At 63.8% G+C, this 57671-nt stretch carries 45 protein-coding genes (2 of these 45 running past the window's edge); 25 read left to right on the top strand and 20 right to left on the bottom strand.

Annotated features, from left to right (window positions below; genetic code table 11):
* The 4 genes from AAGW23_RS02015 to AAGW23_RS02000 form a co-directional block, all read left to right on the top strand.
* Positions 1-131 carry the 3' portion of a PA2169 family four-helix-bundle protein gene (locus tag AAGW23_RS02015; protein WP_342404681.1) on the top strand. 313 nt of this gene lie to the left of the window's left edge, so 131 of the gene's 444 nt are visible here — the last part of the coding sequence; its start codon lies beyond the left edge, outside the window; the stop codon is at positions 129-131.
* A 181-nt stretch (positions 132-312) separates the two neighbouring features.
* Positions 313-549, top strand: a complete 237-nt coding sequence (locus AAGW23_RS02010) for a hypothetical protein (RefSeq protein ID WP_342404680.1) — start codon at positions 313-315, stop codon at positions 547-549.
* 72 nt (positions 550-621) lie between these two features.
* On the top strand, positions 622-792 hold the full coding sequence (locus AAGW23_RS02005; protein ID WP_019341907.1) for a DUF1328 domain-containing protein: 171 nt from the start codon (positions 622-624) through the stop codon (positions 790-792).
* A 465-nt stretch (positions 793-1257) separates the two neighbouring features.
* Entirely contained in the window at positions 1258-2487 is a 1230-nt protein-coding gene (locus AAGW23_RS02000; protein ID WP_342404679.1) for a nucleoside recognition domain-containing protein, read from the top strand.
* 58 nt (positions 2488-2545) lie between these two features.
* On the opposite strand, the gene AAGW23_RS01995 is transcribed toward AAGW23_RS02000, so the two are convergent.
* From AAGW23_RS01995 to AAGW23_RS01975, 5 genes are all read right to left on the bottom strand, one after another.
* Positions 2546-3568 (bottom strand): AbrB family transcriptional regulator, encoded by a 1023-nt coding sequence (locus AAGW23_RS01995; RefSeq protein ID WP_342404941.1) that lies wholly within the window; start codon positions 3566-3568, stop codon positions 2546-2548.
* A 1-nt stretch (position 3569) separates the two neighbouring features.
* Complete coding sequence (locus tag AAGW23_RS01990) at positions 3570-5084, bottom strand: tripartite tricarboxylate transporter permease (protein ID WP_342404678.1); 1515 nt, start codon at positions 5082-5084, stop codon at positions 3570-3572.
* Positions 5085-5086: 2 nt separating this feature from the next.
* Complete coding sequence (locus AAGW23_RS01985) at positions 5087-5530, bottom strand: tripartite tricarboxylate transporter TctB family protein (RefSeq protein WP_342404677.1); 444 nt, start codon at positions 5528-5530, stop codon at positions 5087-5089.
* A 72-nt stretch (positions 5531-5602) separates the two neighbouring features.
* On the bottom strand, positions 5603-6577 hold the full coding sequence (locus tag AAGW23_RS01980) for a tripartite tricarboxylate transporter substrate binding protein (protein ID WP_342404676.1): 975 nt from the start codon (positions 6575-6577) through the stop codon (positions 5603-5605).
* Positions 6578-6610: 33 nt separating this feature from the next.
* Complete coding sequence (locus AAGW23_RS01975) at positions 6611-7873, bottom strand: OprD family porin (protein WP_342404675.1); 1263 nt, start codon at positions 7871-7873, stop codon at positions 6611-6613.
* A 179-nt stretch (positions 7874-8052) separates the two neighbouring features.
* On the opposite strand from AAGW23_RS01975, the gene AAGW23_RS01970 reads away from it, so the two are divergent.
* Together AAGW23_RS01970 and AAGW23_RS01965 are read left to right on the top strand one after the other, a co-directional pair.
* Positions 8053-8724, top strand: coding sequence for a response regulator (locus AAGW23_RS01970; RefSeq protein ID WP_342404674.1), 672 nt, complete (start codon positions 8053-8055; stop codon positions 8722-8724).
* Positions 8717-10135 carry a sensor histidine kinase gene (locus AAGW23_RS01965; protein WP_342404672.1) on the top strand — a complete coding sequence of 473 codons (1419 nt, stop codon included), beginning with the start codon at positions 8717-8719 and terminating at the stop codon, positions 10133-10135. Before AAGW23_RS01970 ends, AAGW23_RS01965 begins: the two co-directional genes overlap by 8 nt.
* On the opposite strand, the gene AAGW23_RS01960 is transcribed toward AAGW23_RS01965, so the two are convergent.
* Complete coding sequence (locus tag AAGW23_RS01960) at positions 10124-11989, bottom strand: diguanylate cyclase (protein ID WP_342404671.1); 1866 nt, start codon at positions 11987-11989, stop codon at positions 10124-10126. The two genes, AAGW23_RS01965 and AAGW23_RS01960, sit on opposite strands and share 12 nt — an antisense overlap.
* Before the next feature lie 842 nt (positions 11990-12831).
* Between AAGW23_RS01960 and AAGW23_RS01955 the strand changes: the two genes are divergently transcribed.
* Together AAGW23_RS01955 and AAGW23_RS01950 are read left to right on the top strand one after the other, a co-directional pair.
* Positions 12832-13797, top strand: coding sequence for a TAXI family TRAP transporter solute-binding subunit (locus AAGW23_RS01955; RefSeq protein ID WP_342404670.1), 966 nt, complete (start codon positions 12832-12834; stop codon positions 13795-13797).
* Between the two features lie 121 nt (positions 13798-13918).
* Positions 13919-16471, top strand: coding sequence for a TRAP transporter permease (locus AAGW23_RS01950; protein WP_342404669.1), 2553 nt, complete (start codon positions 13919-13921; stop codon positions 16469-16471).
* 110 nt (positions 16472-16581) lie between these two features.
* Here AAGW23_RS01950 and AAGW23_RS01945 read toward each other — a convergent pair whose 3' ends face one another.
* Both AAGW23_RS01945 and AAGW23_RS01940 read right to left on the bottom strand, forming a co-directional pair.
* Positions 16582-18270 (bottom strand): Na/Pi cotransporter family protein, encoded by a 1689-nt coding sequence (locus AAGW23_RS01945; RefSeq protein WP_342404668.1) that lies wholly within the window; start codon positions 18268-18270, stop codon positions 16582-16584.
* A gap of 163 nt (positions 18271-18433) precedes the next feature.
* Entirely contained in the window at positions 18434-19324 is an 891-nt protein-coding gene (locus AAGW23_RS01940) for a cache domain-containing protein (protein WP_342404667.1), read from the bottom strand.
* Between the two features lie 222 nt (positions 19325-19546).
* On the opposite strand from AAGW23_RS01940, the gene recC reads away from it, so the two are divergent.
* The 5 genes from recC (at position 19547) to AAGW23_RS01915 (ending at position 29882) form a co-directional block, all read left to right on the top strand.
* On the top strand, positions 19547-22957 hold the full coding sequence (gene recC, locus AAGW23_RS01935; RefSeq protein WP_342404940.1) for an exodeoxyribonuclease V subunit gamma: 3411 nt from the start codon (positions 19547-19549) through the stop codon (positions 22955-22957).
* On the top strand, positions 22954-26502 hold the full coding sequence (recB, locus tag AAGW23_RS01930; RefSeq protein ID WP_342404666.1) for an exodeoxyribonuclease V subunit beta: 3549 nt from the start codon (positions 22954-22956) through the stop codon (positions 26500-26502). The genes recC and recB overlap by 4 nt, the downstream gene beginning before the upstream one ends.
* Before the next feature lie 70 nt (positions 26503-26572).
* Positions 26573-28426, top strand: coding sequence for an exodeoxyribonuclease V subunit alpha (gene recD, locus AAGW23_RS01925; protein WP_342404665.1), 1854 nt, complete (start codon positions 26573-26575; stop codon positions 28424-28426).
* A gap of 137 nt (positions 28427-28563) precedes the next feature.
* Positions 28564-29013 (top strand): hypothetical protein, encoded by a 450-nt coding sequence (locus tag AAGW23_RS01920; protein ID WP_342404664.1) that lies wholly within the window; start codon positions 28564-28566, stop codon positions 29011-29013.
* Positions 29014-29099: 86 nt separating this feature from the next.
* The gene (locus AAGW23_RS01915; RefSeq protein ID WP_342404663.1) at positions 29100-29882 is read left to right on the top strand and encodes an ABC transporter substrate-binding protein; all 783 of its coding nucleotides are present in this window, start codon (positions 29100-29102) and stop codon (positions 29880-29882) included.
* A 31-nt stretch (positions 29883-29913) separates the two neighbouring features.
* Here AAGW23_RS01915 and AAGW23_RS01910 read toward each other — a convergent pair whose 3' ends face one another.
* Positions 29914-30822 carry an AEC family transporter gene (locus AAGW23_RS01910; RefSeq protein ID WP_425540800.1) on the bottom strand — a complete coding sequence of 303 codons (909 nt, stop codon included), beginning with the start codon at positions 30820-30822 and terminating at the stop codon, positions 29914-29916.
* Positions 30823-30996: 174 nt separating this feature from the next.
* On the opposite strand from AAGW23_RS01910, the gene AAGW23_RS01905 reads away from it, so the two are divergent.
* Positions 30997-32178, top strand: a complete 1182-nt coding sequence (locus tag AAGW23_RS01905; protein ID WP_342404661.1) for a GGDEF domain-containing protein — start codon at positions 30997-30999, stop codon at positions 32176-32178.
* A gap of 7 nt (positions 32179-32185) precedes the next feature.
* Here the strand turns inward: AAGW23_RS01905 and AAGW23_RS01900 are convergent, their stop codons facing one another.
* Positions 32186-32587, bottom strand: coding sequence for an acyl-CoA thioesterase (locus AAGW23_RS01900; protein WP_102836616.1), 402 nt, complete (start codon positions 32585-32587; stop codon positions 32186-32188).
* A gap of 215 nt (positions 32588-32802) precedes the next feature.
* Between AAGW23_RS01900 and AAGW23_RS01895 the strand changes: the two genes are divergently transcribed.
* The 5 genes from AAGW23_RS01895 (at position 32803) to phoU (ending at position 39805) form a co-directional block, all read left to right on the top strand.
* A complete protein-coding gene (locus AAGW23_RS01895; RefSeq protein ID WP_342404660.1) occupies positions 32803-33777 on the top strand; it encodes a phosphate ABC transporter substrate-binding protein PstS family protein in 975 nt (324 codons plus the stop codon).
* A gap of 215 nt (positions 33778-33992) precedes the next feature.
* Complete coding sequence (locus tag AAGW23_RS01890; protein ID WP_342404659.1) at positions 33993-36269, top strand: ABC transporter permease subunit; 2277 nt, start codon at positions 33993-33995, stop codon at positions 36267-36269.
* Positions 36270-36323: 54 nt separating this feature from the next.
* Positions 36324-37994, top strand: coding sequence for a phosphate ABC transporter permease PstA (gene pstA, locus AAGW23_RS01885; protein WP_342404658.1), 1671 nt, complete (start codon positions 36324-36326; stop codon positions 37992-37994).
* Between the two features lie 80 nt (positions 37995-38074).
* Entirely contained in the window at positions 38075-38905 is an 831-nt protein-coding gene (pstB, locus tag AAGW23_RS01880; RefSeq protein WP_045423577.1) for a phosphate ABC transporter ATP-binding protein PstB, read from the top strand.
* A gap of 174 nt (positions 38906-39079) precedes the next feature.
* Positions 39080-39805 carry a phosphate signaling complex protein PhoU gene (phoU, locus tag AAGW23_RS01875; RefSeq protein ID WP_342404657.1) on the top strand — a complete coding sequence of 242 codons (726 nt, stop codon included), beginning with the start codon at positions 39080-39082 and terminating at the stop codon, positions 39803-39805.
* A 59-nt stretch (positions 39806-39864) separates the two neighbouring features.
* Here phoU and AAGW23_RS01870 read toward each other — a convergent pair whose 3' ends face one another.
* Positions 39865-40779, bottom strand: coding sequence for a LysR family transcriptional regulator (locus AAGW23_RS01870; RefSeq protein WP_342404656.1), 915 nt, complete (start codon positions 40777-40779; stop codon positions 39865-39867).
* 88 nt (positions 40780-40867) lie between these two features.
* Here AAGW23_RS01870 and AAGW23_RS01865 point away from each other — a divergent pair, with 88 nt between their 5' ends.
* Positions 40868-41815, top strand: a complete 948-nt coding sequence (locus tag AAGW23_RS01865) for a DMT family transporter (RefSeq protein WP_342404655.1) — start codon at positions 40868-40870, stop codon at positions 41813-41815.
* Positions 41816-41831: 16 nt separating this feature from the next.
* On the opposite strand, the gene AAGW23_RS01860 is transcribed toward AAGW23_RS01865, so the two are convergent.
* The 5 genes from AAGW23_RS01860 to AAGW23_RS01840 all read right to left on the bottom strand — a co-directional run bounded on the left by AAGW23_RS01860 (position 41832) and on the right by AAGW23_RS01840 (position 47805).
* A complete protein-coding gene (locus AAGW23_RS01860) occupies positions 41832-43205 on the bottom strand; it encodes a GTPase/DUF3482 domain-containing protein (RefSeq protein ID WP_342404654.1) in 1374 nt (457 codons plus the stop codon).
* A 147-nt stretch (positions 43206-43352) separates the two neighbouring features.
* Complete coding sequence (locus tag AAGW23_RS01855) at positions 43353-44747, bottom strand: DUF2868 domain-containing protein (protein WP_342404653.1); 1395 nt, start codon at positions 44745-44747, stop codon at positions 43353-43355.
* Positions 44748-44810: 63 nt separating this feature from the next.
* Complete coding sequence (locus AAGW23_RS01850) at positions 44811-46289, bottom strand: tripartite tricarboxylate transporter permease (protein WP_342404652.1); 1479 nt, start codon at positions 46287-46289, stop codon at positions 44811-44813.
* Positions 46290-46313: 24 nt separating this feature from the next.
* Positions 46314-46814: a tripartite tricarboxylate transporter TctB family protein gene (locus AAGW23_RS01845; protein ID WP_342404651.1), complete on the bottom strand. Its 501-nt coding sequence runs from the start codon at positions 46812-46814 to the stop codon at positions 46314-46316.
* A 13-nt stretch (positions 46815-46827) separates the two neighbouring features.
* Positions 46828-47805: a tripartite tricarboxylate transporter substrate binding protein gene (locus AAGW23_RS01840; RefSeq protein ID WP_342404650.1), complete on the bottom strand. Its 978-nt coding sequence runs from the start codon at positions 47803-47805 to the stop codon at positions 46828-46830.
* 209 nt (positions 47806-48014) lie between these two features.
* Here AAGW23_RS01840 and AAGW23_RS01835 point away from each other — a divergent pair, with 209 nt between their 5' ends.
* On the top strand, positions 48015-49205 hold the full coding sequence (locus AAGW23_RS01835; protein WP_342404649.1) for a CaiB/BaiF CoA-transferase family protein: 1191 nt from the start codon (positions 48015-48017) through the stop codon (positions 49203-49205).
* Between the two features lie 86 nt (positions 49206-49291).
* Here AAGW23_RS01835 and AAGW23_RS01830 read toward each other — a convergent pair whose 3' ends face one another.
* The gene (locus AAGW23_RS01830; protein ID WP_342404648.1) at positions 49292-50404 is read right to left on the bottom strand and encodes a glycerophosphodiester phosphodiesterase; all 1113 of its coding nucleotides are present in this window, start codon (positions 50402-50404) and stop codon (positions 49292-49294) included.
* A 154-nt stretch (positions 50405-50558) separates the two neighbouring features.
* Here AAGW23_RS01830 and AAGW23_RS01825 point away from each other — a divergent pair, with 154 nt between their 5' ends.
* A complete protein-coding gene (locus AAGW23_RS01825; RefSeq protein ID WP_342404647.1) occupies positions 50559-51074 on the top strand; it encodes a dihydrofolate reductase in 516 nt (171 codons plus the stop codon).
* Between the two features lie 90 nt (positions 51075-51164).
* Entirely contained in the window at positions 51165-51827 is a 663-nt protein-coding gene (locus AAGW23_RS01820; RefSeq protein WP_342404646.1) for a YitT family protein, read from the top strand.
* Between the two features lie 4 nt (positions 51828-51831).
* Here the strand turns inward: AAGW23_RS01820 and AAGW23_RS01815 are convergent, their stop codons facing one another.
* Positions 51832-52287, bottom strand: coding sequence for a metallophosphoesterase family protein (locus AAGW23_RS01815; RefSeq protein WP_342404645.1), 456 nt, complete (start codon positions 52285-52287; stop codon positions 51832-51834).
* A gap of 103 nt (positions 52288-52390) precedes the next feature.
* Between AAGW23_RS01815 and AAGW23_RS01810 the strand changes: the two genes are divergently transcribed.
* Positions 52391-53509, top strand: a complete 1119-nt coding sequence (locus AAGW23_RS01810; RefSeq protein ID WP_342404644.1) for an NAD(P)/FAD-dependent oxidoreductase — start codon at positions 52391-52393, stop codon at positions 53507-53509.
* Here the strand turns inward: AAGW23_RS01810 and AAGW23_RS01805 are convergent, their stop codons facing one another.
* Positions 53510-54901 (bottom strand): uracil-xanthine permease family protein, encoded by a 1392-nt coding sequence (locus AAGW23_RS01805; protein WP_342404642.1) that lies wholly within the window; start codon positions 54899-54901, stop codon positions 53510-53512. It lies immediately after the preceding gene.
* Between the two features lie 283 nt (positions 54902-55184).
* A complete protein-coding gene (gene ilvD / locus AAGW23_RS01800) occupies positions 55185-57023 on the bottom strand; it encodes a dihydroxy-acid dehydratase (protein WP_342404641.1) in 1839 nt (612 codons plus the stop codon).
* A gap of 477 nt (positions 57024-57500) precedes the next feature.
* On the opposite strand from ilvD, the gene AAGW23_RS01795 reads away from it, so the two are divergent.
* Positions 57501-57671: the beginning of an alpha/beta hydrolase gene (locus AAGW23_RS01795; RefSeq protein WP_342404640.1), read on the top strand. Its footprint extends 678 nt past the window's final position; 171 of the gene's 849 nt are visible here — the first part of the coding sequence; its start codon is at positions 57501-57503; its stop codon lies beyond the right edge, outside the window.

Below are 57671 nucleotides of genomic sequence, written 5' to 3'. Positions count from 1 at the left end.
CCTTCGAAGATGCTCTGAAAACAGCGGACCCCGATGTCAAGGCATTGCTGGCCATCGAGCTGCCTAAAATCCGGGCCTGCCATGAGCGTATTCACACCCTCAATCACCGTGACAGGAAGAACGGGGATTAGTCCGTCGTGCAAATCGCCCGGCACGGTGCAGGTGCATCGTGCAATATAAATTGGCGCAGCAGCATTTTGATTGCATAAGTTGTTGATAGTAAAGGAATAATTGGAATTTCAAGGAATGGCACGAGCCCTGCAGCATAACCACTAAGACAGACATGCCCCGCATGCTTAGAAGGAGTTGAGGATGAATCGTCAAGCACGTTTCCTACTGGTTGGAAAAGGTTTCCTTACCGCGGCTGTGGTCACGTTGATCGTCGGAGCCGAATATCCGATGTCGGAGCCGCTCAGCCAGACTCAGCAGGAGTCAGCGGAACGAATCCACATGTACGACGCTCAACCTGTAGGGATTGTGCAAACCGGACCTGCTCCGCAGACGATTGATTTTGTGCAGGTGCGGTCTGAGCAACGTTGGGTTTTCTAGTTGGAGCTCGGCGAGCTGATCGTTAGCGATGGCGCCCGCTGAGGATGTTCTGAACCGAAGAGGAGTTACACCATGCTGAGTTGGGCTATCACGTTTCTGATTATTGCCATCATCGCCGCAGTACTGGGCTTCGGTGGTATCGCGGGCACTGCAACAGGTATCGCCAAGATCCTGTTTGTGGTTTTCCTGGTGTTGTTTGTTGCTTCGCTGATTTTCGGACGTGGCCGCGGCCCACGAGCCTGATGCATAACGCCGCTCGTCAGGGCGGCTGCATCGGCATAGGGAGGCAACAGCGGCTGGATGCCTCTATTTGAGCCTTCGCCGAACGCGGAGTGCTATTTACTGGGGTGAATCGTTCGAGGATCACCTATCAGCCCCTACAGCGGGGGAGCCAGGGGGTCGGGACGCTCTTTGACGGAGCGACCTAGGGGTACAGGGAGTACCTCCGTCATGGACCGGGCTCGGCGAGTGGCAACCGAAGGTGGGATCTCCACCTTCGGTTTGCGATTTCTCCAGCGCATCACGTCGTGCGCTATTTGTACACCACGAGGGCTTTTCGAGCCCAGGCTGAACTCGCCTTACGCGCGATGTCGCTTCCCTCCGCATTTCCCCAATTCGCTGCGCCCACTTTCGCTCGTCCTGTTTGGTTCATGGCTGTTCTCCAGCCGCACCGCTATCATCGCGCGCAGTCACTCGTTGGAGAATCACATGCTCAACGGCCTATGGCTGGGCTTCTTTCTGGTCGCGGCGGTTGCTGCGCTCGGGCGCTGGCTGCTCGGAGACGACCCGGCTGTGTTTGCCGCCCTGGTCGAAAGTCTTTTCGCCATGGCCAAGTTGGCTGTGGAAATCATGATCGTGCTGTTCGGCACGCTGACGCTCTGGCTCGGTTTTTTACGTATTGCCGAGAAGGCTGGCCTGATCGAGCAACTGGCGCGCTTGCTCGGGCCGCTGTTCCGTCGGTTGATGCCGGATGTGCCAGCCGGGCACCCTGCGTTGGGGTTGATCACTCTCAACTTCGCTGCCAACGGCCTGGGCCTGGACAATGCCGCCACGCCCATCGGCCTCCGCGCTATGCGTGCCCTGCAGGAGCTCAATCCGAGCAAGACGGTCGCCAGTAACGCGCAGATCCTGTTTCTGGTGCTCAACACCTCCTCCCTGACGCTGTTGCCGGTGTCGATCTTCATGTACCGCGTGCAGCAGGGCGCTGAAGACCCGACTCTGGTCTTTCTGCCGATTCTGCTGGCCACCACCGCATCCTCACTGGCGGGCCTCTTGGCGGTCGCGCTGGTTCAGCGCTTGCGTCTCTGGGACCCGGTCGTTCTTGCCTACCTGGTCCCTGGGGCGTTGCTCCTGGGCGGCTTCATGGCATTGTTGGCCGGGCTTTCGGCTACCGCGCTTTCATCCTTGTCATCGCTGCTCGGCAACCTGACGTTGTTCGGTTTGATCATCGCGTTCCTCGTCATTGGCGCGTTACGCAAAGTGCCGGTGTACGAGAGCTTTGTCGAAGGCGCGCAGGAAGGCTTCGATGTTGCCAAGAGTCTGCTGCCCTATCTGATCGCGATGCTGTGCGCTATTGGTGTGTTTAGAGCCTCCGGCGCGCTGGATTTCGGACTCGATGGAATCCGTTGGCTGGTGGAGGCGTTGGGCTGGGATACCCGTTTCGTTGACGCGCTACCCACTGCGTTGGTCAAACCGTTCTCCGGCAGCGCCGCGCGCGCGATGCTCATCGAAACAATGCAGAGTCAGGGCGTGGACAGCTTTGCGGCGCTGGTTGCCGCGACCGTGCAAGGCAGCACCGAAACCACCTTCTATGTATTGGCCGTCTATTTTGGTGCGGTGGGCATTCAGCGGGCGCGACATGCGGTGGGGTGCGCCTTGGCGGCGGACTTCGCCGGCATCGTTGCGGCGATCCTGGTCTGCTACTGGTTCTTCGGTTGAACCGGTGCAAGCGAAGGTTCCGAGCAGAGCGCCAAAAAAGAACCCGCCAAGTGGCGGGTTAAAGCGTGGCTCGTTGCCAGACCCGAAATAACGGCTCGGCGAGGAACATCACGAGGAACAACCGCAGCACCTGCAACGCGGTGACCAGCGCGACCGACAACTGCAGCGCCTCGGCTGTTAAGCACAGCTCGGTAATCCCGCCCGGCATCATGCCCAGCATCAGCGACGTCTGGTTCAGTGTTGCGGCCCATCCGAGTACTTCTGCGAGCCCCGCTGCCGCGAGCATGGCCAAGAGTGTGAACAGCAGGATACGCAGCATGAAGCGCGGCGCGCTGCGAAAGAACGGCCGATCAAAGTGACAGCCCAGCGAGCAACCGATCAGCCACTGGCCGAACTGGCCAACACCTTCAGGCATGCCCAGATGCAGGTCGAAAGCAGCACTGGCGACCGCACAGACCGTCAGCGGCCCGAGCATCCAGGGGTTGGGTTGGCCGAGTCGCTTCCAAAGCAGCGCCAGCAGTCCGCCCGACGGCAACAGCACGGCCAGCCAAGGCCAGCTGACCGGCGCTGGTGGCGGCGCGTCGACGGGGGGCAGGCTCCAGGTAAACAGGGCGGGAATGATCAGCACCACCAGCAGCAAACGCATGCTGTGGGCCGCGGCCACCATCGCCGGTTGTGCCGCATGGCGGCTGGCCAGATTGACCATTTCGCTGGCGCCGCCCGGCATGCTGGAGAAGAACGCCGTAGCGCGGTCCGTGCCGCTGCGCAACAGAATGAAGATGCCGATCAGGCTCAGCAGCAGGGTACATAGCGCACCGGCGAGGATTACGCCGAAGTGCTCCAGCACCTGCTGCATGACCTCGCTGGTGAAATGCAGACCGATAGCGCTGGCGATCAACCATTGCCCGGCCTGTCGACCGTGCGGGACTTCCTTGACCAGCCAGCCGCTGCAGCGCACCGCAATGACCCCCAGCAGCGAACCGACCATCCACGGCAGCGGCCAGTTCGCCAGGCTGGCCAGCCAGCCGCCAAGGGCGCCGACCAGAGGCGTCGCCCACCAAACCGGCAGCGGGCGTGCCATATCAGGCATGCGCTTCGTTCAGTTTGGCGCGGCGGCGCTGACGCCACCAGCGCAGGCCCGGCATCGCCAGCATCAGCGCGGCCATGGCCCAGAGCACCAGGGTGATCGGGCTACCCCAGAGGATGCCCAGGTCGCCTGCGGAGATCGACAGCGCACGGCGCAGGTTGTCTTCCATCATCTCGCCGAGGACGAAACCGAGGATCAGCGACGACAGCGGAAACTCAAGCTTGCGCAGCAGGTAGCCGAACACGCCGAGACCCACCATCAGCACCAGATCGAAGGTGGTGCTGTGCACGGAATACACGCCGACCACGCTGATCGCGGTGATTGCCGGCACCAGCACCCAGTTGGGCACGCTGAGCATCTTGGAGAACAGCCCAACCAGGGGAATGTTCATCACCAACAGGATGACGTTGCCGATGAACAGCGAGGCGATCAGACCCCAGACCACGTCAGGCTGCTGCTCGAACAGCAGCGGGCCGGGCGTGATGTTGTACAGCGTCAGCGCGCCGATCATCACCGCCGTGGTGCCCGAGCCTGGTACACCGAGCGTCAGCATCGGGATCAGCGAGCCGCAGGCGGAGGCGTTGTTGGCGGCTTCTGGTGCGGCCAGGCCGCGCAGGTCGCCCTCACCGAACTTGCCACTGTCGCCCGCCATGCGCTTTTCGCTCATGTAGGTCATGGCGCTGGCGATGGTCGCACCGGCGCCGGGCAGGGTGCCGATGACGAAACCCGCGCAAGCGCTACGCACCATGGTCCAGAAGGTCAGGCAGAACTCTTTGAAGTTGAACAGCAGGCGCCCACTGGCCTTGACCGCCTTTTGGCCGCTGTGGGTCTTTTCCAGCATCAGTAGCACTTCGCTAACGCTGAAGAAGCCGATCACCACGATGACGAACTGGATGCCGTCCGACAGGCTCACGCTGCCAAAGGTAAAACGGTAGACACCGGTGGTCGAATCTACGCCAACCGTTGCCAGTCCTAGGCCGATCAACGCGGCCATCAGCGTCTTGACCGGCTTGTCACCGACCATGCCGCCCAGGCAGGCAATGGCGAAGATCATCAGCACGAAGTATTCCGCGGGGCCGAACGCCACGGCCCATTTCGCCAGCAGCGGGGCGAACAGCACCACACCGCAGGTGGCGATGATGCTACCGATGAACGAACTGACCGCCGACAGTGACAGGGCGATGCCCGCCTTGCCCTGGCGTGCCAGCGGGTAGCCGTCCAGCGTGGTCATCACGGCCGCAGCGTCGCCGGGCACGTTGAGCAGGATGGCCGAAATACGACCACCGTACTCGCAGCCCAGATACACAGCCGCCAGAAGGATCAGCGCGGTTTCCGGCGGCAGGCCCAGGGCAAAAGCCAGGGGTAGCAGCAGGGCCACGCCATTGATCGGCCCGAGGCCTGGGAGCAGACCGACAACAGTGCCAACAAAGGCGCCGAACAGCGCCACGAGCAGGTTCATTGGTCGCGTGGCGACATCGAAGCCCTGCCACAAGAAATTCAAGGTTTCCATTTTCAGCTCTCCAGCAGGCGCAGCACACCGAGCGGCAGCGGCACATCAAGCAACAGGTCGAACAGGCCAAAGAGCAGCACGCCCATCAGCACACCGCTGATCAGGCACGGCAGCAGGCGTCCGTTGAACAAGAGGCCCAGGGCGAAGGTGGCCAGCGCGGTGGTGATGACAAAGCCAAGCTTTTCGAACAGCACTGCGTACGCCAGCAACACCAGCACGCAGTACAGGGCGCGCCGCGCCATCGTCCAATCGAATGGGGGCGTCGGTTCGCCGTGCGGTTTGCAGAGCAGCCAGAGCGCGCCGCAAGCCATCAGGAACAGCAGCAGTAGCGGGTAAGCGCGCGGGCCGACCGGGTCGTAGGCGAAGGGCGCCTCGAACCCCCAGGCGAGCAGCGCGAGGCCGGCGCAGGCGAGCAGCCAGGCCGCGGCAAAGACACGAACGTACATGATGGAATACCTCGGGAGGAGCCAGCCGCAGTTCCCGGTCCGTAGGGACCGGGAACTGCCAGCGGCGGGGTGTTACTTGACCAGACCGAACTCGGCAGCGAGTTCCTTGTAATCGGCGACCTGCTTGTTGACGAACGTCTTGAGCTCATCGCCGGTCATCGACAGCGGGAACAGGTCACGTTGCTCGCGCAGCTTGGCGAAATCCTCGTCGGCCAGCAGGGTGTCGAACTGGGTCTTCCACCAGTTGAAGTCTTCGTCGCTGACTTCCGGGCCCATGTAGAAGCCGCGGATTACCGGCCAGCTGATGTCGTAGCCCTGTTCCTTGGCGGTCGGGATGTCCGACAGCTTGCCGGGGAGGCGATCGTCGGACAGGACCGCGAGGATGCGGATCTTGCCGGCTTCGAGCTGCGGGGCGACTTCGCCCAGGCCGCTGCTGGTGACCTGCACATGACCGCCAAGCATCGCTGTGAGGGTTTCGCCGCCGCCTTCGAAGGCGACGTAGCGCAGCTTCTTCGGATCGACGCCAGCGGCGCGGGCGATCAGTGCGGTTTGCATCCAGTCCTGACCACCAATGGTGGCGCCGGCACCAAAGACAACGCTGGCCGGATCCTTCTTCACCGCAGCAATCAGGTCGTCAAGGTCCTTGTAGGGCGCGTCGGCGCGTACCGAAATGGCGCCATAGTCGGTGCCGATGCCGGCCAGCCAGCGCACGTCGCTTTCGTCGTAGCGACCGAACTTGCCCTGCGCGAGGTTCAGCAGCGAGCCGCTGGAGAAGGCCGTAATGGTCGATGGGTCGTCGGCACGTTGGGCGATCACCGCGTTGTAGGCCACCGCACCGACACCGCCGGGCATGTAAGTGACGCGCATGGGTGATTCCAGCAAGCCTTCGTTTTTCAAGCCGCTCTGGGCCAGCTTGCAGGTCAGGTCGAAACCGCCGCCGGGCTTGGCCGGGGCGATGCACTCGGGGCGCTTGGGCTCGGCCATCAACTGGCCGGACAGGACCAGGCAGGACGAAAGCAGGGCGATACGGCGGATTGCAGTCTTCATGGGTGTCTCCTTTGATTCTTATTGTGGACGGCTTTACCAGATCGGCAGGCTGTAGCTGACGATCAGACGGTTTTCGTCGGCGTCGCGGGCGAAATCAGAGCGGAACATGGCGTTGCGCATGCGCACGGCCACGTTCTTCAGTGGACCTGTCTGCACGACGTACTTGAGCTCGATGTCACGCTCCCACTCGCTGCCGTTGCTGCCGCCGCTGTATTCGGCGTTGTCACCGGAGATGTAGCGGGTCAGGAAGGTCAAGCCAGGGACGCCAATCGAGGCGAAGTTGTAGTCGTAACGCGCCTGCCAGGAGCGCTCGTCGGCATTGGCGAAGTCGTTGATCTGGACGAAGTTGACCAGGTAGGGATCGCCGCCATCGATATAGGCGTAGCCGGTGTCGCCATTCATCTGTTGGTAGGCGAGGCTGAGCTTGTGACCGCCGAGGCTGTAACCCACCATGCCGTTCCAGGCCTGGTTGTCGATCTTGCCGGCATTGGCCGCTCCGGTGTCGTCACTGATCATCAGGCGCAAGTCGGCGGTCAGGGCCGAGTTCTCGCCCAGCGGCTGCACGGCCTGCAGGTTGAAGAAGTGCTGCCGGTAAATGTCGTCGAGCTCGGCGGCGTAGTAAGTGCCGATGAGCTTTTCGTTGAAGTCATAGCGTGCGCCGGCAAAGGTCAGGTGATCGGCTTCGGCGGCGCTGTCGAAACGGCGGTTCTTGTTGTTGATCTGAAGCGCTTGAGAGTTGGTCGAGGCACGGTCGATGACCTTGTCCAGACGCCCACCGGTCAGGGTCAGGCCGGTCACGTCCTGAGAGACCAAGATCGCACCTTCGAAGACCTGGGGCAGGGTGCGGCTGTCGCTGGCTTTTACCACGGGTGTTTCCGGGATATGGCTGCCGTAGCGGAGTTCGGTTTCCGAGACCTTCGCCTTGGCTGTCAGCCCGAGGCGGCTGAATTCGTCCGGGGTGCTGCCATCGTCGCGTACAGGGAGTAGATCGGTGTTGACGCGTCCGCCGCCGGAATCGAGCTTGACGCCGAGCATGCCCATGGCATCGAGGCCGAAGCCAACGGTGCCTTCGGTGAAGCCTGATTCGATGTTGAGCAGAAAGCCCTGTGCCCATTCTTCGCGTTTGGACTGGCCGGAGCCTTCGCGAAAATCGCGATTGAGGTAGATGTTCTGGGTTTGCAGGGTCGCGCTGCTGTCTTCGAAGAAATCGGCGTGAGCGATGGGCGCCAGGGAGGCCGTCGCGACGGCGAGGGCAAGACGAGCAGGGGCGGGTTTAATTCTGACGGCAGTCAGCATCCTTCAATCTCCACTATTGTTTTTGTTGTGACGGCGTTGTGCCGCGCCAGGTGGATCGAGCCACCTGATCCCGATCCTAGGCGGCGAAACTTTCGCCAGGCTTTCAGGGGTGAAAGCAGCGTGTGGCGTGCCTTGCCGCTACACTGGCGCCCCGTTCCGTGTGTGGCAGAGGACAGGCAATGCGGATTCTTCTGGTCGAGGACCACCCCCAGTTGGCTGAAAGCGTGGCGCAGGCGCTGCGCGCGGCCGGATGGACGGTTGACCTGCTCAACGATGGCGTGGCCGCTGATCTGGCGTTGTCGACCGAGGACTACGCACTGGCGATCCTTGACGTCGGGCTGCCCAGGCTCGACGGCTTTCAACTGCTGTCGCGCCTGCGCAAACGCGGCAAGACCTTGCCGGTGTTGATGCTCACTGCGCGCGGGGAGGTGACTGATCGGGTGCATGGCCTCAATCTGGGCGCCGATGACTACCTGGCCAAGCCGTTCGAACTCTCCGAACTGGAGGCACGGGTCAAGGCGTTGTTGCGGCGTAGCGTGGCCGCCGGCGAACGTCAGCAGAGCTGCGGTCCGCTGGTCTATGACTTGGATGCGCGGCGCTTCAGTCTCAGCGGACAGCCGCTCAGCCTGACCTCGCGCGAACAGGCGGTGCTCGAGGCGTTGATTACCCGGCCTGGGCGGGTCATGAGCAAGGATCAACTGGCGGCGCAGGTATTCGGCCTCGACGAAGACGCCAGTGCCGACGCGATCGAAATCTACATCCACCGGCTGCGCAAAAAGCTTGAAGGCAGTTCGGTGCGCATCGTGACCTTCCGTGGGTTGGGCTACTTGCTGGAGGCAGCGGATGCCTGACGCGCTACTGCCGAGCGCCGGCAGTTTGCGCGGTGGGTTGCTGCGCAGGCTGGCCATGCTGCTGACCCTGCTGATGCTGTTCAGTGGCTGGAGCGCTTACTGGAACGGGCGGGCGGCCGCCGACACCGCCTACGACCGGACCCTGCTGGCCTCCGCCCGAGCCATCGCCGACGGTCTGGTCGCCAGTAATGGCCAGCTGCGCGCCAATGTGCCCTATGTGGCACTGGACACCTTTGCCTACGACAGCGCCGGGCGCATCTACTACCAGGTGCTGGATACCGAGGGCCGGTTGGTCAGCGGCTACGAACATCTGCCGGCGCCAGGCGCCGATATCCGTCGCACTGATGACTATCCCGCGCTGGCGCGCTTCTATGACGGAGAGTTCCGAGGCGAGGGTGTGCGGCTGGTGAGTCTGCTGCAGCCGGTGAGCGAGCCGGAGCTCAACGGCATCGCTGAAATCCGTGTCGCCGAGACGCTGGGCGCGCGTGAGCGCCTGGCTCGCAGCCTGTTGATCGACACCCTGTGGCGGGTCGGCCTGCTGGCCGTTACCGCGCTGCTGCTGGTCTGGCTAGCGGTCAGCGCGGCGCTGCGGCCGCTGGGCAAACTCAGCGAGGCCGTCGAGGCGCGACAGCCTGATGATCTGCGGCCGTTGCCATTGATTACCGTGCAGCGCGAACTCAAACCACTGGTTGCTGCGCTCAATCAATTCACCGAGCGTTTGCGCGGGCAGTTCGAACGGCAGGCGCAGTTCATCGCCGACGCGGCGCATGAGTTGCGTACGCCCTTGGCGGCGCTGAAGGCGCGTATCGAACTCGGGCAACGTGAGGTGCAACCGCAGCGCTGGCAGGAAACCCTGGAAGAGGCTGGCGCGCACACCGACCGGGTAATTCACCTGGCCAATCAGCTGTTGTCGCTGGCGCGTATTGAAACCGGTGCGCAATCGATTGCCGAAGGGGGAGCCCAGCGCCTCGACCTCAGCCAGCTGGCTCGGGAGTTGGGGCTGGCGATGGCCGCGCTGGCGCATAAGCGGGGTGTCGCGCTGGCCCTGGAAGCCGAGGAGCCCGTCTGGATCGATGGCGAGCCGACGCTACTGGCTGAATTACTCAGCAACCTGCTGGACAACGCCCTGGCGCACACACCCAAAGATGGCAACGTGGTGCTACGGGTGGCGAAAGGGGGCGTGCTTGAGGTCGAGGACGACGGGCCGGGAATTCCGGAGCCTGAGCGCGACAAGGTCTTTGCGCGCTTCTACCGTGTGCATCAACAGGGGAAGGGGGCCGGGCTTGGCCTGGCCATTGTTGGTGAAATCATTCGTGCCCACCGGGCTACTGTCGAGCTCGATCAGGGCGCGTTGGGCGGGCTTCTGGTCAAGGTGAGCTTTCCTCCACCGGCTCCCGATTCAGCTGACTGACAGCTCGGCGGCCTCGTCCGGTTCGGCCACCGCCACCTGATTACGGCCGTTGTGTTTGGCCCGATAGAGTGCTGTGTCGGCGGACGCCAGCAGTTGCGTCGGGGTGCAACTCGCCGGCGGCTGCAGGCTCGCGACGCCGATGCTGATGGTCAACGCCAGGCGCTCCCCGTCGTGAACGGGCCGCAGCGCCGCCACCGCAGCACGGATTCGCTCGGCTTGCTCGCGGGCTTCGCGGCTGTTCATGCCGGGCAGCGCCATGACGAATTCTTCGCCGCCATAGCGTGCAACCACATCGCCCGCTCGTTGGCCGTATTGCCTGAGCGTGTCGGCTACCAGTCGCAGGCATTCATCGCCGAACGGATGCCCGTAGCTATCGTTGACCCGCTTGAAATGGTCGATGTCCAGCAGCAGCACCGATAGCGGCGTCTCGGTGCGCTGAGCGCGGCGGATTTCCTCACCGATCATCACGTCGAAATGGCCGCGGTTCGACAGCTGGGTCAACGCATCGGTGATGCTCAGGCGAGTGAGCTGTTCGTTGACCATTTCCAGGCCGCGCTTGGCATCCTCGAGCGCACGGGTGCGCTCGTAGACCCGCGCTTCGAGCGCCTCGTTTGCGCGTACTTGCGCCTCCAAGGCTTGTTGTTGAGCCTGCAGACGCTGTTCACGTTCATGAGCAAGCGCCTCAGATGCTTGCAGTGCGCTCTGCTGAGCCAGAATGCGGCGGTCCCGCTCCTGATTGATGCGCTGCGCCAGTGCCATGGAAAGCAGAACGAACTCTGCAAACATACCGATCAGCTGGCCGTGCAGGGTCAGCGGGTTCAACGGCAGCATGCCGTCCAGCGCCAGCAGATGGACGATGGTCGCCAGTAGTAGGGTCGACCAGGCAATCGTGAACAACCTTGCCGAACTGTTGCCGCGGATCCACAGATTGATGACGGCGGCCATTGTCAGGATGCAATGCACCAGCGCGATCTGCTCGGCCATCAGGTAGCGTCCGAGCGAGGGCGCGAACAAGAGGACCAGGATCACCACGCCCCAGTAACCCATCAGCACCCAGGTGACCAGCCAGGGCCAGCCGCCGTAGCGGCGAATATTGAGAAACCGGCTGGCGAACAACAGCGGGGTGAAAAAGCACAGCGCCGCGGATAACGCGTAGAAGCGGCTGGCGATCTGTGGCATTTCGGGCCACAGAAACAACTGGCCGAAGCCGGTTATCGTAAGGACGTAAAACAGCGCGCTGAGCAGATAGAGGACGTAGAGCAGATAAGCCACGTCCCGAGTGAACAGAAACAGGCTGCTGTTATAGAGGAGGATCACCAGCATTCCGCCAAAGAACAGGCTGATCAACGCGATGTCGGTAAACTTTCCTGCCGCGAACGCCGTCTCGTCAAAGATGACCATTGGCAAGGCCATCAGCTCGTGCGCCTGTACATGCACGTACACCACGGCTCGATCGTTAGCCCGCAGTTCCAGCGGGAAGACCAGGTTGTGGTCTGCCAGCGGCTGAAGGCTCTTGGGAATGTGATCGCCAGCCTGCATCAGCGGGCCCCACTCGTCCTCGGCGGGGTAGAACAGGCGTACCCGCACATTGTCCAGGATCGGCCATTGCAGGCTCAGGTACCAGCGGCCAGCGCTGGCTGCCTTGCTGCCAAGGTCGAAGCGCACCCAAACGCCTTCAGGCTGTTTCTTGAGGTTGGGCTTAACTAACGGCTGCCATTGCCAGGAGGCCGCGTGAGCGGTCGCGAAGCCGGCCTCCGAATGCCCGGATACCCACTCCAACCCGCCCACCTGGAGTGCCGCACCGCTTTCGCTGACGACGCCAGGAACAACAGCGGCGCTTAACTGGCCCGACATGAGGCTGACAAGGGCTGTTAAAAGGCAGAGTAAAAGCCGGCGGAAGCGCATCGGGTGGAAGGTCTCGTCAAACGACCCGTCGCGGCGCATAGGCAACCGATGGGGCCAGGCAGTGGTTTGGCCATTCAAACAATACGGATAATGTCGCTTTGATACCACTCTCAGGCCGCTAACGGCTCGCCCATCTATCGGAATGGGCCTCGGAGCCTCCTGGACAGCAGACCTCGCTTACACACTGGTTGATGCCCTGAAGCGGGCGTGCTGCCTGCTCGGAACCTTTCTTTTCATGGCGTGATCGGCTTCGTTGCGTGACGGTGTCGGCGGTCTGCAGGGTGCCCGATCATGTTCTGGATAGCTGCGATTATCACGTTAAGCGCCAACTGGTCGGTTTCCTCGGCGATGCGCTGAATAACATCTAGCACGCGGTTGATGTTCCGAATTTGGCTTTCGAGTTGCTGAATGATCTCAGCTGCTCGCTAATATCGTTTACCAGCACGAGCGGTGCTGCGCCCCGTGAGGCTGACGATCTCACCAGCGCCAGCTGCTTCGCTGTTGGCATACGCCACTTCTTGGCTGGATGGCCGTAGCGACCAGATCGGCTAGCGCGACAAAAGCTGCGCTGCTGAGGTTTTTTAAAGGCACACATTAAAGATGGATATCCGCCTACCTACGCAACCCTTGAGGCTCGGTCCGGTCACATAGGTGTGGTACCAGGTGCTCGGTAGTTTGCCTGGCATATGCGGCGGCTGTTCTCTGCGCAGTCGCCTGCTAGACTCCAAACGTCCCGCGTGGCTCACGAGGCCTGCAGGGCAATTCCAAAACAACCAATAAGGAGTGGATCCATGAAAGGCAAATCCTTGGCATGGATATTTTCCGCCGCGTTGGCGGGAACTGGTCTGAGCGGTATGGCTCAGGCGCAAGAGCAATTCGTCACCATCGGTACCGGTGGGCAGACGGGCGTCTACTACGTCGCGGGTCAGTCGATCTGCCGCTTCGTCAACCGTAACGCCGAGGATCTCAAGTGCAACGCACCGGCCAGTGGCGGTGGCGTAGCGAACGTCAACGGTCTGCGCAGCGGCGAGTTCAATTTCGGCATCATGCAGTCGGATCATCAGTACAAGGCGATGGAAGGCCTGGAGCCGTTCAAGAGCGAAGGCGCGATGGAAGACATCCGTGCCGTGTTCTCGCTGCAGAGCGAAGTCTTCACTGTGCTGGCGCGCCGTGATGCGAACATCAAGAGCCTGGACGATCTGAAAGGCAAACGCGTCAATATCGGTAATCCCGGTTCCGGTCAGCGGGATACCCTCGAAGAAATCATGAACGAGAAGGGCTGGGACAAGTCGGCTTTCGCGCTCGCCGCTGAACTGAAGCCGGCCGAACAGGCCAGTGCACTGGGCGACAACAACATCGACGCCATGACCTACTTTGTCGGTCATCCCAATGGCGCGATTCAGGAAGCGACCACCACCGTCGACGCCGTTCTGGTGCCAATTACCGGCCCGGAGATCGACAAGCTGCTGTCCGAGAAGAGCTACTACACCAAGGCTGAAATTCCGGGCGGCATGTACAAGGGCAATGACAGCGCCACGCAGTCGATTGGCGGCAAGGCAGTGCTCTCCACCACGTCCAAGGTCGATGACGAAGTGGTCTACAAGCTGGTCAAGTCGGTGTTCGAGAACATCGAGCGCTTCCAGCGTCTGCACCCTGCTTTCAAAGACCTGAAGCCGGAAGACATGATCAAGGTGGGTCTGTCCGCACCGCTGCATGATGGCGCAGTGCGCTACTACAAGGAACGAGGCTGGATGTAACGGCCTTTACGGTTCGCTGCATCATGGTGGACGGTCTTCCGTCCGCTTTCGCCTGAGAACCCGCGTGCCTTGTGCCGCGGGTTTCGCGGTTTCCGTTCCCTGAAAAAACAGGCCAGATTTCATGCAAGACAACCAACTTTCCACTGAAGAGCTGATTGCCAAGGACGTCGGCGCACGGCTGCCCGAAGGCGTTATGGCCAAGCTGATCACCGGCCTCGCGCTGCTCTGGTCGCTGTTCCAGCTGTGGATCGCCTCGCCGTTGCCCTTCATGCTGCGCATCGGTGTGTTCAACAATACCGAAGCGCGTTCGATTCACCTGGCGTTTGCCTTGCTGCTGGCGTTTCTCGCCTATCCGGCATTCAAGCGTTCACCGCGCGACCGAGTGCCATTGATCGATATCGCCCTCGGGCTGATTGCTGCCGCCAGCGCCGGCTATCTGTTCATCGCCTATGAGCAGCTGGCACAGCGCCCCGGCAACCTCACCACCATGGACCTGGTTACCGCCTGTATCGGTATTCCGCTGCTGCTGGAGGCCACCCGTCGAGCCCTCGGCCCGGCCCTGGCGGTGATAGCGCTGATCTTTCTCGGCTACAGCCTCGCCGGCCCCTACATGCCCGGCCTGCTGGCGCACCGCGGGGTGAGTTTCACCGCGCTGGCCAACCACCAGTGGATCACCACCGAGGGCGTATTCGGTATCGCCCTGGGTGTCTCTACGAGCTTCGTGTTTCTGTTCGTGCTCTTCGGCGCCCTGCTCGAGCGCGCCGGGGCCGGCCATTACTTCATTCAGCTGGCCTTCAGCCTGCTTGGCCATTTTCGTGGGGGGCCAGCCAAAGCGGCGGTCGTGGCATCGGGCATGACCGGGTTGATCTCCGGTTCGTCCATTGCCAACGTGGTGACCACCGGCACCTTCACCATCCCGATGATGAAACGCACCGGGTTCTCGGCGGAGAAGGCCGGCGCGGTGGAAGTGGCCTCATCGGTCAATGGCCAGATCATGCCGCCGGTCATGGGCGCCGCCGCCTTCCTGATGGTCGAGTACGTCGGCATTCCCTATGTTGAGGTGATCAAGCACGCCTTCTTGCCGGCGCTGATCTCCTACATCGCGCTGGTTTACATCGTTCATCTCGAATCGCTCAAGCTCGGCCTCACGGCGTTGCCTCGCGCAAACGTGGCCAAGCCCTGGATGCAGCGTTTGATTGGCTTTGCCTTTGGCGCCGCGCTGATTTCCGGGGTGTCGCTGGCGGTCTACTACGGGCTGGGCTGGCTCAAACCGGCGCTGGGTGATGCGGCCATCTGGGTCATTGGCGTCTTGTTGGCGGTGATCTATGTGGCCCTGCTGAAAGTCGCCGCGAGCAACCCACCGCTGCCCGCCGAAGATCCCGACGCCCCGCTGGAAAAACTGCCGCAGACGCGTCCGGTATTGCTCTCAGGGCTGCATTTCCTGCTGCCGGTGGTGGTGCTGGTCTGGTGCCTGATGATTGAGCGTCTGTCGCCCGGCCTGTCTGCCTTCTGGGGTTCAGTGATGCTGGTCATCATTCTGCTGACCCAGCGCCCACTGCTCTCGATGCTGCGCAAGGATGGCAGCCACCAGCACGGCACCTTCATGGATGGCGTGGTTGACCTGCGCGAAGGTCTGATTGCCGGTGCGCGCAACATGATCGGTATCGGCATCGCCACAGCGGCGGCTGGGATCATCGTCGGCGCAGTGTCACAGACCGGTGTAGGCCTGGTGCTGGCCGATTTGGTCGAGCTGCTGTCCATGGGCAACCTGATGCTGATGCTGTTGCTGACGGCATTCCTCAGTCTGATCCTTGGCATGGGGCTGCCGACGACCGCCAACTACATCGTGGTGTCCAGCCTACTGGCGCCGGTTGTGGTGGCGCTGGGTCAGCAGAGCGGGCTGATCGTGCCGCTGATTGCGGTGCATCTGTTCGTCTTCTATTTCGGCATCATGGCTGACGTCACGCCGCCGGTCGGGCTGGCCTCGTTCGCGGCTGCGGCCGTGTCCAAGGGCGATCCGATCAAGACCGGTGTGGTGGCGTTCTACTACAGCCTGCGCACCGCCGCGCTGCCGTTCCTGTTCATCTTCAACACCGATCTGCTGTTGATCGATGTGGATTTCTGGCACGGCGTGGTGATTTTTGTCATCGCGACGCTGGCGATGCTGATCTTTGCGGCGGGCACTCAGGGCTACTTCCTGGTCCGTAGCCGCTGGTACGAAAGCATCCTGCTGCTGCTGATCGCCTTCACGCTGTTCCGCCCAGGCTTCTGGATGGACATCGTCCACGACCCGTACCGGGACATACCGCCTACCCAGCTGGTCCAGGCGCTCGAAGCGGTCGATGAAGATGGCCAGCTGCGCCTGCGTATCCGTGGTGAAGACGCAGTGGGCGATATGCGCGAGTTCAGCTTGCTGGTGGCGATCCCTGATGGCGAAACCGGCGAAGAGAAGCTGGAGAAGCTCGGCGTGATGACCTACGAAGATGAGGGCAAGGTGCTGATCGACAGCGTGACCTTCGGCAGCCCAGCGGCCGATCTGGGACTGCAATTCGACCAGGAAATCCTCGCGGTGCGTGCGCCCACTGACCGCTTGCCGAAGGAGTGGATGTGGCTACCGGCCCTGCTGCTCTTTGGTCTGGTGGTCTGGATGCAGCGCCGGCGCAAGCTGGACTGACCATCCCGCAGCGCTGACTAGACCCCGGCCATGCCATGCATCGCCGGGGTTTTTATTGCCTGCTGAACCCTGCAATCACTTGGACCGGGCAGGCCTAGCCCATGCACTGATCAGGCTGGCTTGCCGGGGAGGTGCTCGGTGGTCGGTGTTTCCCGAGCAGTCGAAGACTCGCCAGCGGCGCGTTGTTTGCCGTAGCTGGAGCTTTCAAGCGCCGCGTACGCCGCGCTGCAGAACAATGAATTGAGCCGCTTCATGTCGGCGATCAGCTCCAGATGCGCAGCACTGGTTTCGATACTTTCCACCACCTGCTGATGCAGGCGATGTACATGGGCATGGGCCAACTCGCGCTCAAGCTTGCGAAACTGGCGCTTCTGCTGCAGCAGCTGGCGGGCGCTGTGTGAATCGCCAGACAGGAATACCGACAGGCCCAGGCCGAGATTGACAGTGAGCAGGGTATGCAGCTGGCTGAGCTCATCCAGTCCGCTGTCGGAGAACGAGCGGCGCTTGGAGATCTTCAGGTTCTGCACCTTGCCCAGCATATGCTCGATGATGTCGCCGGCCTGCTCCAGATTGATCGCCAGTTCGATGATTTCCGCCCAGCGCCGGCTCTCCTGTTCGGCCAGATCGTCACGCGGCATGCGTGCCAGGTAGAGCTTGACCCCGCTGTACAGGGCGTCCACGTCATCGTCCAGACGACGGATGTCCTCGCCGGGCTCCGGCCGGTCTTCGCGCAGCGCTTCGAGCAGGCGCGCCAGCATCGTTTCCACCAGGTCGCCAATACGCAGTGTTTCGCGCGTGGCATTGGCCAGGGCGAGCGTCGGCGTATCCAGGGCAGTGGGGTCGAGATGGCGCGGCTGGGCAATGCCGTTGTCCTGAATACGCTCCGGTAGCAGTCGCTCACAGAGGCCCGCCATCAGGCCCACCGTGGGCAGCAACAGCAGGCAGCGCAGCGAGTTATAAGCCAGGTGAAACGCGATCACTTGGGTTTGTGCGCTGAAGCCAAGCGTCGCCATCCACTCGACCAGCATCGGCAGAAACGGCAGCACCAGCAGGCCAGCGAGCTTGTACAGCAGGTTGCCGAGCGCTACCCGTCGAGCCGGAGGAGGTTGCGGCGTGGCGTTGAGCCAGGCCAGTACACCGCTGCCGACATTGGCGCCGATGATCACGCCAAGGGCGACCGGCAGGCTGATCAACCCGGCACTGGCCAGGGTCGCGGTCAGCAGCACGGCGGCGAGGCTGGAATAGGACAGCACGGCGAACAGCGCGCCGACGACCACGGCGAGCAGGGTGTCGCCGGCCAGCGACGAGAACAACACTCGCATGCCGCGCGCTTCGGTGATCGGCGCGGCCGCGGTCACGATCAGTTGCAACGCCAGAATGATCAGGCCGAGGCCGATCAGCACCCGACCGAGTTGTCCAGCGCGGGTCTGTTTGCGCGAAAGAAACAGGCAGACCCCAAGCAGGGTGAACAGCGGTGACAGCCAACACAGGTCCAGCGTCAGCACCCGCGCCATCAGCGCCGTCCCGACATCGGCGCCGAGCATGATTGCCAGTGCGGTGGGCAGCGCCATCAGGCCCTGGGCTACGAAGGAAATAGCCAGCAGCGCGGTGGCGTTGCTGCTCTGTACCAGCGCCGTAACGCCAATCCCGGCGGTAAAGGCCATGGGCGCATTGGCCATGCTGTGGCCGAGCAGCCGACGCAGATGAGAACCGTACACCCGCATGATCCCGGTGCGCACGATGTGCGTCCCCCAAACCAGAAGCGCGATGGAGGACAGCAGATGCAACAGCGTCAGCATCGGGCAAGGCCTCCGGCTCTGGATGATCAACGGACACAGCTCCCTGCACCTGGGAGGGCAGAAAGCTGTGAGTTATAGAACGTTGACCATCGCCGGTAGCCGGCCGTTCACCAAAATGACATCAGTGATGACGCCACAGGTGCTTATTGCCGAGCCGTCAGGCTCATTTAGGTGTGTAGTAGCCCACGCCCAGCAGGACGTCATCGACTCGACGGATCAAGGTGTGTTTTTTCTCCACCGCATTGGTGGCCGGGTTGCGCCACACGTAGTCGACGGTCCCGGTGCCCTTGTCCTTGGCCATTTCGATCATCTGCTTGAACAGCGGCGTACCGGCGGCGTCGGTGATTTCACGTACGTCGACGCCCACCAGGTTGGGCGAAGCGCCACTCGCGCGGTATTTGCCATCCTCGAGGCCGATCACGAACACGTACTCGTCGTTCATCACGAAGCGGCCCTGAGGGTCATTGAAGGCCTGATAGGCCGCCTCTTCCCCCGAACGCTTCACCAGCGCTACGGCCTCGTCGAGCATCTTCTGTGCGTGTTCGGCCGAGGAGCGCGGGATGTAGTAGCCGACCACCAGAATCTGATCGCCGACCTTGCGGTACAGACTGGTCTTGTTCTCGACCTTGTTGTCGGCCGGGTTCAGCCAGTGGTACTTGACTTGGCCGCTGTCGCTGGTCTTCGCCCCTTCGACGATCTCGCGGATGAAGGGCTGGCCGGCGGCATCCTTCAGGTCCATCACGTTGAGTCCGACCAGTGCACGGGAAGCGCCGTTGCTGGCGAGCATGGTCCCGGCCGTGTCCAGGACAAACACATAATGCTGGCCGTCAACGAAGCCGCCCTTACGGTCATTGAAGGCTGCAAGGGCCTGCTCCGGGCCCGCTTGCTGCAGGTGTGTGGCGGCGCGATCAAGCAGTGCGTTGGCCTGTCGTGCATGGCTGCGTTCTACCGAGCCTTTGGCCTGGGCGCCATCAGTGGCGGAATACGCCAGCGGTGAGGCGCATAGCGCTGCGCCCAGTGAAAGAATCAGCAGGTTCCGGTGGTTCAGTTTCATCGGTTGCTCCTAGCCTGAGGCAGGCGATGGCTGCAAAGGTGCATGGGGACTGCCTGCTATGAAATATCCTACGGCCCGTGGGGGCATTGATATTGATCACAAGGACCGTTGGCTTCCTGCAAAAGGAGTAGGAACAATCGCCGCATGGCAGGTGGACGACACGCTCCGCGCGCCGACCCGAACTTGCTACCCTTGGCCGCTGACCCAGCCGAAGCCGCCCTCATGCTCAGCCTCTACCACGCCCCTGACCTTGAAACCCTCGGCGAACTGGCCACGCGCCTGCTCGCCCAGCCCCTTGCCGATCCCTTCGCCCCGGCGCTGGTGGTGGTGCCGAGCCAGGGCATGGGGCGCTGGCTGACGCTGGAGTTGGCGCGCAAGCAGGGCATTGCCATGCAGCTGGAGATTCAGCTGCCGGCCAAGTTCGTCTGGGACCTGAGCCGCACCGTGCTGGGCAGCCTGCCGGAGCAATCGGCGTTCGCCCCGACCACCCTGACCTGGCGCCTCTACGGCTGGCTGTGCGAGCCGGCCAAACTCGAGCTGGCGCCGCGCCTGGCGCAGTACCTGGACGGTGGCGACGAGCGCCGTCGGCTGTCACTGGCGGCGAAGATCGCCGACGTGTTCGACCAGTACCTGCTCTATCGCGACGACTGGCTGGCGGCCTGGGAGCGTGGCGACACCCTCGACCTCGGTCCCGACGAAGCCTGGCAGGCGCTGCTCTGGCGCGAGCTGACCAAGGACGGCCATCCGCACCGCGCACGGCTGCTCGGCGACCTGCTGCAACGCCTCTACCGCGACGAGGCCTTGCCAGGCCTGCCCGAGCGCCTGCTGGTGTTCGGCATCAGCAGCCTGCCGCCGCACCACCTGCGCGTGCTCGACGGCCTGGCCCGGCATATCGACGTGGTGGTCTGCGCGCTCAACCCGAGCCGAGAGGCCTGGGGCGAGATCCGCGATATCCGCGAGCTGGCCAGGCAGCTTCCTTCTTCCGGGCGGCTGGGGAGCGTCGCGAGCGAAGAGCAGGCGAGGCAAAACCCGGCGAGGGAGCGGAGTGTACAGGCCGTACATGAGCATCCCGAGCTGGGTTTTAACGAAGCCTCCCCGAGCGCAGTAGCTCCCCAGCCGTCCGGCGCCGATGACTGGTATCTGGATGTGGGCCATCCGCTGCTGGCCAGTCTCGGCAAGCAGGGCCGCGACTTCTTCGACTCGCTGTTCAGCCTGACCGCCAGCGAAGGGAGCCAGGAGTTCGGTCTGTATTCCGAAGACGAAGACCTGCATGACGACAGCCTGCTGCACGCCTTGCAGAACGACATCCTGCGCCTGCGCACCCGCCTGCCTGATGAGCGCATCAGTCTGGCCGAGAACGACCGTTCGCTGGAGGTGCATATCGCCCACTCGCCGCTGCGCGAGGTGGAGATCCTCCATGACCAGCTGCTGGCGCGCTTCGCCGCCGACCCGGCGCTGACGCCGGACCAGGTGGTGGTGCTGACGCCGGATATCGAGCGTTACGCGCCCTTCATCGAGGCGGTATTCGCCCCGCGCGAGGGCAGCCCGCGGATCCCCTACAGCCTCGCCGACCGCAGCCTGCGTGCCGAAATGCCGTTGATTGAGGCCTTCCTCGAACTCCTATTGCTGGCGCAGAGCCGGTTTGCCGCCGAAGAAGTTCTGGCCTGGCTGGAGCAGCCGGCCGTTGCCCGCCGCGCCGGCATCGAAAGCGAAGACCTACCGCTGTTGCGTGATTGGTTGCGGGAAGCCGGTGTGCGCTGGGGCCGTGACGGCAGTCAGCGTATTCGCCTGGGCTTGCCCGACGAATCAGCCTTTACCTGGCGCCAGGGGCTGGACCGACTGCTGCTGGGTTTTGCTGCGCCGCCGCAACTGGCTGGCAACCACGCGCCACTGCTCGGCGAGCATTGGCCATTGGATGCCCTGGAAGGCGCGCGCGGGCAGTTGCTCGGGCGGCTGGTGGAATTCGTCGATCGGCTCGGCACGCTGGCCGACCAGCTCGCCCGGCCGCGTCCGCTGGCCGAATGGGCCGATGACCTGCAGGTGCTGATCGACACCCTGTTCGACGAGCGCGAAGCCGGCGACACGCTGCTCTTGTTGTCCCAAGCCTGCGCGGCGTTGCGCGATCAGGCCCAGGCCGCGGACCTGACGCGACCCATCGAACTGGAACTGGTGCACCAGCAGCTCAGCACCGCCTTGCAGCAGGGCGGCGGCGCCTCGGGCTTTCTTACCGGTGCGGTGACCTTCTGCACCATGGTGCCGATGCGCAGCTTGCCGTTCCGCGTGGTCTGCCTGCTTGGGCTGGACGACGGCGCCTTTCCGCGGCGCACACCGCCGTCGGGCTTCGATTTGATCGGCCGGCATCCGCGCCGTGGCGACCGGGCGCGGCGCCTCGACGACCGCTACCTGCTGCTGGAGACGCTGCTCTCGGCGCGCCAGGCGCTGTACCTGTCCTACGTCGGCCGCGACCCGCGCGACAACGCCGTGCTGCCGCCGTCGGTGCTGCTCAGCGAGGTGCTCGAGGCGGTGGACATGACGGCCGTGCTGGTCGATGGCGCGAAGCCGGTCAGCCAGAAGATCCTCATCGCGCATCCGCTGCAGCCGTTCTCGCCACGCAATTTCGGCAACGCGCCCTGTGCGGGTTTTTCGCTGCCCTGGTTCCGCGCCGCCAAGCGCCTGGCCGAGCCGCCGCAGACTCAGCCGCAACCCTTCGCCAGCCTGCTCGCCGAGCCGGACGAGGCCTGGCTGACCATCGAGCCGTCGCAGCTGTTGCAGTGCTTCCGTCATCCGGCGCGCTTTCTGCTCGAGCAGCGCCTCGGTTTGCGCCTGGCTGACGATCAAGAATCGCTCGCCAGCGACGAGCCCTTCGATCTGGAGATGCCGGCCTGGAACGGCCTGCGGCGCCTGTCGCTGCAGGCGATGGAGCACGGCTGGAGTGATGAAGACGAACGACGTATGGCCTGCGCCGCAGGTTGGTTGCCGACGGGCGAGTTGGGCCAGGCGCTGTGGGGCAAGCTGCGCGGGCCGGTGCGTGCCTTTGCGCCGCGCCTGTTCGAACTGCGCCCGGAAGCGGTGCCCGAGCCGCTGCCGGTGGACATCACCCTGGCCGGCGTGCGTATCCATGGCTGGCTCGATGGCGTGACCCCGGCCGGACTGTTCGGCTGGAAGCTTGGCCGTCTCGGTGAGTGGGACCTGCCGCCGTTCTGGCTGCGTCATCTGCTGCTCAACCTGTCCGCCACGCCCGGTATCGAGCGCCACAGCCTGATGCTGTCGCCCGCCGGTGACTGGCAGCTGGGGCCGTTGTCGAACGCGGCCGAACTGCTGGAGCCCTGGCTGGTGGCCTATCGCAGCGCCATCCGCGAGCCGCTGCCGCTGTTGCCGCGCAGCAGTCAGGCTTTTGCCCGCGGCTACCGCAAGCCGAGCCGCGGCAGCGAGCCGCTGGACTGCGCCCGCAAGCGCGCCCGCGAAGCCTGGCTCGGCGCCGAGTTCAGCCCCATCGCCGCCGAAGCCGAAGACCCCTGGAGCGCCCTGGCCTTCCGCGACCGCGATCCGCTGGACGAGCGATTCGAAGCGCTGGCCGAGCAGCTGTTAGGCCCGGCGCTGGACGCCCTGGCCGACGAGGATGAAGACCAATGAAACTCGACCTGCTCGATTCGTCCTTCGATGGCCGCTCGCTGATCGAGGCCAGCGCCGGCACCGGCAAGACCTGGACGCTCACCGCGCTCTATGCGCGTCTGCTGCTGGAGCGCCAGCTCTCGGTGGGGCAGATTCTGGTGGTCACCTACACCACCGCCGCCACCGCCGAGCTGCGCGAGCGTATCCGCGCACGGCTGGCTGATCTGCTCGCCGTGTATGAAGGCACACCGAGCGGCGACGACTTCCTCAACCGCCTGCATGCCCGCTACCCGGACGAAGCCTCGCGGCGGCGCCTGTTGCTCGCCGTGCACGGCTTCGACGAGGCGGCGATCTTCACCATCCACGGCTTCTGCCAGCGCGCCCTGCAGGATGCGGCTTTCGAGGCCGGGGGCGATTTCGACAGCGAGCTGACCGCCGACGACCGCGAGCTCATTGATGCGCTGCTCGCCGATGCCTGGCGCAGCGAACTGGCTGACGCCGACCCGGCCTGGGCGCGCTTTCTGGCCAAGAGCCGCATCACGCCGGTGTGGTTCCGTCAGCGCCTGCGCAGCCATCTGGGCAAACCCTACCTGCGGGTCGAGCCGCAGGGGGCTCCAGTCGCCGCCGATCTGCGTCCGGTCGAGGCCGCCTGGCAGCGCGCCGCCGGGTTGTGGACGCAGGCGGGCAGCGCCTGGGTCGCCGAGCTGCTGGCCCATGACGGGCTCAGCCAGAGCACCCACAAAAGCATCAAGTTCGCCCCCTGGCAGGCGGAACTGGACGCCTATTTCGCCGACCCGGCGGTGATGTTCGACCTGCCCGAGGGCGCGGCGAAGTTCGGCGTGCGTGCGCTGAACAAGGCGTGCAAGAAGGGCCACGACGCGCCGGTCTGCGAATTGGCCCATGCACTGGACGAGCTGGCCGATCAGGTCGCCGAGGCGCTGCCAGCGGGCAAGCAGCGGTTGATCGCGCTGCAGGTCGCGCTGCTGGAGCGCCTCAACCGCGAGCTGCCCGAACGCAAGGCGGCGCAGCGGCTACTGGCCTTCGACGATCTGCTCAATCGTCTGGAGCAGGCGCTGCAAGGGCCGGTCGGCGAGGACCTGGCGGCCTCGCTGCGTGCCGCCTATCCGCTGGCGCTGATCGACGAGTTTCAGGACACCGATCCGATCCAGTACGCCATTTTCAACCGCATCTATGCCAAGGGGGGCGAGGCTTCGCTGTGTTTCGTTGGCGATCCCAAGCAGGCGATCTATGCTTTCCGCGGGGCGGATCTGGCGACCTATATGACCGCCAAGCAACAGGCCGATCGCGAGCCGTTCAACCTGCCGACCAACTACCGCTCGACGCCTGAGCTGATCGCCGCGCTGAACCAGCTGTTCGACCACCCGCAGCCCTTCGCCCAGCCTGACCTGCGCTATCCGCCGGTGGGTGCCGCCGACAAGCCGCGTGCGAGCTTGCATCTGGTGGAGGAGCGCGAGGCCGCGCCGCTGTCGCTGGTCTGGCTCGGCGACGATCCGCTGGGCAAGGGCGAAGCGTCGCAGCTGGCGGCGAGCGACACCGCACGGCGAATCGCCCTGCAGCTGGCCGGCGCCGCCGAGGGTCGCGCCGGTTTCGACCAGGACGGCGTGTTCACGCCGCTCAAGGGCGGCGATATTGCCGTGCTGGTGGCCAACCACCGCCAGGCCGGGATGATCGCCGACGAACTGGCGGCGCGCGGCGTCCCCAGCGTGCGCCGGGGCCGCGACAGCGTTTGGCGCAGCGAGGAGGCGGGTGAGCTGGCCGCGGTGCTGGCGGCGTACGCCGAACCGGGGCGCGAAGGCTTGCTGCGTCATGCCCTGGCCACGCGTTTACTGGGCCGCAGCGCCGCTGATCTGGCCCGTTGTCAGGACGATCAGCAGCAATGGGACGCCGAGCGCGAAGCCGCCGAGCGCTATCACCAGCTCTGGCAGCAGCAGGGCTTCATGCGCGTGTTCCGTGCCTGGCTCGACGAGCAGGCGGTGGCCGAACGACTGTTGGCGCGAGTGGATGGCGAACGGCGGCTGACCAACCTCTTGCACCTTGGCGAACTGTTGCAGGCCGAAAGCCTGCTGCGCCCAGGGCTGGAGCCGCTGCTGGCCTGGTTCAATGCCCAGCGCGGCAGCGAAGGTGCGGGCGAGGAAGCCCTGCTGCGGCTGGAAAGCGATGCCGAGCGGGTGCAGATCGTCACCATCCACACCAGCAAGGGTCTGGAATACCCCTTGGTGTTCTGTCCCTTCCTCTGGGACGGCAAGCTGCTCGGCAAGAACCGCGACAGTGCCCGCTGCCACGACGCCAGTGGCCAGCCGCTGCTGGATCTGGGCAGCGGCGAACTGGAGGACAACCTCGAACGCGCCCGTCAGGAGGTGTTCGCCGAACAGCTACGGCTGGCCTACGTCGCCCTGACCCGCGCGCGTGATCGGCTCTGGCTGCACTGGGGGCCGGTGAGCCTGCCCAAGGCGAAGAAGGATGGCAGCCTGCCCGACGAAGGCCTGCACAGCAGTGCCCTGGCCTGGCTGCTGCATGGCCGCGATCTCCCCGGCGAGCAGCCGCTGAGCGAGCTGGGCCATCATCTGGCCGATCTCACCGGCGGCAGCCTGCGCCTGGCCATCGAGCGGCTGGTCGAGCAGAGCGACGGTCATATGGCCTACCTGCCGCTGGAGCCGCGTGAAGCCAGTGCTCAAGGCCCCGGCCGGGCGGCGCCGCCCGAGCAGCTGTCGCAGCTAAACCGCAACCTCTACAGCGCCTGGCGCATCGGCAGCTTTTCCGGGCTGGCCGCCGGCATGCACATGGAAGCGCCGGACCGCGACGCTCTGGCCATCCCCGATGCCGGCGAGCCTGGCAGCGGCTTCTTCGCCTTTCCCCGTGGTGCGCGGGCGGGAACCTGCCTGCATGCGATCCTCGAAGACTGGGCGCGGGGCAAGGGCGAGCTGGAGGCGCTGGTCGAGCCGGCGTTGCAGGCCTACGGCCTGCCGCTGGAGTGGAAGGAGATCGCCATCAGCCATCTGCAGAAGGTGCTGGAAACCGATATGGACGGGGCCGGCCTGACCCTCGCCGCGTTGCAGTCGGCCAGGCGCCTGCCGGAACTGGGCTTCACCTTTCCGGTGCGGGATCTGGATGTGGCGCAGCTGCGCAGCTTGCTGACCGACCCGGCCAACGGTCTCTCCGATCCTCTACGGGAAGCCGCGGCGCGACTGGAGTTCGACAGCCTCAAGGGCTTTCTCAAAGGCTTCATCGATTTGACCTTCGAGCACGACGGCCGCTGGTACATCGCCGACTACAAGTCCAACTGGCTCGGCCCGGATGCGGGTTACTACGGCGGCGAACGGCTGCTGCAAGCGCTGGCGGGCGAGCATTACTACCTGCAATACCTGATCTACCTGGTGGCGCTGCGCCGCTTCCTGCGCCAGCGGCTGGCGGATTTTCAAGACGATCAGCTGGGCGGTGCCTTCTACCTGTTCCTGCGCGGCATGCCGGATGCCGGGGTGTATTTCGCGAGGCCGGATGATGCCTTGCTCGATGCGCTGGATCGGTTGTTTGAGGAGGGGCGGTGATGGTGCGCTTTGGCAGCATTGACCGCGAATGTGGGCGTGGCAGCGCCTTCCTGCCTATCAGGAGCGACATATGACCCTTGCCGATCTCCCGCTCGGCCCGCTGGAGCGCGCTTTCGTCGCCAGCCTGCAACGCCTTGAGCCGGAGGCGTCCGAGCCGGTGCTGCTCGCCGCCGCGCTGTGTTGTGAGGCGCTGGCGTCGGGCGACGTCTGTCTGCCACTGGAACGCCTGGCTGGCAGACGGCCTTGGCCCGATGTCGATCTCAGCATGCCGGCGCTACCCGTATGGCGCGCTCAGCTCGACGCCTCTTCGCTGGTCGGTGCGCCAGACGACTACGCGCCGCTGACCCTGCTCGGCAACCGGCTTTACCTGGCCCGTTACCAGGCCTACGAACAGCAGCTGGCCGAACAGCTGTTGGCTCGCACGGCGGACGCACCGGATGTCGATGAGGCTCGGCTGAGCGACAGCCTGGCGCGCTTGTTTGCCTTCAATCAGCAGAGCCCGGACTGGCAGCGCCTCGCCGCGGCTCAGGCGGTACGCCGACGTCTGGCGGTGATCTCCGGCGGGCCCGGCACCGGCAAGACCACCACGGTGGTGCGCCTGTTGGCGGCGCTGCTCGAGCAGCCCGGCGGTGAACGCCTGGCCATCGGCCTCGCCGCGCCCACCGGCAAGGCCGCGGCGCGCATGGCTGAGGCGATCCGCAACGCCAAGGCCGAGCTGCCGGTCAGTGATGCGGTGAAGAACGCCCTGCCGGACGAGGCGCGCACCCTGCACCGCCTGCTCGGCAGCCGCGGCGACAGCCCGAAGGTGCGGCATGACGCGGCCAATCCGCTGGCGCTGGACGTGCTGGTGGTGGACGAAGCCTCGATGGTCGACCTGGCATTGATGGCCAAGCTGGTCGCCGCGCTGCCGCCGAAGGCGCGGCTGATCCTGCTCGGCGACAAGGATCAGCTGTCCGCCGTCGAGGCCGGCGCGGTGTTCGCCGAACTCTGCGAAGGGCGTGGTTTCGATGCCCAGGCCGCGGCCGATCTGCAGCGCATTACCGGGCAGAGCGTAGCGGTCGAGACGCCGCGCTCGCGCCTGGGCGATGCAGTGGTGCTGCTCACCCACAGCCACCGCTTCGCCGGCGACAGCGGCATCGGCGAGCTGGCGCGGCGGATCAACGCTGGCGAGGCTAAAGGCACCGTCGCGTTGCTGCAGGAAGGCCGTGCGGATCTCGCCTGGAACGCGACGCCCAGCCCGACCGCCTTGATCGTGCGGCTGGAGCAAGGCTACGCGCCCTATCTGCAGGCCGCACGGCAGGGCGATCCAGGCGCGGCGTTCGAGGCCTTCAACGGCTTTCGCGCACTGACCGCGCAGCGCGAGGGCCCGTTCGGTGTGACCGGCCTCAACGAGGCGCTGGAGGCACGTTTCAAGCGCCGCCTTGGTGTTCCGGCCCGCGAACGTTGGTATCCCGGCCGCGCGGTGATGGTCCGGCAGAACGACTACGCATTGGGCCTGTTCAACGGCGATATCGGCCTGTGTCTGAAAACCGAGCAGGGCCTGCGGGTGTTCTTCGAGGGCGACGAGGGTTTTCGCGGCTTCGCGCCGGCAAGACTGCCGAGCCACGACAGCGCCTTCGCCATGACCGTGCACAAAAGCCAGGGCTCGGAATTCACCGAGGTGCTGCTGGCGTTGCCGGAGCAGCCCAGCCCGCTGCTGACCCGCTCGCTGTTCTACACCGGTATCACCCGCGCCAAGCGCCAGGTGGAGATCTGGGCGTTGCCGGCACGTCTCACCGAGGCAGTGTCGACCCGTGCCGAGCGCGCCGCCGGGCTCGCCGAGCGATTGGCTTCGAGCGACGGAATGGGCAGAGCCGAGGCGGCTTGCGTGGCAAAGCCGTCGCCGCCGGGCGAGCCGGTGGCCGACCAGCTCAGCCTGTTCTGATACGTGCGCGGCTGCTCGAAGCCGGCCTGTCCGCGACGTTTCTCAGCCGGTTTCGTGAAGCGGTTGTGCGTATGCCTTGAAAGATTCTGTTCCGATGGGCATTCACTGATAACTGACAACCGACAACTGGGGCTGCGATGAAACGCTTCTTTCTTCTTGTCTGGGCCTTGCTCAGCCTGGGGCTTGCCGGGGCCGCAGGACATGAGCTCTGGCGTGAGCCCTCATGGAACAACGCGTTAGTTTTGTTGTTGATCGCCTACTACAGCGTCTGCTTTTTCCAGCTGATTCGCGCAGCCTTTCGTCCCTGGGGGCTGCTAGGGCCATGGCGGCGTAGTGGGTTCTGGGTGTGCCTGTTGCTGCTGCCCTTGTGTCTCTGGCCACTTCGGTTGGCCTACGAGATCTGGCAGGCGGGGGCCTATCGGCTCAGGACTGAGGGCGAGGTAAACAGCCTGATGATCCTTCGCCAACTGCTCGCATGGCTGCAGGAGCTGGTCGGCTACCTGGGGCCGATGCTGGCATTGATTGCTGCCGGGGTTGGCATGGCAGTGCTGCTGTTGCGCCTGTCGCGCGGCCAGGTTGTTCGCTAGCGAAATCCGCTGCGCTGATCGCGAAACTTCTTTTACGCGTGGCGCAGGCTGCGCTCCATTCGTTTGCTAGGGCGGCAAGGGTGTTGATGAAAGGACTTTGGAGCCGGACGTTTCTGTTCAGTCTGGCCGCCTGTTTCGGTGCGTATGCGACGGAACTGGAGTTAGTGACAGGCGATGACTACGCTCCGCTCACGGGGCGAAATCTGGCCGGGGGAGGGATGCTCACGGAGGTTGTGCTAGCGGCACTCGAGCGCAGCGGAACCGCGTCATCGCTTGCCTGGCAGCCGTGGAAGCGGGGCTACATGATGACCCTGCGCGGCGAATACGACGCGACATTTCCCTATATCCGGGCCAACCAGCGCGAGCAGGTGTTTCTTTATTCGGCACCCTTGTACGTGTCGCAGCAGCACCTGTTCAGTCGCGTTGAAGAGGCGGTCGAGGTCAATGATCTGACCGGCGTCAGCGGCGGGCGACTTTGCCTCCCGCTGGGCTGGCAGTTGCCAGCCGCAGTCCAGGCGCTGGTTGACCAGGGGGTGCTGGTCCGCCATTCGCCGCGGGGTTTGAACGAATGCGCGCTGTTGCTATTGCTAGGACGAGATGACTTCTTTCTGGCCGATCTTCAGCTGGGCCTCCATGCCCTACAGTCAACCGGAGCGGCTCAAGCGCGTTTTCATGTGTCCGGCTCGGTACTGAGCCGCCAGACGATGCATCTCATCGTCCCGCGCAGCCGGCCAGACGCCGCACAACTGATCGAACGCTTTGACCGGGGGCTTCAAGCCCTGCGGGAAAGCGGCGACTATCAGCGGCTGATCACTTCGTTTACAGCCGGCAACCTATCCCGGCGTCGCTTCACCACGACCGCGCAATAACAGCTGCAATGACGGGTGTTTGGTAAGGCTGTCAGCGTTCGAGCAGCGTCAGCACCAGCGGCAAGCTGGCTGCGGCGAGTAGCGTCTGGAGGGTGATGATACCGGCCATCAGATGGCTGTCTCCGCCTAGCTGGCGGGTAAGCACGTAAGCGGTGGGTGCCGTGGGCAGGGCAAAGAACAGCACGATGATGGTTGTTTCCATAATGGGCAGATGGAGCAGCGTTGCGACGGCGTAGGCCAAGAGTGGAACCGCCAGGAGCCGCAGGGCGCAGTTCCAGCCCAGCGCCGGGATTTCACCACCGAGCTCCCGCGGCTTCAGCGCGGCACCTACGCACAGCAGGCCCAAGGGCAGGCTGGCAGCGGCCAGCAGGCTCAGCAAGTGATCGGTGCCGCCGGGCAGCCCCGCGCCTGAAAGATTCACCAATGCGCCGGTCAGGCAGGCGAGGATAAGCGGGTTTTTCAGGATCGGCAGCAACAACGAGCGCACACTGACGCCGCGCTCGGCGGTCAGCGCCCACACCGACATCACGTTTACCGTGGGTACCATCAGCGCCAGCATCAGCGCCGCCAGCGCCAGTCCTTCCTTACCAAACAGGCTGCCCACCGCCGCCAGTCCGAGATAGGTGTTGAAACGCAGCCCGCCCTGAGCAAAGGCACCGAAGCGGGCCGCCGGCCAGTCGCGTACGCGCTTGAGCAGCAATAAAGCCACCCACACGAGCCCCAGTGCGAGCATGACTGCCCCGGCCAGGCGAGGCAGCGCGGGGTTGTCCAGCGGAGCGGTGGCCAGGCTGCTGAATAGCAGGGCCGGGAATAACACGAAGTAGTTGATCCGCTCGGCGCCTGGCCAGAAGGCTTCGTTGGGGAAGTTGCGCAGGCGCAGAAAGTAGCCGGCAATGATCAGGGCAAACAGAGGCCATAGGGCGAGCAGAAGGCTGGTCACGCGATACATCCAACAGTGTAGGTGAGCCGATAGTGGAGTCTCCTGCCAGCGTCGGCAAGCGTCGAGCGATGCGGATTGATCTGCCCCAGAGCGGTTGCTGTGCGTTCATCGGGAAAACCGTCGAAATGATGTCTAAGTGATATCATTGTCCGCGCCTTGCCAAGAGCAACTCTGATGCAACCCCTAGAACAGCAGTCCGCCGAAGATTTCCGCGATACCCCGCATGGCAGACAGCTGCTCGAGGGCTTTCGTGGTTTGCTGTTTGCGCCGGACCTGGAGCGCGAATTTCGTCGTTACCTGGGACGTCAGGCACGCTTCGCACAGGTTCTTGGCGCCTGCCTTCTGCTGATCGTGGTTGCCGGCTATCACTATGTCGAATGGCAGCTGTATGCCGAGTCGGACCCGCAGTGGCTTCGTGAGCTGGCGCTATTGCGCCTGGTGGAGGCGGCACCGGGCGTCGCGATTGTTGTGATGACGCTTTTTAACTGGCGAATCCGTCTGGTTGCCAATCGCCTGTTTCCGTTGCTGCTGGTGCTGGTCGGGATCGTTGCGGCGCGCATCGACATCCACTACGAGGTCACCCAGACCGAATTGGCGTTCCGCTACGGTGCCGGTCTGTTGATCGTCTGTTCGTTTTTCTTTCTCGGCATCACCTTCTGGCGCGCCCTGATCAGCGCGGCATCGATCATCGTGATTGATATCCTGATGGCGGCGCTCATCCTGTCGTCCAGCGAAATGCAGGTGCACTGGATCGCGGTCAGCTATTACCTGTTGCTGTTGGCGATCGGAGCAATCAGCCGCTATATCCATGAATATTCGCAGCGTGAGCAGTTCCTGGTGCGTCAGCTCCTCGGCTGGGTCGCTCAGCACGACTCGCTGACTGGTCTGGCCAACCGCCGCAGTTTTGATACAGCCCTGCGCCAGACGCTGTTGCAGGCGCGTCGGGACCGCCAACCGTTGGCGCTGATACTGTTGGATCTGGACAATTTCAAAGCCTACAACGACAGTCTCGGCCACCCGGCCGGCGATGCGTTGATCCGTGATTTCGGCGAGCTATTGGGCCGATTCTCTCGGCGGCCGATGGACCTGGCGGCACGGGTCGGCGGCGAAGAGTTCGCCTTGCTGCTGCTCAACTGCGATGCGAGTTCGGCGCAAGCCATTGCGGCGCAGCTGCTGTCGGCATTCGCCGAACGTGCCATACCTCACCCCGCGTCGGCCCAGAGTGCATGCGCCACGACAAGCATCGGCATCGCAATGTGGAGGCCTGGGCAGACTGCCGAGCAGCTTTACCAGGCCGCCGATGCGGCGTTGTACCAGGCCAAGCAGGCCGGGAAGAACCGCTACGTGCTGCAATGATCGTCGTTTAGCGGCGCGGCGTGACCGGACGGGTGCGTCCACTGCCGTCAATGGCCACAAAGACGAAAACCGCCTCGGTGACCTTGCGCCATTCGCTGGACAGCGGGTCATCGCTCCATACCTCGACCAGCATGCGGATCGAGCTGCGGCCGACATCCAGCGTCTGGGTATAGAACGACAGCTGCGCGCCGACTGCCACCGGCACCATGAAGGCCATGCGGTCGATGGACACCGTGGCCACACGGCCCGCGGCGACGCGGCTGGCCATGGCCGTGCCGGCCAGATCCATCTGGGACACCAGCCAGCCACCGTAGATATCGCCGAAACCGTTGGTCTCACGCGGCAGGGCGGTCAGCTGCAAGGCCAGGTCGCCCTGCGGGATTGGATCTTCCTGTTCGTATTCGTTCATCGCTTGGACTCGCGGCGCGTTTGTTTTCTTGCGCGAAAAGCCCGCAGCAGTGCGGGCGGGGCGAGTATAGCGGCTGTAGGTTGGGACAGCGACCGGACAGGCCTAAAGTTCAGTGTCGTCACCAGATTGTCATATTCAGTTCATAGAGTGTTCACACGGCCTGCAGACAATGGCCCCCGTTCCAAACACTGACACACCCCTGCTAGGAGCATGGAATGAAACTGAATCGTTTGATGGCGGCCCTGACCTTTGTTGCCGCTGGTGTAGGCGCTGCCACCGCAGTGGCCGCCGTTGATCCAGCACTGCCGACCTATGAGAAGACCTCCGGCGTTTCCGGCAATCTGTCCAGCGTCGGTTCCGACTCCCTGGCCAACCTGATGACCCTGTGGGCCGAAGACTTCAAGCGTGCCTACCCGAACGTCAACATCCAGATTCAGGCTGCTGGCTCTTCCACCGCACCGCCGGCGCTGACCGAAGGCACGGCCAACCTCGGCCCGATGAGCCGTCCGATGAAGGACAACGAAATTCAGGCCTTCGAAGAGAAGTACGGCTACAAGCCGACGGCCGTGCCGGTCGCTATCGACGCCCTGGCCGTGTTCGTCCACAAGGACAACCCGATCAAGAGCCTGGACATCGAACAGGTCGACGCGATCTTCTCCAGCACCCGCCTGTGCGGTGGCGAAAAGGACATCACCACCTGGGGTGACGTCGGCCTGACTGGCGAGTGGGCGAGCAAGCCGATCCAGCTGTTTGGTCGTAACTCGGTTTCCGGTACCTATGGCTACTTCAAGGAAGAAGCGCTGTGCAAGGGTGACTTCAAGCCTAACGTCAACGAGCAGCCGGGCTCCGCTTCGGTGGTGCAGTCGATCTCCAGCACCCTGAACGCCATCGGTTACTCCGGCATCGGCTACAAAACTTCCAGCGTCCGCGCCGTGCCCCTGTCCAAGGGTGGCGAAGCCTTCGAAGCCAACGAAGAGAACGCACTGGCTGGCAAGTTCCCGCTGGCTCGCTTCTTCTACGTATACGTCAACAAGGCGCCGAACAAGCCGCTGAGCCCGATCGACGCCGAGTTCCTCAAGCTTGTGCTGTCGAAGCAGGGCCAGGAGGTCGTGGTCAAGGACGGCTACATCCCGCTGCCGAAGAAAGTGGTCGACAAGACCCTCAGCGACCTGGGTCTGCAGAACCACTAAACCCAGTAGCGTTCAGGCCTGCAGCGACCGCTGCAAGGCTTGAGACCGACGCCCGCCACGCTTCTTGCGCCGGTGGGCGTTTTCACGTCACCTCGCTGTAATTTTTCTGTCACACAGCTGCATTAAATTAGGCGCCCGACCGGCCATCAAGCCAGGAAACGACTCGCGTCAACGGCGCAGCAGTTTAAGCGGCCTGAGTGGCCAGGAACCTTTGCATGAACGATATCGAGACCATGAGCGCGAACTCCGATGTGCAACGGCTGGATTTCAACACCCCGGCCCTGCAGCGCAAGCGCCGTATCCGCGCGTTAAAAGACAAACTGGCGCGCTGGTATGTCTCCATTGGCGGCCTCGCCGTGCTTGGCGCCATCACACTTATTTTCTTCTATCTCGCCCAGGTCGTCGCGCCCATGTTTCAGGGCGCCGAACTGGAGGCGCGCGAAGCGCAGCAGCCGGCCTGGCTGGCCGACGCCGGCAAGCCGCTGCTGCTGGCCGTGGAAGAGCAGAACAAGGTGGCGATGCGTCTGGGCAGCGATGGCGCCGTGCGGTTCTTCAGCGTACCCACGGGCGAGCTGCTGCGCACCGTGGAGCTACCGCTGCCGGCTGGCAGCCAGATCGTCTCGGTCGGCCAGGACACACCCGGCAATCGCCGCATGGTGCTGGGGCTGAGCAACGGCCAAGTGCTGGTTGCCGAGCACAACTACAAGGTCAGCTACCCGGAAGGCAAAAAGACCATCACGCCGCAGCTGGACTATCCCTTTGGTGAGGCGCCGCTGAACCTCGACCCGCAGGGTCGGCCCATCGAGCATGCCGGCATCAGTCTCAACGGCTCGACCCTCATGGTCGCAGGCGCGACGAATGGCGCGTTGCATGCCTTGAAAATCGCCTCCACCGAGAACCTGATGACCGGTGAAACAACGCTTGAAGAGGAGCGCATGGATCTGCCGCAACTCTCCGAGCCAATCAAGGCGCTGCGCATCGATCCGCGGCACATGTGGTTGTTCGCCGTGAGCGGTCGCGCCAGCGTCGACGTCTTCGATCTGCGCCGCAAGCAACTCAATGGTCGCTACAAGCTGCTTGGCGGCAAAGGCGAGATCACCACAGTGGCCTCGCTGCTGGGCGGCATCTCGCTGATGGTTGGCGACTCGGCGGGCGGCATCGGTCAGTGGTTCATGGTGCGCAGCAATGATGGTCAGGCCGAACTGAAGAACGTGCGCAACTTCCAGCTGGCCGATCAACCGATCACACAGATTCTTCCCGAAGAACGTCGCAAGGGCTTCCTTGCCCTCGACAGCGGCGGCACCCTGGGCATCTTCCACAGCACGGCTCATCGCGAGCTGCTGACCGAGCAGGTCGCCGAGGGCGCAGCCGTCGCCGCCATGTCGCCTCGGGCCACGCGCCTGTTGGTCGAGTCAGGTGACCAGCTGCAGCGTTTCGTGATCGACAATCCGCACCCGGAGATTTCCTGGAGCGCGCTGTGGGGCAAGGTCTGGTACGAAAGTTACCCGGAGCCGGACTACGTCTGGCAGTCGACCTCGGCGACCGGTGACTTCGAGCCGAAGCTGAGCCTTTCACCCCTGGCGTTCGGTACGCTCAAGGCCGCGTTCTACGCGATGCTGCTGGCCGCTCCGCTGGCGATCTGCGCCGCACTGTATACCGCGTACTTCATGGCGCCGACTCTACGCCGCAAGGTCAAGCCGGTGATCGAGCTGATGGAGGCGCTGCCGACGGTCATCCTGGGTTTCTTTGCCGGCCTGTTCCTCGCGCCCTATCTGGAAAATCACCTGCCCGGCATTTTCAGCCTTTTGTTGCTGATGCCGGTGGGGATCCTCCTGGCCGGTTGGTGCTGGAGTCGACTGCCGGAAAACATCCGTCTGAGCGTGCCGGATGGGTGGGAAGCGCTGCTGTTGATACCGGTGATTCTGGCGGTGGGCTGGGGCTCTCTGGCGGTCAGTGGGCACCTGGAGAACTGGTTCTTTGGCGGTGACATGCGCCTGTGGCTGTCCAACGACATGGGGATTCCCTTCGATCAGCGCAACGCGTTGGTGATTGGCATCGCGATGGGCTTCGCGGTGATTCCGACGATTTACTCGATCGCCGAAGACGCCGTGTTCAGCGTGCCACGCAGTCTGACCCTGGGTTCCCTGGCACTGGGCGCAACGCCCTGGCAGACGTTGACCCGCGTGGTGCTGCTGACGGCCAGTCCGGGCATCTTCTCCGCGTTGATGATCGGTATGGGCCGCGCGGTAGGGGAAACCATGATCGTGCTGATGGCCACCGGCAACACGCCGATCATGGAAGCCAACATCTTCGAAGGCATGCGCACCCTGGCGGCCAACGTGGCGGTGGAAATGCCCGAGTCAGAAGTGGGCAGTACTCACTATCGGGTGCTGTTCCTCGCCGCGATGGTGCTGCTGATGTTCACCTTTGTGATGAACACCCTGGCCGAGCTGATCCGTCAGCGCCTGCGTCGCAAGTACGCCAGCCTGTAATACAGACCGCAGCCGGCGACGGCTGCGACAAGTTTTCAACAAAGGTATCGATCCGTGAAAAAGGATTCGCTGAAAACCTGGATCAAGAGCGGCAGCCCCTGGGTCTGGATGAACGCCGGCGCCGTATCCATCGCCGTGATCATGACCCTCGGCCTGCTGGCGGTGATCGCCGTGCGCGGCCTGGAGCATTTCTGGCCGGACGACGTCATCGTCGCTGACTACCAGATTCCGGGTGCCGAGCCGCGGGTGATGGCCGGTGAAGTGGTACAGGCTGAAGAAGTGCCCCGTGCACGCCTGGCGGCCAGCGGCTTGCCGGTGGACGTCGAAGGCGGCGAGTTCATGACCCGTGAGCTGCTCAAGGTCGGTAACCGCGAAGTCTATGGCGCGGATTTCTCCTGGGTCGTTGGCGAGTGGCTGAGCAACTCGCGCAAGCCGGCCGATCTGGTGGCGCTGGAGCGCCGCGAGTGGGGCAACTTCTATGGCGAGCTGTTGAACGTCAAGGAAAGCGGCCAGCTGGTCGCCGAGGGCGAGGCGGCATGGCCAGAGCTGCAAAAGCGGATTGAGCGCATCGACGAGCTGCATGCTGACATTGCCAAGCTGGAGAAGGTCGACATCGGCCGCATCAACCATGGCCTGGAACGCCTGCGCCTGAAAACGCGCAAGCTCGAACTGGATGATAAGCTCGACGCGGCCGCCCAGGCTGAACTGGATGCCGAGCGTGCGCAGTGGGACGCCGAGTACAAGGCGCTTGAAGGTGAGTTGACCTCGCTCTACACAGGCTTCAATCGCGACAGCATCACCATGCGCACCATGGACGGTCAGGAAAAGGAGATCAGCCTCGGCAAGATCGTGCGTGCCTACCGCCCGAACGCCATGTCGACGCTCGACAAACTGGGCTTCTACTTTGCCAAGGTGTGGGAGTTCGTCAGCGACGAACCACGTGAAGCAAACACTGAAGGCGGCATCTTCCCGGCAATTTTCGGCACCGTGCTGATGACCATCATCATGGCGGTGATCGTCACCCCGTTCGGTGTGATCGCTGCGGTCTACCTGCGTGAATACGCCAAGCAAGGCGTGCTGACCCGCATCATCCGCATCGCGGTCAACAACCTCGCCGGGGTTCCCTCGATTGTCTACGGCGTGTTCGGCCTGGGCTTCTTCGTCTACGTCCTGGGTGGTTCGCTTGATCGGATCTTCTACCCCGAAGCCGCTCCGGCGCCGGTGTTCGGTACACCGGGCCTGATGTGGGCATCTTTGACTCTGGCGATTCTGACGCTGCCAGTGGTCATCGTGGCCACCGAGGAAGGCCTGGCCCGTATTCCGCGTATTCTCCGCGAAGGCTCGCTGGCGCTGGGTGCGACCAAGTCCGAGACGCTGTGGAAAGTGGTTCTGCCGATGGCCAGCCCGGCGATGATGACCGGCCTGATCCTCGCCGTGGCCCGTGCCGCCGGCGAGGTAGCACCCTTGATGCTGGTGGGTGTGGTCAAGCTGGCGCCGAGCCTGCCGCTCAACGGTAACTACCCCTACTTGCACCTGGATCAGAAGATCATGCACCTGGGCTTCCATATTTATGACGTCGGCTTCCAGAGCCCCAACGTCGAGGCGGCGCGGCCACTGGTCTATGCGACGGCCTTGCTGCTGGTGCTGGTGATCGCGACGCTGAACCTCTCGGCCGTCGTGATCCGTAACCACCTGCGCGAAAAATACAAAGCGCTCGACCACTAATAGCCGACAGACCCGCTGGTGGCCCGGCGCTGCAACGATCGCAGCCCGCGCTTCTAGCCTCCAGCGATACGGAGACATCCATGTCACAAGCAAAGACGCATTCCATCGACATCTCGGCGCTGGGTCGCGACAAGCGCGCGCTGAGCCTGGCCAATGAAGCCGTGGCCATCGAAGTGCCTGACCTGAGCCTCTACTACGGCGAAAAACAGGCGCTCTACAACGTCAGCATGAACATTCCGCGTCAGCGCGTAACGGCCTTCATCGGTCCGTCCGGTTGCGGCAAGTCGACCCTGCTGCGCTGCTTCAACCGCATGAACGACCTGGTCGACGGCTGCCGCATTGAAGGCGCCATCAACCTCGACGGCCACAACATCTACCGCAAGGGTGAAGACGTTGCTGATCTGCGTCGTCGAGTCGGCATGGTGTTCCAGAAGCCCAACCCGTTCCCCAAGAGCATCTACGAGAACGTGGTCTACGGCCTGCGCATCCAGGGCATCAAGCAGAAGCGCGTGCTGGACGAGACCGTCGAATGGGCGCTCAAGGGCGCGGCGCTGTGGGAAGAGGTTAAGGACCGCTTGCACGAATCGGCCCTCGGTCTTTCTGGTGGTCAGCAGCAGCGTCTGGTCATTGCCCGCACCATCGCTGTGCAGCCTGAAGTGCTGTTGCTCGACGAGCCGAGCTCGGCGCTCGACCCGATCTCCTCGCTGAAGGTCGAAGAGCTGATCTATGAGCTCAAGGCCAAGTACACCATCGTCATCGTCACCCACAACATGCAGCAGGCCGCGCGGGTGTCGGATTACACCGCGTTCATGTACATGGGCAAGCTGATCGAATATGGCGACACCGATACGCTGTTCACCAATCCCGAAAAGAAGCAGACCGAAGACTACATCACCGGTCGCTACGGTTGATGCCATGGGAAATCTCCTCTGGCTTTGTCGGGCGCGCTTGCCGTACTACTCGTACTGTCAGCGCGCGCCCTCCGCGCCAGTGAAGATTTCCCAAGGGCCTCAACGTTAACTCGACAATTTTCAGGTGCGCTGCGCACCAGAGCCGCCTAGCGGCAGCCTCCTCGGAGCGAAAAGATGAACAGCAAAGACAGTCATACGCAACACATCTCCCAGCAGTTCAACGCCGAGCTGGAAGAGGTGCGCAGCCATCTCCTGGCCATGGGTGGCCTGGTGGAAAAACAGGTCAACGATGCGGTCACCGCGCTGATCGATGCCGATTCCGGGCTCGCGCAGCAGGTGCGCGACGTGGATGACCAGATCAACCACATGGAACGCGACATCGATGAAGAGTGCATCCGCATCCTCGCGCGCCGCCAGCCGGCGGCCTCCGACCTGCGCCTGATCATCAGCATTTCCAAGTCGGTCATCGACCTGGAGCGCATCGGTGACGAAGCCACCAAGATCGCCCGTCGCGCCATCGAACTGTGCGAAGACGGCGAGTCGCCGCGCGGTTACGTCGAAGTGCGCCACATCGGCGATCAGGTGCGTCGGATGGTGCAGGAGTCGCTGGATGCCTTCGCCCGTTTCGACGCCGAGCTGGCGCTGTCGGTGGCGCAGTACGACAAGACTGTCGACCGTGAGTACAAGACCGCGCTGCGCGAACTGGTCACCTACATGATGGAAGACCCGCGCTCGATATCCCGCGTGCTCAGCGTGATCTGGGTGCTGCGCTCGCTGGAGCGGATCGGCGACCACGCCCGCAACATCGCGGAAATGGTGATCTACCTGGTGCGCGGCACCGACGTCCGCCACTTGGGCCTGACCCGAATGGCTGAAGAAGTGGCCAACAAGCGCAGCTGACTGGCTGGTGCGCGGGTGCTCAGCGGGTGGCCCACCGACGGCTTTTCGTCCTAGGGCACTCAGCGCCCCGCCAAAGTCTCGCTCAGGTAATCGATCAGCACCCGCAGCTTGGGCGGAAGGTGCAGGTTCTGCCGCCACAGTAGCCAGGCCGCACCCTGGTAGGAGCCGGTGTAGCGCCATTGCGGCAGCACCTCGCGCAAGCGTCCCTCCGCCAGTGCCTGCGCCGCGGTGAACTGCGGTAGCACGGTAAGACCGATATCGCCCAGCGCTGCCTCCAGCCGCGCTTCACTGTGGTTGCAGATGTAGCGACCGCGCACCGTCACCACTTCCTGCTCGTTGCCGCAGCTGAAATGCCAGCGGTTGTCGCCTGCACGCTCACCCAGATACAGGCAACTGTGCCGCAGCAGTTCCTGCGGGTGCTGGGGCTCACCGTGCAGGCGTAAATATTCCGGGCTGGCACAGGGCAGTTGGCGCACGGCTCCGAGGGGCTTGCCGACAAGGCCTTCGGGCGGTTGATCAGTGACCTTCACCAGCAAGTCGAAGCCATCCTCAATCAGATCCGGGCTCTGATCGCTGATCTGCAACTGCACATCGACCTCGTCGTAGCGCCGCAGGAAGCCCGGCATCAAAGGGCTGATGACGAACTTGCCGTAAGCCTTGGGTACGCTCAGGCGCACCAGTCCGCGCGGGCTGCTCATTAGACGCTCACCGATGGCCATTGCCTGATCGGCGGCATCCAACATCGTGCGGCAGTGGCTGTAGAACTCGCGACCGGCTTCGTTTAGCCGCAGTTGTCGCGTGGTGCGCTCCAGCAGTCGAAGCGACAGGGACTGCTCCAGTCGCGCGATCTGGCGGCTAACCGCCGAGGCGGTAGTGCCTAGTTCACGGGCTGCAGCGGAGAAACTGCCGGCCTCGACCACACGCACAAAGACCGCCATGCCCGGCAGCAGAGCGGCGCTTTCATTCGTTCTCATGGCGCACAAGTCCTTTTCTGAATCGCTGGATTATCGATCTCAGCGCAGCAATGGACAATCGACTCGTTAGTTCAGACGGGCAATCGAAATGCAGAACTTGGCTGGTATGGCGCGACGCAACCTCTGGCTGGCTGATGCCATGCTGCTGGCGGTGGCGATCATTTGGGGCAGCAGCTATGCGGTGGCCAAGCAGGCGCTGTGGTTCTATCCGGTGTTGGGGTTTCTGGCCATTCGCTTCGGGCTGACCTTCGCCCTGTTGTTGCCGCAGTTGCGCGGAGCCGGGCGACGAGCGATTCGTCCGGGCCTGCCGCTGGGGCTGGTCATGCTCGGAATTTTTCTGTGCGAAACCTGGGGCGTGATGCTGACCAGCGCCAGCAACGCCGCCTTTCTCATCAGCCTGTGCGTGGTGTTTACCCCCTTCGTGGAGTGGGCGATGGTCCGCCAGCGTCCGAGCAAGCTGTTGTTTGCCGCCTGCGCGCTGTCGCTGGCAGGCGTCTGGCTGCTGACAGGCGGAGCGCAGATGGCCCTTAACTTGGGTGACGGGTTGATGCTGGCCGCAGCGCTGTTGCGCGCCGTGCTGGTGTGCCTGACGCGACGGCTGACAGCGGATCAGCAGATGCCGGCCCTGGCATTGACAGCGGTGCAAAGCGGAGTAGTGGCCTCGGGTTGTCTGCTGCTCGGCCTGTTGCTGCCCGAGGGCTTGCCCGCTTTGCCGCAGAGTCCAGCATTCTGGGCCGCGACCTTGTACTTGGTGGGCTTCGCCACCTTGTTTGCACTCTACGCACAGAATCTGGCGTTAGGGCGAACCAGTGCAACACGGGTGTCGCTGCTGATGGGGTCCGAACCCCTGTTTGGCGCGTTGATCGCCGGTGTCTGGCTGGGCGAGCGGCTGGGTGTGCAGGGCTGGATTGGCGGGCTGATGATCCTCCTGGCCACCCTGGGAACCCTGTGCTTTGGCCGTACCCAGCGGCCCGCCGGAATCGAGCGGGGCGCCAACCACTCAGGTTGCCGCCCGGTGCTGACTGAGACCCCGTGAAGGGCAGGTGCATAGCTCAGCTCTTGCGCAGCTCAGCCTGTAGCGCCTTAAGCGCTACTTGGCGTTCATTGTCCTGCAAGCGGGCTCCCGTGTTCAGCGAGGACCATTGCGGATGCGCGCGACAGCGGTGCAGCGCCTCGGGCAGCTTGCTTTCGCGCCAGGTCTTGTCGTCCGGCGCATCGAGACGGATCGCCTCCAGCGCGGCGTGCCCACGGGCGGCCAGGGCGATCAGCAGTTGACGTTGTCGCAGGGCCAGCAGGCGCAAAACCGCATCGTCAACCGTTAGCTCGCGCTGGCCCTTGAGTTTGTCCAGCAGCCGATTGCCATAGTGCCTGGCGGTCTGCGCACCACCGCCGGCAAGTGCGCCCAACAGCGCCGCGGCACCCATGGTGATGCCGCCGACCATGAGGTCGACTCCGGCACCGGCGGCGGCGCCGGCCGCCATCCCGCCGCCGATTTTCACGCCCAGCTCCTTCAGCGTTTCGGGATTGAACAGGTCGTCGCCCCAGCGTCCGTCGAGCAGCGGCAGATCGGCCGCCGCGGCATCCTGCGGGCGAAAGCCATAGAGCCGCAGCAGGGCTTCGACGCAGCCCTGTTCGCGGGCGCGTACGGCGTCATGCAGCTCACGGATGGCGCCGCGCTCGAGGTCTGGCTGCGCCGCCACGCTGCGGCGGCAGGCGGCAACGTCGACCAGCAGTTCGGCGATCAGGCGGTTGCCTTCGCTCAGCCGCATCTCGACCTGGGCTTCATGGTCGTCGATCAGGCGCTGCAGCTTGGGCCGCGACTGCTCCAGCAGCAGCGCCAGGCTCTCATAGAGGCGACGCTCGCCATCGATCGGCGGCGCCACGCTGTCGAAGCGCACCAGTGCATGCAGGCCCAGCCGCGCCAGGGCTTCGCGCCACTGTTCCTCGCGATGCCCAGGCTGCGCGACGAAGTTGAGCACCGGCAGCAGCGGTTTGCCGCAGCCGGCCAGCACCGCCAGCTCGTCCTTGTACTTGGCCAGTACCGGCTCGCGCGCGTCGATCACGTAGAGCCCGGCATCGCTGGCCAGCAACTGGCGCAACACCTTGGCTTCCTGCTCGAAACGCTGGCGCGCCTCGCTGCCCTCGAGAAACCGCGTGGTGCGGGCCGGGCCGTCGAGGCGCTCGCCGGGGCGCTCGATGCGCTCCAGATGGTCGAGCAGGGCGATGGCATCTTCCAGCCCGGGCGTGTCGTAGAGCTCCAACAGCGGTTCGCCATTGACCGACAGCCGCGCGCCTTCGACGTGACGGGTGGTACTCGGTCGATGAGAGACCTCGCCAAAGCTGACATCGCGGGTCAGGGTTCGCAGTAGCGAAGTCTTGCCGACGTTGGTATGACCGACCAGGGCGAGTTTCAAGGGCGCGCTCATGTCCGCGACTCCAGGTTGGCGTTTATGAGCGACGCGGCATATTGTGCGTCCGCCGCGCGCCCGTGTAGGAGCCAGCTTGCTGGCGAACCCGGCTGCGCGGCCGATCTGATCGCCAGCAAGCTAGCTGCTAACGGAACCGAGCCAAACTCAATCATGGCCAGTCTCCAGCCAGGTCATGGGGGCGCCTCCCGAATGGGGCAGGCCGAGCCCCTCTAAAGCCTGGTGCCAATCCTGCAGGCGATGGCTGTCCAGCGCTTCGCCAGTGGGCGGTTGCAGCAACCAGATGCGGCTCTCTGCGGCGCAACGGCTCAGCTCGCCGATCAGGGCCAGCGTGCCGCGGTCTGGTGAGCGCCGCGGATCGCAAGCGATGGCCAGGCGCTGCGGTGGGAAACGGGTCAGCTGTTCCAGCAGCCGTCGGCGTTGCTCGCGATCATCCAGCACGCCTGCATCGGCGACCGTTTTCGGCAGTTTGGGCGGCCAGGGATGGCTCTGGTCCAGCTCGATGCCGACCAGCACCGCGCCCTCGCTGCCGTCCAGTTGCGCTCCGGCGCTCGGCGCATGCAATTGTGGCGGCGCGGCATCATTGATGCCCAGGCGTTCAGTGGGTGGCTGAAGCCGCTCACGCAGCAGCCGGTAGGCTGGAAGCTGCAGGTCAAGCCGCAGCTGTGCCCGTCCACGCCGCCAGCGCCCCAGGCAGACCAATGCCAGCAGCAGGCGCGGTAGCAGGCCGTAGATCAGCACCACGCCAACTAGCCAGCCAGCCCAACTTTGACGCGCGCTTTCTACTCCGTTGACCAAGTCACCGCTGGCGCGGATCTGCTCGATGTCCGGCACGCTGAAACCCAGCAGCGACGGCAGCACGCCGAGCGCCTGTGTCAGGCCGATGAATGCGTCTTCGCCAAGGATGGTGGTTTCCCAGACAAAGCCGTAACGCCGCGTGGCGAGCAGCGCGAGCAGCGTCACCAGGGCGCTGCTCATCGCAACCAGCCATAAGCCGTGCGCGCCCAGCCCCAACAGCCAACGCCCGAGCCGTCGCTGTTCCAGCACCGTCAACAGGGCCGGCGCCAACTGCACCGCGCGGGCGTCGCGGGCCAGCTTTTCGCTGAGCCAGAGCCACAACCGACCCAGCGCCCCGCCCGCGTCGCCCGCGAAGAGAAAACCCAGCAACCAGCCCAGCAGCGTCAGGAGATTCAGCCCGAGCAGGCTGCCCAATGCCCAGAACACATTGACAGGTCGTACGCCGTCGCCCAGCGCCGCAAGCGCCAATCCGGCCCCGGTAACCAGCGCCAGCAGCAGCAGCGCATACCCGGCCAGCCGCGCGCCTTGCCGCCAATGACGCAGCGCCTCGATCAGGCCGTCGCGGCGAGCCAGCCAAAGGGCGCGGTATTCGATCAGCTCAGGCAGCGCCCCACCTTGCGCCCGGGCTTGCCGGTTGGCCTCGGCATCGTCCAGCGGGCCGGCATGTTCTTCCCGCAGGCGCACGGCTTCGGTCAGCCAGAGGCGGTCGAGGGGGTTCGGTGAGGCTGGGAGAGGTGCAGGCACACGGTTTCTCGTAGAAGGGCTCGGTTCTGAGGATAACCGGTGCCGGCCGCAAGGGCGAACAGCTCAGCGCACCCGGATTCGCTCCTGCCAATAACGCCTTACCGCGAAGAAAAGCGACAGCGCGGTGAGCACGATGAAGATCCAGGTAATCGGCCCGCGGAAGAAGATCATCGGGTCTCCGCGGCCGATCAGTAGCGTGCGCCGCAGGTTGTCCTCGAACATTGGCCCGAGAATGAAGCCCAGAAGGAAGGGCGCTGTCGCGAAGCCGGTACGGTTGAACAGATAGCCAATCACGCCAAAGAGCAGCATCAGGCCAATGTCGAACAGGCTGTTGTTCACCGCAAAGGCACCGTAAACGCAGAACATCAGCACGATGGGGAGGAGGATAGCCTTGGGAATCTCGGCGATCAGCGAGAAATACTTGATCACGCCGTGACCGACGAACAGCAGCACCGCCGAGCTCAGCATGATCCCGCAGAACAGCGCGTAGACCAGCGTCAGGTTCTCCTGAAACAGCACCGGGCCGGGCGTCAGCCCATGGATCATGAAGGCGCCAAGGATGATCGCGGTAATGACGTCGCCGGGGATGCCCAGCGATAGCAGCGGAATGAGGGTTGCGCCGGCCACGCCGTTGTTGCCTGACTCGGCCGCGGCGACGCCTTCAAGCTCGCCCTTGCCGAAGTTCGCCCGGTTGGCCGAGCGCCGTTTGGCTTCGCTGTAGGAGATGAAAGACGCCGCGGTGGCGCCGGCGCCTGGAATGGCACCAATGATTACGCCGATAAAGGAGCCACGCACAATGGTGACCAGGCTGGACCTGAGTTCGCCCAGCGTCAGGCCGGCTCCACTGGAGGCAGCGCGGATATGCGGGCCGGCCTTCTTCAGGTAGAAATCGATCACCTCGGGTATCGCGAACAGGCCAATCAGCAACGGCACGAAGGACACCCGGTCCATCAGGTTGTAGTTATCGAACGTCAGGCGCTGGCTGCCGTACACCGCATCCATACCGATCATGGAGACGATGACGCCGAAGCTGGCGGCGATCAGGCCCTTGACCGGCGAGTCGCCCGCGATGGAGACGATGATGGTCAGCGAAAAGCAGATCAGCCAGAAAAACTCTGGCGGCCCGAAATTGAGCGCAACCTTGGCCAGGTAGGAGGCAAACAGGATCAGCGCCAGGTTCGATAGCACATCGGCAATACAGGACGAGTAAAGCGCCATCTGCAGCGCCTTCTTGGCCTTGCCCTGTTGCGTCAGTGGATAGCCGTCGAGCAGGGTGCAGGCAGCGGCCGGCGAGCCGGGCGTGTGAATCAGGATGGCGGTGATCGAGCCGCCGTACATGCCGCCCTTGTAGATGCCGACCAACAGCAGAATTGCCGTCACCGGCTCCAGGGAAAAGGTGAAGGGCAAGGCCAGTGCTACGGCCATGGTCGCGGTAAGGCCAGGAATCGCTCCGATGACCACCCCAATCAATACGCCGATAAAGATAGCGATGAAATTGTCGACGCTGAGGAACAAGTCCAGGACTTCGGAAAAACCTTCCATTCGGTTACTCGCGTGAGGGCGCTGTCAGTTCCAGAGCGTGCCGGAGGGCAGCGGGACATTCAGTAAGTGGATGAACAGCAGGCTTACCAACCACGGCAACGCGATCGCCAGCAGGTAAAGCCAGGGCTTGCGCACGGGGTGAGCGGCAAACAACAAGAGCGTGCCAAGGATGCCAGCAGCGATGGCGCCGAGCAGGTCGAACAGCAGCCAGTAAGCGCCCAGCCCGGCCAACATCAGCAGCCAGCGCCGGGCCGGCGCACGTTCGGATTCGTCCTCTGCCGTTTGGGCCGGCGGCCGCATGCAACCCTCGACGATCAATGCCAGCGACAATGCCGCGATCAGCCAGCCCGCCACGCTGGGTAACCAGCGTGGCGACTGCATGGGGTTGTCGACCATGGGGGCTTCGTCGATATGGTTCGGCACCAGATAGAACAGGAACACCAGCGCAGCGATCAGCCAGAACGCGCCCAGCCAGGTGTTGAGATTGGCCCAGCGCGGGCGGCGCAGCGCAGTGTCGGTGGTCATGGCCGGCCTCCGATCAATTCAGCTCGGCCTGACCTGCGACGCGCTGCCAGCGCTGAACGTCCTCGGCGACGTAGTCACGGAAGCTATCGCCTTCTTCGGTCGCCGGCTCTCCGCCGATCTGTGCGGCGAAATCCTTGAAGCCCTGATCGTCCATGACCTTGTCCAGCGCGGTCTGCAGCGTGTCGACGGCCTGGTCGGACATCTGGTCGTCGGCGATCAGTCCGAACCAGGCGGTGGTGACGAAATCACCCAGGCCCAGGTCTGCGCCGATCTTCGACAGCGGCTCGACATCCGGCAGGTAGGGCGAGGCCTCTTTCGAGGTCACGGCCAGTGCCTTGAGTTTGCCGGACTGGATGTGTGACAGCACCGTTGGCATGTTTTCGAAGGAAACGTCGACGTCGCCGCTGAGCAGTGCCGGCAGTGCTTCGCCACTACCGCGGAAGGGCACGTGGGTCATCTTGGTGCCGGTCATGGTCTTGAACAGCTCGCCGGACATATGGATCGAGCTGCCGATTCCGGCAGAGCTGAAGGTCATCTCCTTGGTCTTGGCCGCCTCGACGAATTCTTCCACCGAGTTGTACGGGCTGTCGGCCGGTACGACCATGACGTTGGGGATTTCGATGATGTTGCGGATGAATTTGAAGTCGTTTACCGGTTCGTAGGGCAGCTTCTTGTAGATTACCGGGCCGATGGTGTGTCCCGGAGACGCCATCAGGATGGTGTGATCCGCGCCACGCCCGCCGCGGGCCAGTTGTCCGGTGGCCATGGTCGAGCCGGCGCCCGGCCGATTCTCGACGACCACCGTGCCGATCTGTTGCTGCAATAGATCGGCGACTTTGCGCGACAGCACATCCGTCGTACCGCCCGGCGCATAGGGCACCACCAGGCGAACGGTGTCGGTCGGCCAGTCGGCGGCCTGGGTCAGCGAGGCGAGGGGAAGCGTCGCGGCGAGGAGGAAAAGGCTCAGGGTGCGCTTCATAGTCAGGGGCATGGTGGTGTTCTCTTCTTGTAGTTGTTGTAAGTCTGCAGGTGTAACGATCAACCGACGCTGCCACCTTAAAAGGATCGAACCCTGACGGGAGTCCGATGAGCGAAAAACGGTTCGGTAATCGCACAGATGTTTGCAGGCCATCTGTTGTGGTTTCGACCCGCTTGCGCCAATTTCGTCGCCATCGCCCGTTCAAATATGTAGGAGAGTCGATGAGCGTTCTGCAAGGCATCAAGGTACTGGATCTGACTCGCATCCTCGCCGGGCCCTGGTCGACCATGGCCCTGGCCGACCTTGGCGCCGAGGTGTGGAAGATCGAAAGCCTGGAGGGTGATGACACCCGTAGCTGGATGCCGCCGGCCAAGGCCGGCATCTCCACCTACTACCTCAGCGCCAATCGCAACAAGCAGAGCCTGGCGGTGGACATGCGCAAGCCCGAAGGCCGCCAGTTGATCCTCGACCTGGCTGCGCAGGCCGATGTAGTCGTCGAAAACTTCCTGCCGGCGAGCCTCAAGCGCCTCGGTCTGGATTACGAAACACTGGCCGCGATCAATCCAAGGCTGATCCATTGTTCGATCACCGGCTACGGCCGCGGTAACCCGATGGAGAACCGTCCCGGCTACGACTTCATCATTCAGGCCGAGAGCGGCTTCATGTCGATCACGGGTGACAAAGAGGGCGAGCCGATGCGCCTGGGTGTTGCCTTCATCGATCTGGTCACGGGCATGAACGCGGTGCAGGGCATTCTCGCGGCGCTGTACGAACGCGAAAAATCTGGGTTCGGCCAGTCGGTGGACATCGCCCTGTCCGACAGTGCCCTGCATTTTCTGGCCAATGTCGCCTCTGGCTACCTCAATACAGGCAAGGTGCCGCAGCGCTACGGCAATGCTCACGCCAGCATCGTGCCCTACCAGCTGTTCAACACCGCGGATGGCAGCATCGCCCTGGCGGTGGGCAACGACGAGCAGTACCGGCGCTTGTGCCTGGAGGTGCTCAAACGTCCTGAACTCCACAGTGATCCACGCTTCACGCAGAACAAGGGCCGCACCCAGCATCGCGAGCTGCTGATTCCGCTGTTGCAGCAGGCGTTTTCGCAGTGGCCCAGCGAGGCCTTGATCGAAGCCCTGCGCGCGCAGGCGATCCCGGTCGGCGAAGTGAAGGATGTCGCTCAGGCCTTGGAGTCGGAAACGGCAGGCTATCGCGAGCTTGTCATCAGCGCCGAGCATCCGGTCGCCGGCGAGGTGCGCATGGTGCGCAGCCCGCTGCGCTTCTCGCGCACGCCGACGGTTGCCGCCAAGGCGCCGCCGCTGCACGGTCAGCACACCGACAGCGTGCTCAGCCGTGTGCTCGGCAAAAGCGAAGCGGAACTGGCTGAGCTGCGCCAAACGGGCGTGATCGGCTGACTCGCTCGCTCAGCGCCGATCACGTGGCATGACAAACCCGGACGCAGGAGTGCCCGGCCATCCTGGCCGGGGGGTAGCGCTGGGTGCTACTGTCCGCGCACCTTTACCGCGATATCCGGTTGATCGATGAACAGCCCGTCGATGCCGGCGTCGAGGAAGGCCTTGATGTCCGCCTCGACATTGCCGCGCTCAGCTGGGGAAGCGCCGTTGCGCAGATTGGTCGGTAGGAAGACGTTCTCGGCGCGGAAGGTGTACGGGTGTACCTGCAGGCCCGCCGCATGGGCATTCGGCACGAAGTCGGTGGGCTGGCCGAGATTGCCGTTGGCGTCACGCGGGATGATGTAGCTCTTTTCCGGGCCAACACCGGCGGCGTAGCGCGAGATGGCCTTGAGGCCTTCGGCGGTTGCCATCTGCGCGTAGGTCAGTTTGCTGCCGCGAACCTTTTGATCGTAGGGCTGACCGCCGCCAAACAGTTGGACCAGGCGCAGCTGCGTCATCCGGCTGAGGGTTTTCAGGTTTTCCACTTCAAACGACTGGATGTAGACCGGCGCGTTGCGGCCCGCATAGCCGTTGCGATGAAGAATGCTGACCAGCGGCTTTTCCATCGCCAGGCCAAGTGTCTGGAAGTGCGTCGGGTGCTTGGTTTCCGGGTACAGACCGATGCGGCGGCGCTCGCTCAGCTGCAGGGTTTTCACCAGATCGATGATCTCCTGCAGGGTTGGAATCTCCAGGCTGCCGTCGAGCCGAGCATTGCCTGGGCGAATTGTCGGGATGCGCTCGATGGCGCGCAGGGTTTTCAGCTCGGCCAGGGTGAAGTCCTCACTGAACCAGCCGGTGAGCTTCACGCCGTCGACCAGTTGCGTGCGCTTGCGGTCGGCGAACTCGGGGCGTTGCGACACGTCGGTGGTCAGCCCCAGCTCATTGTCATGACGGGCTACCAGCTGGCCGTCGCGGGTCATCACCAGATCGGGTTCGACGTAATCGGCACCCTGCAGGATCGCCAGCGCGTAAGAGGCGAGCGTGTGCTCGGGCACGTAGCCGCTGGCGCCACGGTGGGCGATGATCAGCGGATGGGGTTCATCGCGCCCGTGCTTTGCGGCAACCGAAGCATCGGGTGTGGCGGCAAACGCGGCGACCGGCAGCAGCAGGCTGCAGGCGGCAAACAGGTGGCGCAGGGTAAGGCGGCTGTGGCGGGCCATTGCGGGCGTCTCCATGGAAGGGGAGCGGTTAGCCTGAAGCTTGAGAATGACGACAGCTTGACGCTTCGGTAAACCGGATATGACCGTTCGATGATGCTGACGTGTATCTGGCGGTCGCTGACTGCTCCACTGACGCTCTGTTATTCTCGCCGCCATGAATCAGACCTCACTTCCCCTCGCAATGATCGCAGCTCTGGCGGATAACCGCGTCATCGGGCTGGACAATAAGATGCCGTGGCACCTGCCGGCCGATCTTAAACACTTCAAAGCCATGACCCTTGGCAAGCCGATCATCATGGGGCGCAAAACCTGGGATTCGCTTGGCCGCCCCCTGCCGGGACGGCTCAATCTGGTGGTCAGCCGTCAGCAAGGTTTGCAACTCGAAGGTGCTGAAACCTTCACCACGCTGGATGCTGCGCTGGTTCGCGCCGAGCAGTGGGCGCGTGAGCAAGGCGTCGACGAGCTGATGCTGATCGGCGGCGCGCAGCTCTATACCCAGGCCTTGGGTCAGGCGCAGCGGCTCTATCTCACCCGCATCGAAGCCAATCCCGCGGGCGACGCCTTTTTCCCCGCCTATGACGAAGCTGACTGGGAACGTGTCGACAACGAGGCACACCCGGTCGAGGGTGAAACGCCGGCTTACCGCTTCGAGACCTGGCAGCGGCGCTGAGCCCGTTACCCTCGCTTCCTTGACTGACGCCAAGTCCTGGCCTGGCGTCAGTGCTTATGCTTTCCGTCCGCTCCACACGAGACACTTTCCATGCACAACGACAAGCCGAGCCCAGTGCAATGCGACGCTGAGCAGGCGGAAACCATTGTCCCGCTATTCGTCCGTCACCCGCTCTGGGAGGATGCCCTTGCGCTGCTCTTGGGTACTGCGATGGTGGCGCTGGGGATCGCCTTCTACAGCCACGCCGGGCTCTTGACCGGAGGCACGGTCGGTCTGGCCTTTCTGCTCAAGTACTTCGCCGGCTGGCCTTTCGGGCTGGTGTTCTTCACCCTGAACATTCCGTTCTATCTGTTGGCCATCTGGCGCATGGGCTGGAGCTTCACGTTGCGCACCGTGATCGCGGTGGGACTGGTGTCGCTGCTGGCCGAGCTGACCCCAAACTGGATCCGCTTTGCCGAGCTGAACATCTACTACGCGGCGCTGTTTGGCGGTTTCGCCATGGGCGTCGGGCTGCTGATGCTGTTCCGTCATCGGGCCAGTCTCGGCGGGGTAAACATCCTTGCGCTGTTCCTGCAGGAGCGCATCGGCCTGCGTGCCGGCACTTTTCAAATGGGCATCGATGCGTTGATCGTGCTGGCGGCGGTCTTCATTGTGCCGCTTGATAAGGTCGCGCTCTCGGTGCTGGGCGCGGTGGCCTTGAATCTGGTGCTGGCAATCAACCACCGCAGCGACCGTTACATGGGCGTGAGCTGAGCGCTTAACCCAGCGTCACCAGCTGCGCTCGCGGCTGGCCGTCCTCGATGTCCAGCAGCGCCAGGCTGATGGGTAAGGTGAAGCGGCGGCGGCCGGCGCTTCCCGGATTGAGGAAGAGCACGCCGTTGACCTGCTCGATCTTCGGTTGGTGTGAATGGCCGGCAATCACCACGTCGACCTGCTCTGCAATCGGGTCGATGCCCATCGTCTTGACGTCGTGGGTTACGTAGACGCGCAAGCCGCCAATTTCCAGGTCCAGATACTCCGGGACCGCCACCGCCCAGTCACCGCTGTCGACATTGCCTCGGATCGCGTCGAGCGGCGCCAGCTCGCGCAACCTCTCCAGCACTTCGGGTTTGCCGATGTCGCCGGCATGGATGATGCGCTCGCAGCCTTGCAGCGCCGCGAGGGCCTCAGGTCGCAGCAGGCCGTGAGTGTCGGAGATGACGCCGATGCGCATGGTGGCTCCCGTTTTCGAAAGTGTCAGAGGATTGGGCAAGCGAGACTTGGCCCTGGTTCGATCTTGCGGCAGTCTGACGCTCGCCTAATCGAAGGGGAAACGCATGGAGCAGGTCGACTGTGTCGTGATCGGGGCCGGCGTGGTGGGGCTCGCGGTAGCCCGCGCCTTGGCTCAAGCTGGACGTGAGGTGTTGATACTCGAGGCCGAAGCGGCGATCGGTACCGGCACCAGCGCGCGCAACAGCGAAGTCATTCATGCCGGCATTTATTACCCGCAGGGCTCGCTGAAGGCACGGCTGTGCGTGGCTGGGCGCGACGCGCTCTATGCGTTCTGCGAGAGCCACGGCGTGCCCTACCGGCGCTGCGGCAAGCTCATCGTTGCCACCGATGACTCGCAATTGGCGGGACTCTATGCGTTACAGGCGCACGCCTTGGCCAACGGCGTAGACGATCTGCAGCGGCTCAATGGCGCTGAGTTGAAGGCATTGGAGCCGCAGCTCAACGCCGTGGCTGGCCTGTTGTCGCCCAGCACCGGGATCGTCGACAGTCACGCCTTGATGCTGGCGCTGCAGGGTGATGCCGAAACCGCGGGCGCGCTGCTGGCCTTGCTGGCACCAGTGGAGGCTGTTGAGGTGATGGATGACGGCTTGAAACTGGAAGTCGGCGGGGCTGAGCCGATGACCTTGCTCGCCAAGACGCTGATCAATTGCGCAGGTCACGCAGCTCCTGCGATTGCGTTGCGTACCAAAGGGTTGCCTGCTGACAAGGTGCCGTCGCGCTATTTCGCCAAGGGCAGCTATTTCAGCCTGGCGACGGCCACGCCGTTCCGCCATCTGGTCTATCCAATGCCCGAACCCGGGGGCCTGGGCGTGCACCTGACCCTGGACCTCGGCGGGCAGGCGCGTTTCGGGCCGGATGTCGAGTGGGTCGAGACCCTCGATTACGCGATGGACGAACGCCGCGCCGACCGGTTCTATGCCGCGATCCGCCGGTACTGGCCGGCACTGCCCGACGGTGCACTGCAGCCTGCTTACACCGGCATCCGGCCGAAGATCAGCGGTCCCGCCGAGCCGGCAGCGGACTTCCGTATCGACGGGCCTGCCGAGCATGGCATTTTGGGGCTGGTGAACCTGTTCGGTATCGAATCACCCGGGCTGACCGCGGCACTGGCGATTGCCGATGAGGTCTGCCAGCGCCTCGCTCAGGACCCGCGGACCGGTTGATTAGACGGGATCCTGCTCAGCGCAGGCCGGCGACTCAGGCAGGAACCAGTTCATCACCAGGGCGCAGATGCCGCCGGTGGCCACGCCGGATTCCAGTACGTTGCGCAGCGCTACCGGCAGGTTCGCGAGGAACTCCGGCACCTGAGAAAAGCCCAGGCCCAGCGCCAGCGAGACCGAAATGATGAGCAGCGCGCGACGGTCCAGCTTGATGCCCGCGAGGATATTGATGCCAGCGGCCGCCACCGCCCCGAACATCACCAGGGCGGCACCGCCGAGCACCGGCTCCGGAACCGCCTGCAGCACCCCGGCGACTGGCGGGAACAGTCCGAGAATCACCAGCATCACCGCGATCCACATGCCGACGTAGCGGCTGGCAATGCCGGTGAGCTGGATGATGCCGTTGTTCTGCGCGAACACCGAGCTGGGGAAGGTGTTGAAAAAGCCCGCCAGCAGAGAGTTCGCGCCGTTGACCAGCACGCCGCCCTTGATGCGCTGCATCCATAGCGGGCCTTCCACCGGCTGACGCGAAAGATTGCTGGTGGCAGTGATGTCGCCGATGGCTTCGAGTGAGGTGACCAGATAGATCACCACCATCGGAATGAACAGGCTCCAGGAAAAGCCGAGGCCGAAGTGTAACGGCATCGGCACCTCGAACAGTTCGGCTTCGCGCATGCCGGTGAAGTCCAGGCGGCCCAGGTAGGCGGCCAGCGCATAGCCGATGGCCAGCGCGATGATGATGGCGCAACTGCGCATCCACTGCACGGGCAGGCGGTTAAGCACGACGATGGCGGCCAGCACCACGCCGGACAGCAGCAGGTTTTCGCGGCTGGCAAAGGTGCCGTCGCCCATGGCCGCAAATCCGCCGCCCATGCTGATCAGGCCGACCTTGATCAGCGTCAGGCCGATCATCAGCACCACGATGCCGGTCACCAAGGGCGTGATCAGCCGCTTGATGAACGGCAACACGCGCGAGACGCCCATTTCAATGAACGAACCGGCGATCACCACGCCGAAGATCGCCGCCATCACGCCTTCGACCGGTGTGCCCTGCTTGACCAGCAGCACGCCGCCACCGATCAGCGGGCCGACGAAATTAAAGCTGGTGCCCTGCACGATCAGCAATCCGGCGCCGAGCGGGCCGAAGCGCTTGCATTGCAGAAAGGTGGCGATACCGGAGATCACCAGCGACATGGAAACGATGATGTTGGTATCCCGCGGCGACACGCCGATGGCCTGGCAGATCAGCAGGCCGGGCGTGACGATCGGCACGATGATCGCGAGCAGATGTTGCAGCGCAGCGAGAAAGGCGACCCATGGGCGAGGCCGACTATCAAGTCCATAGAGCAGCGCTTCGTTCGTGTCGCTCGCGTTGAGCTGTTCGGGGGCGTTCATGGGCATCCTTGCGGATTGAAAAGGAGCGCGATTCTACTGAGCGTGGTCGACCTCGCACAGGGCAAGCCGCCGGCAATCCGCAACGATCACGCGTCGTGAGATGGCGGGGGACAGTGCGCTGCGACAGCACAGCAAAGGCACGGTCACGGCGCATGCCGATCGAGGGCTATAGGCGTGCGCCGGCGAAGCAGGTACGGCTCTAGCTGAAGTGTCTTGCTCGTTGCACGGCAGGTATAAAAAGCCCGACACGACGGTCGGGCTATTTTCGCAGCAGTTCGAACGATCAGCCGTCCAGCATCGCCTTGTTGCGCACCGCGCCCTTGTCGGCGCTGGTGGCGAGCAAGGCGTAGGCCTTAAGTGCCGTGGTCACCTTGCGCGCGCGTGGCTGGGCGGGTTTCCAGCCCTTCTTGTCCTGCTCGATGCGGCGGTGGGACAGTTCTTCATCGCTGACCTGCAGTTGGATGCTGCGGTTGGGGATGTCGATCAGTACCTTGTCGCCGTCGCGCACGAGGCCGATGGCGCCACCGGCGGCCGCTTCCGGCGAGGCGTGGCCGATGGACAGGCCCGAGGTGCCACCGGAGAAACGTCCGTCGGTGAGCAGCGCGCAGTCCTTGCCCAGTCCCTTGGACTTCAGGTACGAGGTCGGGTAGAGCATTTCCTGCATGCCCGGGCCGCCTTTCGGGCCTTCGTAGCGGATGATGACGATGTCGCCGGCTTTCACTTCGTCATTGAGGATGCCCTTCACGGCGCTGTCCTGGCTTTCGAAAATCTTCGCCGTGCCTTCGAAGACATGGATGGACTCATCCACACCCGCGGTTTTCACCACGCAACCGTCGAGGGCGATGTTGCCGTAGAGCACGGCGAGGCCGCCCTCCTGGGAATAGGCATGCTCGACGCTGCGGATGCAGCCGCTTTCACGGTCAAGGTCCAGGGTGTCCCAGCGGGTCGACTGGCTGAACGCCGTCTGCGTCGGGATACCGGCCGGGCCGGCCTTGAAGAAGGTATGAACCGCCTCGTCCTGAGTCTGGGTGATGTCCCATTTGGCGATGGCTTCTTCCATGCTGCGGCTGTGCACGGTGGGCACGTCGGTGTGCAGCAGGCCGCCGCGGGCCAACTCGCCGAGGATGGAGAAAATGCCGCCGGCGCGGTGCACGTCTTCCATGTGGTACTTCTGGATGTTCGGCGCCACCTTGCACAGCTGCGGCACCTTGCGGGAAAGGTCGTCGATGGCGCGCAGGTCGAAGTCCAGCTCGGCTTCCTGAGCGGCGGCCAGCAGATGAAGAATGGTGTTGGTCGAACCGCCCATGGCGATGTCCAGGGTCATGGCGTTTTCAAACGCGCGGCGGCTGGCGACGTTGCGCGGCAATACAGACTCATCGCCTTCACCGTAATAACGCTGGCACAGCTCGACGACGGTACGGCCAGCGCGCAGGAACAGCTGCTCGCGATCGCTGTGGGTCGCCAGTGTCGAGCCGTTGCCGGGCAGGGCGAGGCCCAGGGCTTCGGCCAGGCAGTTCATCGAGTTCGCGGTGAACATGCCGGAGCAGCTGCCGCAGGTCGGGCAGGCGCTGCGCTCGTATTCCGCGACCTTCTCGTCCGAGGCGGTTTCGTCGGCAGCGATGACCATGGCGTCGACCAGGTCCAGGCCGTGGCTGGCCAGCTTGGTCTTGCCGGCTTCCATCGGGCCGCCGGAGACGAACACCACCGGGATGTTCAGGCGCAGGGCGGCCATCAGCATGCCGGGGGTGATCTTGTCGCAGTTGGAGATGCAGACGATGGCGTCGGCGCAGTGGGCATTGACCATGTACTCGACCGAGTCGGCGATGATCTCGCGTGAAGGCAGCGAATAGAGCATTCCGTCGTGGCCCATGGCGATGCCGTCGTCGACCGCGATGGTATTGAATTCCTTGGCCACGCCGCCGTGCTTCTCGATCTCGCGGGCGACCAGCTGGCCCAGATCCTTCAGATGCACGTGTCCTGGCACGAACTGGGTGAAGGAGTTGGCGATGGCGATGATCGGCTTCTTGAAGTCTTCGTCCTTCATGCCGGTGGCGCGCCACAGCGCGCGGGCACCAGCCATGTTGCGGCCGTGCGTGGAGGTTTTCGAGCGGTAATCGGGCATGACGGTTCCTGCGGCTAATCAGCTGGTCGAGTGGTGCTAATGGTGAGCGTCACCTGTGCCGCATGCAACGGCAGGTAGCCGTGCGTGCGCAGGGGCCGGATCGAGGCGGGGTATCGCTCGGGCGGCCTGGGCTCATGGCCCGCCGGGGGATAGCGGCGAGGAATGCAGGCGATTCTACGCGCGTTCCTGTCAGTGAGCCAAACGGCGCGATTACCGGCGCTCACCCAGGCTGGGTCGACTGCATCAACACCGGAGCTAATGATGCGTTATTCAGCCGGGACCAAGCGAAGCCGTTCATCCGCTTAACCGGTGCCTGAGGTGGCGCAGTGGGTTTTGCTGGCTAGGGTTGGTTCGGGCCGACTGGCCACCCGCTGCCGATAATCGGGCGGGTGACCCAGGCGGTGCCTTGCGTTCGGCTCGTATTTCGAGCAGGCGCCAACGTAGCTTCAGATAATCAGAACAAGAAGAGGAATACACATGCTGGACATCAAACTCGGCGGTATAGCCGCTGCGCTAGCCTTGGCGTTTTGCGGGTCTGCCATTGCTTCTTCGCTGCCGGACACACCCGGAGCGCCGTTTCCGAGCGTGACCAGTTTCGACCGCTCCGGCCCCTATGCCACGACAAGCCGCAGCGAAGGCCCGAACTGC

The organism is Stutzerimonas chloritidismutans, from assembly GCF_038562055.1.
Taxonomy (GTDB): Bacteria; Pseudomonadota; Gammaproteobacteria; order Pseudomonadales; family Pseudomonadaceae; genus Stutzerimonas; species Stutzerimonas chloritidismutans_A.
The sequence above is the reverse complement of the archived record's forward strand: the minus strand, read 5'-3'. Positions and strand labels throughout refer to the sequence as shown.

What these genes read in the sequence shown, in the direction of transcription:
- AAGW23_RS01920 (WP_342404664.1), top strand. Translation starts at nt 28,564, where the DNA reads ATGAAACGCTTCTTTCTTCTTGTCTGGGCCTTGCTCAGCCTGGGGCTT.
- AAGW23_RS01850 (WP_342404652.1), bottom strand. Translation starts at nt 46,289, where the DNA reads ATGGAAGGTTTTTCCGAAGTCCTGGACTTGTTCCTCAGCGTCGACAAT.
- AAGW23_RS01945 (WP_342404668.1), bottom strand. Translation starts at nt 18,270, where the DNA reads ATGCTGACGCTGTTGCATCTGCTGTCCTCCATCGCGCTTCTGGTTTGG.
- AAGW23_RS01820 (WP_342404646.1), top strand. Translation starts at nt 51,165, where the DNA reads ATGCACAACGACAAGCCGAGCCCAGTGCAATGCGACGCTGAGCAGGCG.
- recC (WP_342404940.1), top strand. Translation starts at nt 19,547, where the DNA reads ATGCTCAGCCTCTACCACGCCCCTGACCTTGAAACCCTCGGCGAACTG.
- pstB (WP_045423577.1), top strand. Translation starts at nt 38,075, where the DNA reads ATGTCACAAGCAAAGACGCATTCCATCGACATCTCGGCGCTGGGTCGC.
- AAGW23_RS02005 (WP_019341907.1), top strand. Translation starts at nt 622, where the DNA reads ATGCTGAGTTGGGCTATCACGTTTCTGATTATTGCCATCATCGCCGCA.
- AAGW23_RS01950 (WP_342404669.1), top strand. Translation starts at nt 13,919, where the DNA reads ATGCAAGACAACCAACTTTCCACTGAAGAGCTGATTGCCAAGGACGTC.
- AAGW23_RS01890 (WP_342404659.1), top strand. Translation starts at nt 33,993, where the DNA reads ATGAACGATATCGAGACCATGAGCGCGAACTCCGATGTGCAACGGCTG.
- AAGW23_RS01860 (WP_342404654.1), bottom strand. Translation starts at nt 43,205, where the DNA reads ATGAGCGCGCCCTTGAAACTCGCCCTGGTCGGTCATACCAACGTCGGC.
- AAGW23_RS02000 (WP_342404679.1), top strand. Translation starts at nt 1,258, where the DNA reads ATGCTCAACGGCCTATGGCTGGGCTTCTTTCTGGTCGCGGCGGTTGCT.
- AAGW23_RS01970 (WP_342404674.1), top strand. Translation starts at nt 8,053, where the DNA reads ATGCGGATTCTTCTGGTCGAGGACCACCCCCAGTTGGCTGAAAGCGTG.
- AAGW23_RS01975 (WP_342404675.1), bottom strand. Translation starts at nt 7,873, where the DNA reads ATGCTGACTGCCGTCAGAATTAAACCCGCCCCTGCTCGTCTTGCCCTC.
- AAGW23_RS01865 (WP_342404655.1), top strand. Translation starts at nt 40,868, where the DNA reads ATGCAGAACTTGGCTGGTATGGCGCGACGCAACCTCTGGCTGGCTGAT.
- AAGW23_RS01835 (WP_342404649.1), top strand. Translation starts at nt 48,015, where the DNA reads ATGAGCGTTCTGCAAGGCATCAAGGTACTGGATCTGACTCGCATCCTC.
- AAGW23_RS01845 (WP_342404651.1), bottom strand. Translation starts at nt 46,814, where the DNA reads ATGACCACCGACACTGCGCTGCGCCGCCCGCGCTGGGCCAATCTCAAC.
- AAGW23_RS01965 (WP_342404672.1), top strand. Translation starts at nt 8,717, where the DNA reads ATGCCTGACGCGCTACTGCCGAGCGCCGGCAGTTTGCGCGGTGGGTTG.
- AAGW23_RS01915 (WP_342404663.1), top strand. Translation starts at nt 29,100, where the DNA reads ATGAAAGGACTTTGGAGCCGGACGTTTCTGTTCAGTCTGGCCGCCTGT.
- AAGW23_RS01905 (WP_342404661.1), top strand. Translation starts at nt 30,997, where the DNA reads ATGCAACCCCTAGAACAGCAGTCCGCCGAAGATTTCCGCGATACCCCG.
- AAGW23_RS01895 (WP_342404660.1), top strand. Translation starts at nt 32,803, where the DNA reads ATGAAACTGAATCGTTTGATGGCGGCCCTGACCTTTGTTGCCGCTGGT.
- AAGW23_RS01995 (WP_342404941.1), bottom strand. Translation starts at nt 3,568, where the DNA reads ATGGCACGCCCGCTGCCGGTTTGGTGGGCGACGCCTCTGGTCGGCGCC.
- phoU (WP_342404657.1), top strand. Translation starts at nt 39,080, where the DNA reads ATGAACAGCAAAGACAGTCATACGCAACACATCTCCCAGCAGTTCAAC.
- AAGW23_RS01815 (WP_342404645.1), bottom strand. Translation starts at nt 52,287, where the DNA reads ATGCGCATCGGCGTCATCTCCGACACTCACGGCCTGCTGCGACCTGAG.
- AAGW23_RS01825 (WP_342404647.1), top strand. Translation starts at nt 50,559, where the DNA reads ATGAATCAGACCTCACTTCCCCTCGCAATGATCGCAGCTCTGGCGGAT.
- AAGW23_RS01960 (WP_342404671.1), bottom strand. Translation starts at nt 11,989, where the DNA reads ATGTCGGGCCAGTTAAGCGCCGCTGTTGTTCCTGGCGTCGTCAGCGAA.
- AAGW23_RS01840 (WP_342404650.1), bottom strand. Translation starts at nt 47,805, where the DNA reads ATGCCCCTGACTATGAAGCGCACCCTGAGCCTTTTCCTCCTCGCCGCG.
- AAGW23_RS02010 (WP_342404680.1), top strand. Translation starts at nt 313, where the DNA reads ATGAATCGTCAAGCACGTTTCCTACTGGTTGGAAAAGGTTTCCTTACC.
- AAGW23_RS01940 (WP_342404667.1), bottom strand. Translation starts at nt 19,324, where the DNA reads ATGAAACTGAACCACCGGAACCTGCTGATTCTTTCACTGGGCGCAGCG.
- AAGW23_RS01985 (WP_342404677.1), bottom strand. Translation starts at nt 5,530, where the DNA reads ATGTACGTTCGTGTCTTTGCCGCGGCCTGGCTGCTCGCCTGCGCCGGC.
- AAGW23_RS01805 (WP_342404642.1), bottom strand. Translation starts at nt 54,901, where the DNA reads ATGAACGCCCCCGAACAGCTCAACGCGAGCGACACGAACGAAGCGCTG.
- recD (WP_342404665.1), top strand. Translation starts at nt 26,573, where the DNA reads ATGACCCTTGCCGATCTCCCGCTCGGCCCGCTGGAGCGCGCTTTCGTC.
- AAGW23_RS01955 (WP_342404670.1), top strand. Translation starts at nt 12,832, where the DNA reads ATGAAAGGCAAATCCTTGGCATGGATATTTTCCGCCGCGTTGGCGGGA.
- recB (WP_342404666.1), top strand. Translation starts at nt 22,954, where the DNA reads ATGAAACTCGACCTGCTCGATTCGTCCTTCGATGGCCGCTCGCTGATC.
- AAGW23_RS01990 (WP_342404678.1), bottom strand. Translation starts at nt 5,084, where the DNA reads ATGGAAACCTTGAATTTCTTGTGGCAGGGCTTCGATGTCGCCACGCGA.
- AAGW23_RS01870 (WP_342404656.1), bottom strand. Translation starts at nt 40,779, where the DNA reads ATGAGAACGAATGAAAGCGCCGCTCTGCTGCCGGGCATGGCGGTCTTT.
- AAGW23_RS01900 (WP_102836616.1), bottom strand. Translation starts at nt 32,587, where the DNA reads ATGAACGAATACGAACAGGAAGATCCAATCCCGCAGGGCGACCTGGCC.
- AAGW23_RS01810 (WP_342404644.1), top strand. Translation starts at nt 52,391, where the DNA reads ATGGAGCAGGTCGACTGTGTCGTGATCGGGGCCGGCGTGGTGGGGCTC.
- AAGW23_RS01830 (WP_342404648.1), bottom strand. Translation starts at nt 50,404, where the DNA reads ATGGCCCGCCACAGCCGCCTTACCCTGCGCCACCTGTTTGCCGCCTGC.
- ilvD (WP_342404641.1), bottom strand. Translation starts at nt 57,023, where the DNA reads ATGCCCGATTACCGCTCGAAAACCTCCACGCACGGCCGCAACATGGCT.
- AAGW23_RS01980 (WP_342404676.1), bottom strand. Translation starts at nt 6,577, where the DNA reads ATGAAGACTGCAATCCGCCGTATCGCCCTGCTTTCGTCCTGCCTGGTC.